General features: G+C 60.6%; 34 protein-coding genes, 8 pseudogenes and 1 other annotated feature (1 of these 43 only partly in view). Of the genes and pseudogenes, 7 read left to right on the top strand and 35 right to left on the bottom strand.

The window, feature by feature from the left end; translation table 11 throughout:
• Positions 1-334: 334 nt before the first annotated feature.
• The 3 genes from OMP40_RS43095 to OMP40_RS13365 all read right to left on the bottom strand — a co-directional run bounded on the left by OMP40_RS43095 (position 335) and on the right by OMP40_RS13365 (position 3,792).
• Entirely contained in the window at positions 335-2,017 is a 1,683-nt protein-coding gene (locus OMP40_RS43095; protein ID WP_277531922.1) for an ABC transporter permease, read from the bottom strand.
• Positions 2,018-2,165: 148 nt separating this feature from the next.
• Entirely contained in the window at positions 2,166-2,492 is a 327-nt protein-coding gene (locus OMP40_RS13370) for a hypothetical protein (RefSeq protein ID WP_277531921.1), read from the bottom strand.
• A complete protein-coding gene (locus tag OMP40_RS13365) occupies positions 2,473-3,792 on the bottom strand; it encodes an ABC transporter substrate-binding protein (RefSeq protein ID WP_277531919.1) in 1,320 nt (439 codons plus the stop codon). Before OMP40_RS13365 ends, OMP40_RS13370 begins: the two co-directional genes overlap by 20 nt.
• Before the next feature lie 377 nt (positions 3,793-4,169).
• On the opposite strand from OMP40_RS13365, the gene OMP40_RS13360 reads away from it, so the two are divergent.
• Positions 4,170-5,234, top strand: a complete 1,065-nt coding sequence (locus tag OMP40_RS13360; protein ID WP_277531918.1) for a LacI family DNA-binding transcriptional regulator — start codon at positions 4,170-4,172, stop codon at positions 5,232-5,234.
• 584 nt (positions 5,235-5,818) lie between these two features.
• On the opposite strand, the pseudogene OMP40_RS13355 reads toward OMP40_RS13360, so the two are convergent.
• The 4 genes and pseudogenes from OMP40_RS13355 to OMP40_RS13340 all read right to left on the bottom strand — a co-directional run.
• Positions 5,819-8,382 (bottom strand): annotated as a pseudogene (locus tag OMP40_RS13355) (heavy metal translocating P-type ATPase).
• 98 nt (positions 8,383-8,480) lie between these two features.
• Entirely contained in the window at positions 8,481-8,840 is a 360-nt protein-coding gene (locus tag OMP40_RS13350) for a metal-sensitive transcriptional regulator (RefSeq protein WP_277531917.1), read from the bottom strand.
• Between the two features lie 1,086 nt (positions 8,841-9,926).
• Complete coding sequence (locus OMP40_RS13345) at positions 9,927-10,307, bottom strand: substrate-binding domain-containing protein (protein ID WP_277531915.1); 381 nt, start codon at positions 10,305-10,307, stop codon at positions 9,927-9,929.
• A 20-nt stretch (positions 10,308-10,327) separates the two neighbouring features.
• Positions 10,328-10,990: pseudogene (locus OMP40_RS13340) on the bottom strand (LacI family DNA-binding transcriptional regulator); the annotation flags it as partial.
• A 158-nt stretch (positions 10,991-11,148) separates the two neighbouring features.
• On the opposite strand from OMP40_RS13340, the gene OMP40_RS13335 reads away from it, so the two are divergent.
• Positions 11,149-13,707, top strand: a complete 2,559-nt coding sequence (locus OMP40_RS13335) for a discoidin domain-containing protein (protein ID WP_277533170.1) — start codon at positions 11,149-11,151, stop codon at positions 13,705-13,707.
• 73 nt (positions 13,708-13,780) lie between these two features.
• On the opposite strand, the pseudogene melA reads toward OMP40_RS13335, so the two are convergent.
• Positions 13,781-15,080: pseudogene (gene melA, locus OMP40_RS13330) on the bottom strand (alpha-galactosidase).
• 137 nt (positions 15,081-15,217) lie between these two features.
• On the opposite strand from melA, the gene OMP40_RS13325 reads away from it, so the two are divergent.
• Positions 15,218-16,072 (top strand): helix-turn-helix domain-containing protein, encoded by an 855-nt coding sequence (locus OMP40_RS13325; protein ID WP_277531914.1) that lies wholly within the window; start codon positions 15,218-15,220, stop codon positions 16,070-16,072.
• Between the two features lie 525 nt (positions 16,073-16,597).
• Here the strand turns inward: OMP40_RS13325 and OMP40_RS13320 are convergent.
• The 11 genes and pseudogenes from OMP40_RS13320 to OMP40_RS13270 form a co-directional block, all read right to left on the bottom strand.
• On the bottom strand, positions 16,598-18,166 hold the full coding sequence (locus OMP40_RS13320) for a 2-isopropylmalate synthase (protein ID WP_277531913.1): 1,569 nt from the start codon (positions 18,164-18,166) through the stop codon (positions 16,598-16,600).
• 94 nt (positions 18,167-18,260) lie between these two features.
• Positions 18,261-18,494 (bottom strand) — a binding site (T-box leader).
• 518 nt (positions 18,495-19,012) lie between these two features.
• Positions 19,013-20,362, bottom strand: coding sequence for a GGDEF domain-containing protein (locus OMP40_RS43090; protein WP_277531912.1), 1,350 nt, complete (start codon positions 20,360-20,362; stop codon positions 19,013-19,015).
• A 724-nt stretch (positions 20,363-21,086) separates the two neighbouring features.
• Positions 21,087-21,584, bottom strand: coding sequence for an aldose 1-epimerase (locus OMP40_RS13310; RefSeq protein WP_277531911.1), 498 nt, complete (start codon positions 21,582-21,584; stop codon positions 21,087-21,089).
• Positions 21,585-21,588: 4 nt separating this feature from the next.
• A pseudogene (locus OMP40_RS13305) lies at positions 21,589-22,095 on the bottom strand (aldose epimerase family protein); the annotation flags it as partial.
• Between the two features lie 4 nt (positions 22,096-22,099).
• Positions 22,100-23,116, bottom strand: coding sequence for a Gfo/Idh/MocA family protein (locus tag OMP40_RS13300; protein WP_277531910.1), 1,017 nt, complete (start codon positions 23,114-23,116; stop codon positions 22,100-22,102).
• Between the two features lie 61 nt (positions 23,117-23,177).
• Positions 23,178-24,014, bottom strand: a complete 837-nt coding sequence (locus tag OMP40_RS13295; RefSeq protein ID WP_277531909.1) for a carbohydrate ABC transporter permease — start codon at positions 24,012-24,014, stop codon at positions 23,178-23,180.
• Positions 24,011-24,988, bottom strand: a complete 978-nt coding sequence (locus OMP40_RS13290) for a carbohydrate ABC transporter permease (protein WP_277531908.1) — start codon at positions 24,986-24,988, stop codon at positions 24,011-24,013. Before OMP40_RS13290 ends, OMP40_RS13295 begins: the two co-directional genes overlap by 4 nt.
• Before the next feature lie 60 nt (positions 24,989-25,048).
• Entirely contained in the window at positions 25,049-26,431 is a 1,383-nt protein-coding gene (locus OMP40_RS13285) for an ABC transporter substrate-binding protein (protein WP_277531907.1), read from the bottom strand.
• Between the two features lie 344 nt (positions 26,432-26,775).
• Positions 26,776-28,506 (bottom strand): helix-turn-helix domain-containing protein, encoded by a 1,731-nt coding sequence (locus OMP40_RS13280; protein ID WP_277531906.1) that lies wholly within the window; start codon positions 28,504-28,506, stop codon positions 26,776-26,778.
• Positions 28,448-28,870: a hypothetical protein gene (locus OMP40_RS13275; protein ID WP_277531904.1), complete on the bottom strand. Its 423-nt coding sequence runs from the start codon at positions 28,868-28,870 to the stop codon at positions 28,448-28,450. The genes OMP40_RS13280 and OMP40_RS13275 overlap by 59 nt, the downstream gene beginning before the upstream one ends.
• A 215-nt stretch (positions 28,871-29,085) precedes the next feature.
• Positions 29,086-30,177 carry a DUF3048 domain-containing protein gene (locus tag OMP40_RS13270; protein ID WP_277531903.1) on the bottom strand — a complete coding sequence of 364 codons (1,092 nt, stop codon included), beginning with the start codon at positions 30,175-30,177 and terminating at the stop codon, positions 29,086-29,088.
• A 257-nt stretch (positions 30,178-30,434) separates the two neighbouring features.
• Between OMP40_RS13270 and OMP40_RS13265 the strand changes: the two genes are divergently transcribed.
• Positions 30,435-31,475 (top strand): LacI family DNA-binding transcriptional regulator, encoded by a 1,041-nt coding sequence (locus OMP40_RS13265; RefSeq protein ID WP_277531902.1) that lies wholly within the window; start codon positions 30,435-30,437, stop codon positions 31,473-31,475.
• Positions 31,476-31,886: 411 nt separating this feature from the next.
• Here OMP40_RS13265 and OMP40_RS13260 read toward each other — a convergent pair whose 3' ends face one another.
• Positions 31,887-35,285 (bottom strand): alpha-amylase family glycosyl hydrolase, encoded by a 3,399-nt coding sequence (locus OMP40_RS13260; protein WP_277531901.1) that lies wholly within the window; start codon positions 35,283-35,285, stop codon positions 31,887-31,889.
• A gap of 397 nt (positions 35,286-35,682) precedes the next feature.
• Here OMP40_RS13260 and OMP40_RS13255 point away from each other — a divergent pair.
• Positions 35,683-37,435: pseudogene (locus tag OMP40_RS13255) on the top strand (glycoside hydrolase family 13 protein).
• Positions 37,436-38,400: 965 nt separating this feature from the next.
• Here the strand turns inward: OMP40_RS13255 and OMP40_RS13250 are convergent.
• From OMP40_RS13250 to OMP40_RS13235, 4 genes and pseudogenes are all read right to left on the bottom strand, one after another.
• The gene (locus tag OMP40_RS13250) at positions 38,401-39,456 is read right to left on the bottom strand and encodes a phytanoyl-CoA dioxygenase family protein (protein WP_277531900.1); all 1,056 of its coding nucleotides are present in this window, start codon (positions 39,454-39,456) and stop codon (positions 38,401-38,403) included.
• Between the two features lie 328 nt (positions 39,457-39,784).
• Positions 39,785-40,549 (bottom strand): annotated as a pseudogene (locus tag OMP40_RS40105) (AMP-binding protein); the annotation flags it as partial.
• Between the two features lie 1,396 nt (positions 40,550-41,945).
• Entirely contained in the window at positions 41,946-43,340 is a 1,395-nt protein-coding gene (locus OMP40_RS13240; RefSeq protein ID WP_277531899.1) for an alpha/beta hydrolase, read from the bottom strand.
• Positions 43,341-43,594: 254 nt separating this feature from the next.
• Entirely contained in the window at positions 43,595-44,869 is a 1,275-nt protein-coding gene (locus tag OMP40_RS13235) for an MFS transporter (RefSeq protein WP_277531898.1), read from the bottom strand.
• A 201-nt stretch (positions 44,870-45,070) separates the two neighbouring features.
• On the opposite strand from OMP40_RS13235, the gene OMP40_RS13230 reads away from it, so the two are divergent.
• Entirely contained in the window at positions 45,071-45,997 is a 927-nt protein-coding gene (locus tag OMP40_RS13230; RefSeq protein WP_277531897.1) for a LacI family DNA-binding transcriptional regulator, read from the top strand.
• A gap of 310 nt (positions 45,998-46,307) precedes the next feature.
• Positions 46,308-48,420, top strand: a pseudogene (locus tag OMP40_RS13225) (alpha-amylase family glycosyl hydrolase).
• A gap of 81 nt (positions 48,421-48,501) precedes the next feature.
• On the opposite strand, the gene OMP40_RS13220 reads toward OMP40_RS13225, so the two are convergent.
• The 11 genes and pseudogenes from OMP40_RS13220 to OMP40_RS40095 form a co-directional block, all read right to left on the bottom strand.
• The gene (locus OMP40_RS13220; protein ID WP_277531896.1) at positions 48,502-48,879 is read right to left on the bottom strand and encodes an ATP-binding cassette domain-containing protein; all 378 of its coding nucleotides are present in this window, start codon (positions 48,877-48,879) and stop codon (positions 48,502-48,504) included.
• Positions 48,872-50,416, bottom strand: a complete 1,545-nt coding sequence (locus OMP40_RS13215; RefSeq protein ID WP_277531895.1) for an ATP-binding cassette domain-containing protein — start codon at positions 50,414-50,416, stop codon at positions 48,872-48,874. Before OMP40_RS13215 ends, OMP40_RS13220 begins: the two co-directional genes overlap by 8 nt.
• A 16-nt stretch (positions 50,417-50,432) precedes the next feature.
• The gene (locus OMP40_RS13210; RefSeq protein WP_277531894.1) at positions 50,433-50,960 is read right to left on the bottom strand and encodes a thioredoxin domain-containing protein; all 528 of its coding nucleotides are present in this window, start codon (positions 50,958-50,960) and stop codon (positions 50,433-50,435) included.
• 17 nt (positions 50,961-50,977) lie between these two features.
• The gene (locus tag OMP40_RS13205) at positions 50,978-51,388 is read right to left on the bottom strand and encodes a MauE/DoxX family redox-associated membrane protein (protein WP_338131163.1); all 411 of its coding nucleotides are present in this window, start codon (positions 51,386-51,388) and stop codon (positions 50,978-50,980) included.
• A gap of 394 nt (positions 51,389-51,782) precedes the next feature.
• Positions 51,783-53,366 (bottom strand): methyl-accepting chemotaxis protein, encoded by a 1,584-nt coding sequence (locus OMP40_RS13200; protein WP_277533168.1) that lies wholly within the window; start codon positions 53,364-53,366, stop codon positions 51,783-51,785.
• Positions 53,285-55,096 carry an alpha-amylase family glycosyl hydrolase gene (locus OMP40_RS13195; RefSeq protein WP_277533166.1) on the bottom strand — a complete coding sequence of 604 codons (1,812 nt, stop codon included), beginning with the start codon at positions 55,094-55,096 and terminating at the stop codon, positions 53,285-53,287. Before OMP40_RS13195 ends, OMP40_RS13200 begins: the two co-directional genes overlap by 82 nt.
• 31 nt (positions 55,097-55,127) lie before the next feature.
• Positions 55,128-55,406: pseudogene (locus tag OMP40_RS13190) on the bottom strand (alpha-amylase family glycosyl hydrolase); the annotation flags it as partial.
• Positions 55,407-55,651: 245 nt separating this feature from the next.
• Complete coding sequence (locus tag OMP40_RS13185) at positions 55,652-56,488, bottom strand: sugar ABC transporter permease (RefSeq protein WP_217593209.1); 837 nt, start codon at positions 56,486-56,488, stop codon at positions 55,652-55,654.
• Positions 56,485-57,357 (bottom strand): sugar ABC transporter permease, encoded by an 873-nt coding sequence (locus OMP40_RS13180; RefSeq protein ID WP_338131114.1) that lies wholly within the window; start codon positions 57,355-57,357, stop codon positions 56,485-56,487. The genes OMP40_RS13185 and OMP40_RS13180 overlap by 4 nt, the downstream gene beginning before the upstream one ends.
• The gene (locus OMP40_RS40100; RefSeq protein ID WP_338131113.1) at positions 57,296-57,532 is read right to left on the bottom strand and encodes a hypothetical protein; all 237 of its coding nucleotides are present in this window, start codon (positions 57,530-57,532) and stop codon (positions 57,296-57,298) included. Before OMP40_RS40100 ends, OMP40_RS13180 begins: the two co-directional genes overlap by 62 nt.
• A gap of 10 nt (positions 57,533-57,542) precedes the next feature.
• Positions 57,543-57,671, bottom strand: the 3' portion of a protein-coding gene (locus OMP40_RS40095; protein ID WP_338131112.1) for a hypothetical protein. It continues 126 nt past the right edge of the window; the window shows 129 of its 255 coding nt (coding positions 127-255); its start codon lies beyond the right edge, outside the window; its stop codon occupies positions 57,543-57,545.

The following is a 57,671-nucleotide window of genomic DNA, read 5'->3' as shown; positions in this document are numbered from 1 at the left end:
GTGCGCGCGTGCAGGTAGGCGTTGACGTCGGCGATCGGATAGACGTCGTTCGCCACGATCTCGACGCTCAGCGCGTGCCGGCCCGCCGGGATCGACGCGGGGAAGCCGGCGACGCTCGTAAACGCCGCGGCCGCGGACGGAGATTCGGCGATGCGGCCGACGATGTCGCCGTTCCAGCGGACGACGGCCTCGCCCGTGAGCGCCGCGCGAAACGCGGCCCCTTCGACGGGCGCGTCCATATTCAGATGCGCGATCAGCGTCAAGCTGCGTTGTTGATGGCGTTCCCGATGCCAGATCCACTTGGGAAGCGCGCGGTTGTTAGCGATGTCCAAGGTCAGTCAGCCTCTTTCCGGGCAATTCGGTACGCGCTCACGCCTTCACGGCGCCGGTGACCATGCCTTCGATGTAGTACTTCATGCCGAACAGAATGAGCAGGATCGTCGGCACGCTGCCGACGATATAGGCGGCGAAGGACAGTCCGATGTCCGTCCGTCCCGACCGGTTGAGCCCGACCGCGGCCATCGTGAACGTCTGGTGCTCCTGGCTCAGCACGATAAACGGCCACAGGTAATCGCTGTATACCGCAAGGAAGGTGACGATCGCGACGGTGACGAGGATCGGCAGGCTCAGCGGCAGCGCGATTCGGGAGTAGACGTAAAATTCGCCGCCGCCGTCGATCCGGGCCGCCTCGAACAGCTCCTGCGGCAGCGACTCGTAAAAAGGTGCGGCATAGCATGATGCCGAGCAGCTGAGTGCCTGCGATGTAGGGCAGAATCAGACCCAGGTAGCTGTTCGTGAAGCCCAGATTGTTGATAATCGCGTAAAGCGGCACGATATTGAGCAGCGAGGGAATCATCATGACGCCGATCAGCATCAGGTACAGCAAGCCGCGCAAAGGGAAGCGGTGCCGGGCGAAAACGAAGCCGGACAGCGAACCGAGCAGCACGGCGCCCAGCACGGTGACAAAGCAGACGTATAACGAATGGCCGATGCTGGCTTTGACGGCGTCCCAGGCGGCCGAATAATTTTCCCATTTGAGCGTGGACGGCAGACCCCAGAAATCGACGAGAATCTCAATCTGGTCCTTGAACGAGAAGTAGATCAGCAGAAAAAAAGGCACGAGCGTCGCGACGAGAAGCGCAACAAGCACGGCGGAGCCCGCCCATTTCGACATGCGCGCGGTCATGGCAGGACCTCCTGAGTAGTCGGTTTTGAGAAACTTCATATTAAACAGCGTCAGCGCGAGAATAACGAGGAACAACGAGACGCCGATCGCGGAGCCGTAGCCGTACTGCGAGCTGCCGAACGCGGCGTTGTACATGATCATCGCCGGGTTGGTCGTCGCGACGCCGGGGCCGCCGCCCGTCATAACCATGATCTTGACGAAGTCTTGGAGGCTGCCGATGATCGTCAGAATGGTCACCACTTTGAATTGAGGCACGAGGAACGGCAGATGAATTCGGGTGAAAACCTGCCAGCCGTTCGCGCCGTCGATCCGGGCCGCCTCGATCTGCTCCTGGCTCATGTTGCCGATGGCCGCGTAGAAGATCAGGAACGGAAGGCCGGCGATAAACGGGAAATTGTAAAAAACGATCGCCCATAGCGCGGTGCTGTCCTCGCCAAGCCATGCGTGAACCCAGCTCTCCAGGCCTACGAGCGTCAGCAGTTGGTTGAGCAAACCGTTGTTCGGGTCGTAAATGTTCTGCCACAGCAGGATCGTCACGATGCCGGGCAGCAGCATCGGCAGGATGAAGCCGGTTCGGAACGTATATTTGATTCTCGGTCCGCCGATCAAGAAGATCAGCTCCGCGGCGATCAACGGAAATACGATCGCTTTGACCACGTCCGTCAGCGTGTAGATAACTTGGTTGACGGCGCCTGTCCGGAAGCTCGAATCGCCGAACATGGTCCGGAAGTTATGCAGCCCGGTCCACTTGGACTGCACGAGATTCCAATCGGTAAAGGAATGGAAAAACGCGAGAATGACGGGATAGTAAAGAAAGACGACGATAAACAAAAAAAGAGGGCAACAAAAACAAATAGGAAAGCCCGTATCTTTTCCATCGCGCCGTATTCATGGCATCAGCTCCTTGGAAGCGGGACTCGCGCCGGCCCTGGCGGTCGGGAGCGCCGTCGGGCGCCCGCCGGACCGCTTGCGCGCGGGTTTACGGATTGGTCTTGGGGTCGAGGTCGAATTTGTTGTCCGCGATGTACTTTTCGTTGGTCTTTTTCGTAAAATCCGCTTTCTTCTGCAGGAACTGCTCGAGCGTAATCTTGTCGTTGTAGTATTGCAGCTCCAGCGACTTCCCTTCGGCGGTCGCGTTCGGTTCGCCGGCCGGGTTGCCGTTGGCGATCTGTCCGATCGAACCGTTCATGTTGCCGGCGACCTTAAAGCCGTCCAGATACGAATTGACGACATCCGGCAGCGTGACGCCCTTGACAAGGCTCGGCCCCTGTACGAACTGGCCGGCGTCAATCGTCGTCGTGAACACCTTTTGCGCTTCGTCGGGCGAGTAAAGGAATTGCAGGAAGTCCTCGGCGCGCGCGACCGTGTCGGCGTCCTTCTTGGCGGTGACGGCGATCTGGTGGCCCGGCACGAGAATACCGCGCGGGTCGCCCGGGAAGTTCGGATCGGCTTCTTTGAAGCCGGGGGAACTTGAAGGTGCCCCATTCGAAGCCTTTGTCGCCCAGCGCCTGCTGATCCTTGAGAATCTGGCCGACCTGCCAGCTGCCGTTCCAGTAGGCGGCCGCCTTGCCCGAGATGAACAGCTGATACGCGTCGGCGTCCTTCATCGTCGCGTAGCCGGGCTGCAGATAAGTCGACAATTGCTTCAGCGTGGACCAGATTTTCTGCTCTGCCGGACCCAGCAGATCGTATTTGCCCGACTTCCACAGCGCCATCGTCCGCTCCGCGTCGACGACCGCGCCGATGTCGAAGAACGGATTGGCCGGATCGTATTTGACTTTGCCGTTGATCGCCTCGACTTCAGGCGTATTGCGGGCGTCACCCGGCTGCACGAGGATGTCCGGAATCAGGGAACGGTTCGCCCAGTCCTCGAAAGCGCCCACCATCCAGCCTTCGTAGTCGGAGCCGGTCGCCTGCGACATCGAGAGCGGGATGATCTTCTGGTCCTTGAGCTTCTGCAGGTCGGCGAACAGGTCTTCCCAGGTCGTCGGCGCCTCGGTAATGCCGGCCTTCGCGAACAGGTCCTTGTTGTAATAAAAGCCCGTGCCGACCAGATCGAACGGCAGCATGAAAATGTCGCCGTCGGAGGTGTACGCGTAAGGCCAGTAATCGCCGTTGATGCCGTCGTAAAGCGTCGTGCCGTTGTTGTAGGCATTGGGCGCCTTCACGAAATCGTTCAGCTTCAGGATGTAGCCCTTCTTCACGTTGTTGGCCGGCGTATCGCCGAGCAGGTTGGCGTGCACGATATCCGGCGCATCGTCGCCGCCTGCCGCCATCTTGGCCTGGAAGGACGTCTGGTAGGTCGTGTTGTCGGACACGATGTCGATCTTGACGGTCGTCTCCGGATGAAGCTTCTGATAATCTTCCGCCGCCAGCTGGAGGCCTGCCGTATAGTAGTTGGTGATCGTGGAGAAAACGATCGTCTTCTTGGCTTTGGGCTCGCCGGCCGATGCGGAAGCGGTTCCGGAGGCGGATACGGATGAAGATGCCCCGGCATCCGAAGCCGAGGGCGAAGCATTGCCGTTGCCTTTCGAGCCGGAGCAGGCGGAGAGCGAAGCGACGGCGAGCGAGGAAGCGAGCAGCAAAGCCGTTTTTTTGACGAACATTCATTTGTGAAGTTCCCCTTTCCAAATGAGTTTTTAGTAAAACGTTTTTATTCACTGGTGCCATACAGCGCTTAAATTCGAGAATAAATGCCGCGATTACGGAATTCGTCTCCGTTGACGATTGCCCCCGTGCTCGTTTTCCGCGCTGTAAGCCCTTTCTTTTTCCTTGCACATTCAGCATAGCATTTTCCGCAACGTATTCTCAACATTAAAATAAAACGTTTTTATTACTCAAAAAAAACCGCGTCGCATAAGGGTTTTTGAGAAAAACGCCTATTAAAACGCTACCAAAATCGGCATGCTTGGATGAATTCGATGCCTATATACGCATGATTTATGCTATATTTATAAAAACGTTTTAAGCGAGGTTGCAGCCGATGGTTACAATCAAAGATATAGCTCGGGAAGCCGGCGTCTCCATCTCGACCGTCTCGTTCGCGTTTAACGGCACGGCGCCCGTCGCCCCCGAGACGAAGGCCCGCATCATGGAAGTCATCAAGCGGCTGAACTACCAGCCGAATTCCGCGGCCCGCGGACTCGTGACGCGCAAGACGAACACCGTCTGCCTGTTCACGCCGCATCCCGCCACCGACTTCTTCTCCTTTTCCGGCAACAATAACTTCAACGACCTGCTGCAGGGAATCGGCGAGGTGCTCGACCACAAGGATTACAATCTGCTGCTCGCTTGGGACAGTCTCGGCCATAAGACCAAGACGCCCAAGCTCGTCAAGCTGATGCGCGAGCGGGCGATGGACGGCGTGCTGATCTGCTTGCCCGAACACGATTTTCAGACGATCGAAGAGCTGACCGAACAAAATTTCCCCGTCGTCATCGTAGGAAGCAACAGTCAAGCGAACCGCGTCAACTCGGTGGACGTGGACAATTACGAGATCTCGTATAAAAACACGCGCCATCTGCTCGGACTCGGCCATCGCCGGATCGCCTTCATCAGTCCCGGACCGCTTAATTACCTGGTATGCGAGGACCGGTACGAGGGCTTCAAGGACGCGATGGAGGAAGCGGGACTGCGGCTTAGGGACGACTATTTGTACATCGGCGACGAAAAGGAACAGAGCGGCTACAAGGCCGCGGAACGCTTCCTGACGCTGAAGGAGCCGCCGACGGCACTCGTCGCGGGACGGGACGCGCAGGCGGTCGGCGTCATCGACTACGCCAGGGCGCACGGCGTCTCGGTGCCCAGCGACCTCGCGATCGTCAGCTTCGAGAACAGCGCCGCCGCCGTCAAGTACGGCATCTCCTCCGCCACGACCAACCTGTACGAGATCGGCAAGGAAGGCGCGCGTCTCATGCTGAAGCTGCTCGGCCGCAAGAAAGACCGGGCGCCGCAAAACGTCGTCATTCCCTCCGAGCTGGTCGTGCGCGAGAGCTGCGGTGGGCACGCGGACGCTTTGAAGGACGACGCGGCGGCCGCGGCGGACTAAAGGCGCATAAAACCGTCAGGAAAGATGGCGTTGGGCCGGGAATCCGAAGCTTGATTTGCCTGTAACGCCGGTCACCGGCTCATCCGCCATCCGCCATCCGTTCCGATGAGCCGGCCGCTCGTGTCTGCTCCGCAACGCTCGGTTGTGCGCCGCGACCCACGTTATTTCGCCGCAATGCCTGCAAATATACATCTATTTTTTAATGCTCTCGCCCCTATAGGTCGAAAAGATGCAATTATGCAGCTTTTTACCTCCATCAGCCGGAACCTCGGCTTGTTCTTTGAAATTACCTGCATATTTGCATGTATTTCACCGCCAGCCCTTCGTCGGCAGAAAATTCATGTACAGATGCAGGTATTTCGCCTGCAAAACCTCGGGAAAGTCGACCTGCGTACATCGAACAAGCGCCTTTTCTTCTCCCATTGTCGATCGGCCCCATAGCGCTAAAAAAAGGGATGAGGCAGAGCCGCGCTCTGCTTCATCCCTTTTGCGTTTTGCCTCAATGCCGAGGATCTGCCGGCCTCCGGACAACGCTTCGTCGTACGTTAAGGATAATGGTTCAGGGGTTATCGGCGGAGGCGGCGTCAGGGACGCAGCTTCGCCCGCTGCAGCCGCAGCGCGTTCAGCACGACGGACACCGAGCTGAGCGCCATCGCCGCGCCGGCGACCCACGGAGCCAGCAGTCCGATCGCCGCGACGGGGATGCCGATTGTATTGTAGCCGAGCGCCCAGAACAGGTTTTGACGGATGTTGCGCATCGTGAGCCGGCTCATCTCGATCGCGTCGGGGATGCTTGCGAGATCGCCCCGCATGAGCGTGACGTCCGCTGCCTCCATCGCGACGTCCGTTCCCGTCCCCACCGCCATGCCGACGTCGGCTGTCGCGAGCGCCGGCGCGTCGTTGATGCCGTCGCCGACCATCGCGACCTTTCGGCCCGCTGCCTGCAGCTTTTTCACCTCTGCCGCCTTGCCCTCCGGCAGCACCTCCGCCAGCACGCGGGAGATGCCGACCTGGGCCGCGATCGTCGCAGCCGTGCGCGCGTTGTCCCCCCGTGATCATGACGACCTCGATCCCCATCGCCCGCAGACGGCCGATCGCCGCGGCGGAAGTATCCTTCACCGTGTCCGCTACCGCTACGATACCGGCGTAAGAGCCGTCGACCGCCGCGAGCATCGCCGTCTTTCCCGCTCCCTCGAGCCGCGTCATCGTCTCCGAAGCCGCCGTTCCGATCGCCGCGCCCTCCCGCTCCAGAAGACGGCGCGTGCCGACCAGCACCTGCCTGCCCTCCACGGCCGCACGCACGCCGTAACCGGGCAGCGCCTCGAACGATTCGGCATCCGGCAGCGCGATGCCCCGCTCGCGAATGCCCGCTACGATCGCTTCAGCAAGCGGATGCTCGGAGTTTTTCTCAGCAGCGCCGACGAGCCGCAGCAGTTGGGAGGCCTTATCCCCTTCGCTCAGCACGGACGTCGCCGCAGGTCCGTCCCCTTGCCTTTCGTTAAGGCGTTTTGCCGCCTTGCGAACCTTATCCCCTTCGCTCAGGAATGCCTCAGCTTCCGCTGTTTCGTCTGCGACGATGACATCCGTCAATTCCGGCTTGCCCCTCGTGACGGTACCCGTTTTATCCAGCACGACCGTATCGATGCCCTGCGTCAACTCCAGATGCTCGCCGCCCTTGAACAGGATGCCGAATTCGGCGGCCCGGCCCGAACCCGCCATGATCGAAGTCGGCGTCGCCAGGCCGAGCGCGCAAGGACACGCGATAACCAGGATCGCGATCGCCTTCTCCAGCGCTCCCGCGAAGTCCCAGGGCTGCACGAAGAAATACCAGACGAGAAACGCCAGGGCCGCGATGCCGACCACGATCGGCACGAAGATGCCGGATATCGCGTCCGCCACGCGTTGAATCGGCGCCTTGGAGCCTTGCGCTTCCTCGACGACCTTGACGATCTGCGCGAGCGCCGAGTCCTTGCCGACCTTGGTTGCGCGGATTCGGAGCCGTCCGTTTTTGTTGACCGTCGCGCCGATGACGGCGTCGCCCGCCTTTTTGCCGACCGGCAAGCTCTCCCCCGTCAGCATCGATTCGTCGACGGCAGACTCTCCCTCGATGACTTCGCCGTCGACAGGTACTTTCTCGCCCGGGCGGACCAGTAAGATATCGCCGCGCACGACTTCTTCCACAGGGATCGCGAGCTCCGCGCCGTCTCTTAGGACAAGCGCCGTTTTCGCCTGAAGGCCCATCAGCGATTTGATCGCCTCGGACGTGCGGCCTTTGGCCAATCGCTCGAACCATTTTCCCAGCAGCACCAGCGTGATCAGGATCGCGCTCGTCTCATAGTACATCGGCGGCGCGTGGTGCACACCCATTCCGGCGGACGCCCAGTCGATCGTCAGGTACAAACTGTAAAAATAAGCGGCGGAGGTGCCGAGCGAGACGAGGACGTCCATGTTCGCGCTACCGTTGCGCAGCGCTTTGTAGGCGCCGACGTAGAAGGCGCGGCCGATATAAAACTGTACGGGCGTCGCCAGCGCCAACTGAAACCAGGGATTCATGAACAGCTCCGACACGTAGATCCAGTCGGTAAAAGTAAAATGGCCGACCATGCTCCAGAGCAGGGGGGAGCGATAGGATGGCGGATAGCAGCAATTTGCGAAGTTGGCGGCTGCGTTCGGCTGCGCGGCGATCCGCTCCGGCGTCTTCCGTTTCGTCGCGCTTTGGCGTCGCCTTATAACCAAGCTGCTCTACCTTATGCTGCATGTCGGCTACCGACACCGCGCCCGATGCATATTCGACCCGGGCCGTTTCCAGCGCCAGATTGACGGACGCGGCACTGACGCCCGGCAGCTTGCCGAGACCCTTTTCGATCCGTGCTGCGCAGGCGGCGCAGGTCATGCCTTCGATCGAGAAGTCCACCGTCTTCATCGCGGTATCGTAGCCCAGCTTGCGGATCGTCTCCTCCATGGCGCCGATGCCGACGCGCGACGGGTCGTAGCTGACACTCGCCGTTTCCATTGCGAAGTTGACGTTGGCCGCGTCGACGCCTTCAAGTTTGCCGAGGCCTTTCTCGATGCGGTTCGCGCAAGCTGCGCAGGTCATCCCCGTTATCGCCAAGGTCGCCTGCTCCGTATCTTTCGAGTTCGACTTCATTGTGTACAATACCCCCCAACCCTATAAATTTGTCCATAAGAAAACGGCGTATCCGCCGCGGATGGTTAATTTGGCTGATTGATTCATTAAAGCGCTCTTTACTTAATAAGCTTGTTCATCGTCGTCATCAACTCGGCCAGCACGTCCGTGTCGCCCTCCTGAATCCGCTCGACGACGCAGCTCTTGAGATGATGCTCGAGCAGCAGCTTGCCCACGCCGTTCAACGCCGATTGCACGGACGCGATCTGATTCAGCACGTCGTCGCAATAAGTATCCCGCTCGATCAGGCCTTTAATGCCCCTCACTTGGCCTTCGATGCGATTCAGCCTGCTGATCAGACTGCTCTTGACCTTGTCCGAGTGGTGGCTTTTGCGCTCTCCGCCCTCGTGGTGGCAGGACTCGGCCTCGTCGCCGTGCAAGAGCGGCTTGTAGGCTTCGGGATTAACGGTATCGCTCATGATCGCAGCCCCCTTCTCTTGTAGCAATTATACTCCCCCACCCTATATAAAAGCAAGCGAAAAGATGAGTTTCTGCACAGGGCTTAGCGGGCCTGCGAGGTAATAGCGGCAGGGTTTGCCGCTATTTCGCCTGTGTAGCGGGCCTGCGGGGCGATAGCGGCAGGGTTTGCCGCTAAGCCCTCCCGTGTGTGGCCAGGCGGAGACGATAGCGGCTTTTGCAGCCGCTAAGCGCTTGCGACGGGAGCTATGGTGCGAATAGCGGAACTTTTTGCCGCTAAGCCACTGCGCCGGGTTGGCTACGTTGCGAATAGCGGAACTTTTTGCCGCTAGGCCACTGCGCCGGGTTGGCTATGGTGCGATTAGCGGAAATTTCTTCCGCTAAGCCACTGCGCGGGGTTGGCTATGGTGCGATTAGCGGAAATTTCTTCCGCTAAGCCACTGCCCCTTGGCGGCTATGGGGCGAATAGCGGAACTTTCTTCCGCTAAGCCACTGCCCCTTGGCGGCTACAGTGCGAATAGCGGAACTTTTTGCCGCTAAGCCACTGCGCCGGGTTGGCTATGGTGCGAATAGCGGAACTTTTTGCCGCTAAGCCACTGCGCCAGGGTGGCTACGTTGCGAATAGCGGAACTTTCTTCCGCTAAGCCACTGCGCCGGGTTGGCTACGTTGCGAATAGCGGAACTTTCTTCCGCTAAGCCACTGCGCCGGGTTGGCTATGGTGCGAATAGCGGAACTTTCTTCCGCTAAGCCACTGCGCCGAGGCGGCTATGGTGCGAATAGCGGAACTTTCTTCCGCTAAGCCACTGCGCCGGGTTGGCTATGGTGCGAATAGCGGAACTTTCTTCCGCTAAGCCACTGCGCCGGGTTGGCTATGGTGCGAATAGCGGAACTTTCTTCCGCTAAGCCACTGCGCCAGGGTGGCTATGGTGCGAATAGCGGAACTTTCTTCCGCTAAGCCACTGCCCCTTGGCGGCTACGTTGCGAATAGCGGAACTTTCTTCCGCTAAGCGCCCGCGCCGAATTTTTTTTGAAGCGAACAAAGGATCTTTTGCCGCTAAGCTCTATATCGCCAGGTGAGACCACGCGCTCAATAAAACCGCAGCCCTGTGTCGCGCGACGCCGGATCGCTCGATGCGCGGACGACGAGCTGGGTCGGGATGACGAGCTTGCGCGCCGGCGAGCGCTTGTCCGCGACGATCTCCAGCAGCAGCTTGGTCGCCTCCGCGCCGATGTCGTACAGCGGCGCCTTCACGCTCGTAATGCCGTGATGCTCCGCGAGCGTCGTATTGTCGAAGCCGGTGACGGCCAGCTGCCCCGGCGTCCCAAGTCCCGCCTGCCTCGCCGCGGCGATCGCGCCAAGCGCCAGCATGTCCCGGCCGGCCACGATCGCCGTGGGCGGATGCGGCAGCGCGAGCAGCTCCGCGGCGATCCGGTAGCCGGTCTCCGCGCTGAAATCGCCGACCCGCACGTACTCGGGCGCAGGGGCAGACCGCTAAGCGTCATCGCACGCTGGTAACCGGTGAGCCGGTAGAAGCTCAGCATCGTATCGAGCGGGCACGGCGCGATAAAGGCGATGTCCGTGTGTCCGAGCTCGATCAGATGCCGGGTCGCCATCTGCGCGCCGGCGATGTTGTCCATGTCGACCGAATGATAATCGGTCCGGTTGGACAGCTCCCCGAGCGTCACGAGCGGAACGTCGTTGTCCAGCAGCAAGCCCGGAATCGGATCGTCCACATGCGGGCTCGGGTAAATAACGCCGCCGATCGCGCCCGAACCGATAATCTCGCGCTCGATGTCGGGCAGCTGCTTGTGCCACAGCAGCGTCAGACGGCTGCCCGACTGGCGCAGCTGCTCGCCGACCCCTCTCAATAAATCGAGAAACGTCTCGTCGAGGTACATTCGATCCTTATCCTCGAACGCCTCCGGCACGAACAGCGCGATCTCCATCGCGTTCCTGGACGGGACGACGCTCCGGACGGTCGGCCGATAATTCAAGCGGGCGATCGCATCGCCGATTTTTTTTCGGGCCGCTTCGCTGACCGGCGCGCTGTCGTTCAAGTAATTGGACACGGTCGCCGGCGCGACGCCCGCTGCCTGCGCCACGTCCCTGATCGTCACCTTCAATGTCGGAACACCTCTTATTTTAGCCATACGCGCGCTTTTCTCCCCATTTTAACACCGAGCCGTCTCTTGAACAATTTGACGTTCTATATTTTGTTTAATTAAACATCAATTAAATATTTATTGACGATTTACTTTTTTTTTAGTTATGATCTCGGCGAAAGCGATTACAAGGAGGGATTGAATTGATGAAAAGAAAAGCAAGCCTGCGTGGACTGGCGCTGCTGTTGCTGCTGGCGATCGCCTTTCCAACCAATGCGTTCGCGGTCGTGAGCGGCTCGACGTCGGCCGGCTGGAACGTGTTCGACCCGTCTACAGGCGGCTCCTACCGGTACGGACCGTCGATGATCCTGAACGCGGACAACAGCATCGACATGTGGACCTGCGCCCCCGGCGCGGCCGGCGCCTGGGACTACATTCGCTACAAGCGCTCTCCCGACAACGGCGCGACCTGGGGCAGCGAGTCCATTGCCCTACAGCCGACAGCCGGCGCGCGCGACGCCTACTCGGTATGCGATCCCGGCGTCGTCAAGTTCGGCGGCTACTACTACATGGGCTATACGTCCACGGAAAACGGAAACGGAACCGACAACGACATCTATGTCGCGCGGTCCGCAAGCGTTACCGGACCATGGGAAAAGTGGAACGGCAGCGGCTGGGGCGGCGCGTCCCCGCAGCCGTTCATCGTCTTCGACGACGCGCCGATCGACACGTACGGCGCCGGCGAGCCTAGCTTCGTCGTCAAGGATTCCACGCTTTACATCTACTACACCTGGCTCAGCCGCGATCCGTCCACCGGCAAGCCGGTCAATCAGACGCGCGTGCGCACGGCCTCGACGACCAACGCCAACTGGCCGGGCAGCATGACGTATCAAGGCGTCGCCATCAACCGGGACTTGGACGGAGACGATTCCACCGATCATAAGTACGTCCCCTCGATGAACAAATTTATCGCGATCGGCACAGCCAGAAGGTTCGGTCCTTTCGCTTTCATCAAGCTGTACGAATCGGCGGACGGCATCACGTACAAGCCGGCCACCCTGCCTAAGAACTTTATCAGCGTCGCGGCCCACAACGCGGGCATCACCGGCAACGAGCTCGGACAATTCGATACGTCGAAAAACAACCGGATCGCGTACGCCTACGGCACTGTGTGGGCCTATTGGTATACCGCGATGAATCCGATCTCGCTGACCGACAGCGCGCTGCCCGCGGTGCCGATCATTAAAGCCGCAATCGCCGGCAACGGTCAGGCGACGCTTCACTTCCGCACGTCCGGCGTTGCGGGAGAGACGTACAAAGTCAAATACGGAACCGCCAGCGGCAGTTATACGTCGACGCTAACCGGCATAACCGCAAGCCCGTATACCGTCACCGGTCTGACGAACGGCACGCCTTACTACTTCACGGTCGTCGCAAGCAATGCGAGCGGAGACAGCGGCAACGCGCAGCAGGTCAGCGCCACGCCGCTCGCCTTGACGGCCAGCCCGCGCAGCGGCGTGACCGTATCCAGCCAGATCGCCGGCTGGGAAGCTTCGAAGGCGATCGACGCGGATCCGAACACGACCTGGTCGAGCGCGGGCCACTCGAGCAACGCAAGCACGGAATGGGTCACGGTCGATACCGGCGCCGCGCGCATGGTCCAGCGCGTCACGCTGACGCCGCGACAGCCCAACGAGCTCTCTTATCCAAGCAAGTTCAACATTCAGGTGAGCACGGACAACGCAACCTGGGTGAATGCGGACTACGATATCCGGCAGTATCGGATCGAGTCGCCGGCCCGCAACGTATACGATTTTAACGAACCGCTCTACGGCAGGTACGTGCGCATCTATGCGACCGAGCTGGGTCACGACGAGAATCAGCCTTGGGGCTTTCAGCTTCAGCTGGGAGACGTGAAGATCGAGGAGATTCCGTACGGCACCTCGCAGTCGTCCGCAATCGCGGGCTGGGATGGCGCCAAGGTATTGGACGACATCCAGACGACGGTATGGTCGAGCAGCGCTCATAGCGCGGCCGCCTCCACGGAATGGCTCGCCATCGATATGGGCGCAGCGAGACAGATTGGAGCGGTCAAGGTGACGCCTCGCATATCCGGCGTGGCTTTCCCCGTCGACTTCAAGTTCCAGTCGAGCGTCGACGGCACGACGTGGACGGACATCGCGGGCGCTTCGTATACCGGATATGCCAATCCAGGCTCCGCGACGCAGACGTTTAAATTCGGCAGCGGCGTCAATGCCCGATATGTCCGCATGTACGCGACCAAGCTGGGCGCGGACGATTACGGCAATTACTATATGCAGATCGCCGACATGAGGCCCGACACGCTGCCGCCGCGCACGCCGGCTTCCTCTTCCTCGATCGCCGGCTGGGAGACCGCCAAGGTAGCGGACGGACAGAACAACACGTACTGGTCGAGCGCCGGTCACACGTCCGCGGCCGCCACGGAGTGGGCATCGATCGATACGGGCAGCGTGCAGAGCTGGAGCGGCCTTCGCGTCCGTCCGCGTCCGGACGCCGGCTTCCCGGTCAATTTTAAGCTCCAATCGAGTCTCGACGGTACGAACTGGACCGATATCGTCGGTCATGACTACGTGGATTACTACAATCCGCAAAGCACGACGCAAGTCTTCCCATTCAGCACCCTGGTATCTGCCCGCTACTTCCGGATGTACGCGACCAAGCTGAGCGCCGACTCCTTCGGCAATTACTACATGCAGCTCGGCGAGATCATCGCCGATCACTAAAGGCCGTCACGCGGCAAACAGGCCCTTGCGCATTCGCAAGGGCCTGTTTTTGTCTTGCGCTATCGCGCAAAAATCAACGGAACTTCGGCAGCCAGTCGCCGTGCGCTTCGATCAGATCGTCGCACAGCGAGACGATGTCGTCCATCGACAGTTCGGCGGACGTGTGCGGATCAAGCAGCGCGGCGTGGTAAATGTGCTCCTTCTTGCCCGTCACCGCAGCTTCGATGGTGAGCAGTTGGGTGTTGATGTTCGTCCGGTTGAGCGCGGCGAGCTGCGGCGGCAGATCCCCCCACGTACGTCGGCGTCACGCCCGAAGCGTCCACCAGGCACGGCACCTCGACGCAAGCTTCCTTCGGCAGGTTGGTGATCAGGCCGGTGTTCATGACGTTGCCGCCGATCTTGAACGGCACGTTCGTCTCCATCGCATCGAAGATGTAGGAGGCGTATTCGTGCGAGCGTTCGTGCGTCAGCGTCGCGTTGTTCACGATGCTGTCGCGCATCTCTTGCCAGCCCTTGATCTGTTCGATGCAGCGGCGCGGATACTCGTCCAGCGGAATGTTGAAGCGCTCGATCAGCTCCGGGTAGTTTTTCTTGATGAAATACGGGTGGTACTCGGCGTTGTGCTCGCTCGATTCCGTGACATAGTAGCCGAACTTCAGCATCAGCTCGTAGCGGACCATGTCGTGATGCTTTTCCTTTTGCTTTTCGGCCGCGCGGCGCTTGATCTCCGGATACAAGTCGACGCCGTCTTTGGTCACCTCGAGCAGCCAGGCCATATGGTTGATGCCCGCGATACGCGAACGCACGCCTTCCTTCTCCATGCCGAGTCCGTCGAACAAGTGATCCACGCACACCTGCACGCTATGGCACAGGCCGACCGTTTTTACGCCGCCATGCGTATTCATGACGTTGGTCAGCACGGCCATCGGATTCGTATAATTCAGGAACCAGGCGTCCGGACAAACCTCGCGGATGTCGCGGGCGAAGTCCATCATGACCGGAATCGTGCGCAGATTGCGGAAGATGCCGCCGATGCCCAGCGTGTCCGCGATCGTCTGGCGAAGTCCGTACTTCTTCGGCACCTCGAAGTCGGTGATCGTGCAAGGATCGTAGCCGCCGACCTGAATGGCATTGACGACGTATTTGGCGCCGCGCAGCGCTTCCTTGCGATCGGAATAAGCGACGATTCGGCACTTGCTGCCGTTCGAAGCCTGGATGTTGCGAAGCATGCTCTCGGATTCCTTCAGCCGCTCCGGATTGATATCGAACAATGCCAGCTCAAAGCCTTGGAGCGAGGGCACGAGCATGCTGTCGCCCAGTACATTTTTGACGAATACCGTACTGCCCGCTCCGAGGAACGTGATCTTGGACATAAGAAAATAGCCTCCCTGATTCCCGGTAGAATTAAGCCTATCTGCGATTTATAATAAATAAAAAGCGCTTCCGGGAATATGGAACAATACGTTCAACTTATGGAATAATGTAGTCTATCATGTGGAGGGTAATCATCATGTCCAATCCGTTCAGCCGCACGTCCGTGCATCCGAATCCCCGCGCTTCCGCGACATTGTCCGTTCTGTTCGCGGGGCACTCGCAGACCGAACCTGAGCATCGGATGGGACCGCAGAAGCTGGACCACTTCCTCATCCATACGGTCGCAGAGGGCAAAGGATGGTACAGATGCCGCGACAGGCACTACGACCTCGGGGAAGGCGACAGCTTCGTCATTTTTCCGGGCGAGATGTACGTCTACGAGTCGGATAAGGAACGGCCGTGGCGGTACCGCTGGATCGCCTTCCACGGTCCCGATGCCGAGCGCTGGCTCGCCGCGGCGGGCGTCGACGCGCTGCATCCCATCGTGCGGGGCGGCAGCGAAGAAGCGCTGCGCGCGATGCGGGCGGTGGACGGCGCGTTCGCCAAAAAAAGCTGGACCGCCGAATGGGAAGGGGAGGGCTGGCTGCGGCTCGCGTTCGCGGCTTGGGCCAGGGCGAACCGCCCCGCCGGACCGGCTGCCGGCGTCGAGCCGCGCAGCCTCGCCGCCGTCGAGGCGGACCGGGCCGCGCGCTGGCTGCAGGCACAGCAGTCCGACCCCTCCGTCACGATCGCGCGGATGGCCGCCGAGCTCGGCTACCACCGCACGCATCTGACGAAGCTGTTCAAACGGGAGACGGGAATGACGCCCGTCGCCTACCTGCAGCAGCTGCGCATCGAGCGCGCCAGCTCGCTGCTCGCCGAGCCGCTCTCCGTCGAAGAGGTCGCCCTGTCCGTCGGGTACAGCGACCCGCTCTACTTTTCCAAATCGTTCAAGAAGCTGACGGGCCAGACGCCCTCGGCGTACCGGCGGCGGGTGCGGAGCGGGGTTTAAGTGCTTAACCTAACAAAAATCCGCCCGCTCGTATTCTCTCGGACGTACTGGAATTTTATTCCACAATCGTTCATCACACTATTTTGTCCGTCTCGCGAGCCTGTAGAGTAACTTTTTGCGCCTACAGCACCATTTAGTCCGTCTCGCGAGCCTCTAGAGTAACTTTTTGCCCTTACAGTACCATTTTGACCGTCTCGTGAGCCTGTAGAGTAACTTTTTGCCCTTACAGCACCATTTTGACGGTCCCGCGAGCCTCTAGAGTAACTTTTTGCCCTTACAGCACCATTTTGACCGTCTCGTGAGCCTGTAGAGTAACTTTTTGCCCTTACAACACCATTTAGTCCGTCTCGCGAGCCTGTAGAGTAACTTTTTGCCCTTACAGCACCATTTTGACCGTCCCGCGAGCCTGTAGAGAAACTTTTTTCCCCTACAGCACCCTATCCGCCCGCCCCACTGGCATATAAAACAAAACGGACAGCCGCGCGTCCCTCCGGACGACCTACGCGACTGCCCAATTGCCCTCCCCTAGCCGATCGCCACTACCGCTTCCTCGCCCGGCGCCGAATCGAGCACGATGGCGTTGATGCCGTTCAGGAACGCCAGCGCGCTCGCCTTGATAATATCGGTGTCCATCGCGCGCCCGGCGTACGTCTTGCCGTCGTATTCGAGCTGGATGTTCACCCGGCCGACCGCTTCTTCCCCTCTGGAGAGGCTGTTGATCTTATAGTGCTTCAGCCGCACCTCGAAGCCCGCGAGCTCCCGGATGACGCCGAACAGCGCGTCGATCGGACCGTCGCCGACCGCGCTGCCCTTGAGCGTCTCCGCGCCTCGGCGCAGCTTGACCGTGGCGGTCGGACACAGCTCGTTCGTGACGACCTGGAACGACTCCAGCTCGAACAGCCGCGCGGCGACCGCTTCGTCCTTCGGCTGCGCTTCGCGATGCCCGTTCACGAGCGCGAACACGTCGTGATCGTACACTTCCTTGCGCGCGTCGGCGAGCGCCAGGAACTTCTCGAAGAGCGCCTCGAAGTCGGCGTCGTCCTTCGGCTCGAAGCCCATGCGCGCAGCGGCGTGCTTGAACGCGTGCCGGCCGGACCGCGCCGTCAGCACAAGCTCCATGCTCTCGGCCCCGACCTCCTCCGGAGACATAATTTCATACACGCGCTTATCTTTGAGCAGGCCGTCCTGGTGGATGCCGGAGGAGTGGGCAAATGCGTTTTCGCCTGTAATCGCCTTGTTGACCTGCACGTCGAGACCCGTCAGGTGCGTCAGCAGCCTGGACGTCGGGAGCAGCTCCGTCGTGCGGATGCCGGTGGAGCACCCGAACAGCGCCTCCCGGACCTTCAGCGCCATGACGACTTCTTCGAGTGACGTATTGCCGGCGCGCTCGCCCAGACCGTTCACGGTGACTTCGACCTTGTCCGCGCCGCCCCGGATCGCGCTCAGCGTGTTCGCCGTCGCGAGGCCCAGATCGTTGTGGCAATGAACGCTCAGAATGACGCGCTCGTCGAGGTTTTTGAGCCGCTCGTTGATGCGCCGGATCAGCTCGCCGAATTCATGCGGCTCCGCGTAGCCGACCGTGTCCGGCACGTTGATCATCGTCGCGCCGGCCTTGACGACCGCCTCGATCGTGCGCCATAAATAGTCGAAATCGGATCGCGACGCGTCCTCGGTCGAATACTGCACGTGCGGCAGCAGCGACTTGGCGTACTTTACGGCTTCGACGCCCATTTCCATGACCGCGTCTTTCGAACGGTTGAACTTTTTCTCGACGTGAATGTTCGACGTGCCGAGCACGATATGAATAAGCGGCTGGTCCGCTTCCTTGATGCTCTCGTAGACGGCGTCGATGTCGCTCTTGACGGCGCGCGCCAGCGCGGTCACCGACATCTGGCGTCCGACCGCGCGGGTGACGGCTTGCACGGACTCGAAGTCTCCGCGGGACGATGCGGGAAATCCCGCTTCGACGATATCGACCTTCAAGCGTTCCAGTTGGCGGGCGAATTCGACCTTCTGCACGGCGTTCAACTTGGCTCCCGGCACCTGCTCCCCGTCCCTCAACGTCGTGTCCAATACGATAATTTTGCGGCTCATGGGAAATCCCCCTTATTGGCGTTTGATGGGTGAATCTATGTGAAGCAGGCTCGTTTAAACCCGGAATTTAAACGACAAAAAACCCCGTCTCTGTTATAGAGACGGGGTTTAACCCGCGGTACCACTCTAATTCGTTCCCGGCATGCGGAAACAATCTCGTTCGATGGCCAACACCATCTATCCTTGTAACGGCGGAATCCCGGTTTACCCTACATATCAGGCAACTGTTCATAGAGGAGTTCAACGTGACTCGCGCTGCCGTTTCGCACCGACCAACGGCTCTCTGAAAGGCGACTTCACATCTACTGGTTCTAATCAACACATTTGGCTTATGAAGTTATCGGTAATTATAGGCCGGCCGGCAAGCGGTTGTCAACAGGCATTTATCATGCCTTGTCTGCGGCGCCTTTATTCGCCAAGCTGAACCGCGGTGGGGCGGCCGATCGTTGGTGGGTCGTTGGCAGTTCGTTTGGCCGGTCGTTTGGCAGTTCGTTTGGCCAGTCGTTTGGCCGGTCGTTTGGCAGTTCGTTTGGCAGTTCGTTTGGCCGGTCGTTTGCCGATCGTCGCCCGCGTCGTTCTTTCGCCGCAATGCCTGCAAATCTACATCTATTTTCGCCGGAATCGACCCTTTCGGGCAAAAAAAGATGCAAAAATACATTTATTTCCCTTCAGAGGCCAAACTTCCGGCTTGTACTTTAACTTTGCCTGCACATTTGCAGGCATTTCACCAAGTGTCGCGGGTCGGCAGAAAATACATGCGTATATGCAGTTTTTGGGCCCGCCAAACCTCCGAAAGACGCCGGCACGCCGAAAGCGAGGCTCACGGTCCGCAAATCGCCGCTGATTTTATACAAAGCCGCCTACTGCCGCCCCGCCAGCCCGTAATCGTTGCGGCTGCGCCGCTTCACCGCGTACATCGCCTTGTCCGCGCCGTGCATCAACGCGTCGCCGTCCATGCCGTCCTGCGGATAGAGGCTTGCGCCGATGCTCATCGCGATGGGGATCTCCTGGCCTTCGCAGATGAGCCGGCTGGCGTCGACGGACGCGCGCAGAAGCCGGATCGTCTCTTCGAGCGCCTCGCCCGACGTCAGCCCGGGGAGAAGCAGCACGAATTCGTCGCCGCCGAGTCTCGCCGCCAGCCCCCCGTTCCGCGACCGCCTCCCGCAGCAGCCTCGACGTATGAAGCAGCGCCTCGTCGCCTGCTTTGTGACCGTACTTGTCGTTGATATCCTTGAAGTAATCCAGGTCGATCAGAACAATGCCGACCAGACTGTCCTGCCGCTTCGCTTCGGCCACCGTCGATTCCAGTCGCTCGTAAAAATACCTGCGGTTGGGCAGCCGCGTCAGCGGATCGTGATAAGCGAGATACCTGATCTCCTCCTGGTACTCCCGCTGCGCCGTCACGTCCCGCACGATCAGGATGATGTGCGGTTCGTTGTCCACCGTGATGAAATCGCCGTCCAGCAGCACGTCGAGACGCCTGCTCGCCCCTTGCACGGTCGCTTCGTAGTCCTTGATCTCGCGGGCAGCGCGCACCCGCTCGCGGACGACGCCCTTCACCAGCGAATAGAACGCCTCGCGATCCTCGCACATGTCGCCGATCAGCTGCTCCGCGGCGGGATTCGCTTCGCGGACCGCGCCCGACCGGTCCAGCAGCAGGATGGCGGCCGGATTGAGGTGGAACAGCTTCTCGTAGCGCTTGTCCGCGAAGTTCAGGAAATCGTGGCGCCGCATCGTCAATCTCAATACGAAGCACCATAAAAGCCCGCAATAAATATAAGGGTATGGCGGCATAAACGAACCGTATTTGAAGAGCCCGAACGCGACGATCCAAAGCGCCGTCACGACGACGCCCCAAACGGTAAGTGTATACAGGGACTTCATTTCTGCCGAGGCCGCGCGGATCCTGGCCTTCAGCAGCGGAAACAGATACAGCAGACTGACGGAGGTACTGACGACCAGCGCGGCATAGTACGAAGCGTTGTAAACCGGCTGCTTCCACATCCCGATCTCCGCGAAGCGCTGGGCCGAGATCATCTCCTGCGCGCCGAAGATCGAGAACAGCGGGAACAGCGCCGGCAAATAAAAAACGTAAGGGTACAAATAGCGCGGCATCCGCTCGTCCATCCCCGTCAGCTTGGCGATAAAATGAAACCCAAGCCCGGGTATCAGAATCCCCGTATTGCTGAACCACAAGGCGGCCAGCGCGGGGCTGTACGAGATCGGAAGCAGTTGGCGGACGTACTCCTCCAGGAATAGCGAAGAATAGCACAGCGTCAGGACGCTGATCAGCCGGTGCTCCGTTTTTTTTCGGATTGCGGATCAGCACGTCGAGCCCCATGCAAATGAATAGCGCAAGCGGAAGAAGATGCGTAAATAGCGGTATGAGAGCTTGCTGCAGGCTCATCGTGTCCTCACTTCTTTCGCGCCGAAAGGACTGAATGCAAAATTAAAGGAAGTGGATTCATTTTATCGCATAAATCGACAAAGTGTCCATTCCCGATTCGCTTGTTTGCGGTAAATGAGAAAAAGCCGCCCGCCCTCCCTTTCTTTTGCGCGTTGGCGCTCAGAAACGGATAGTGACGACTTTATTTTTGGTCATTGCGTTATCGCGGCTAGCTTCGGACTCAGGAGCCCTTATTTTTGGTTATTTCGAATTCGCGGCCCGTTTGCGGACTCAGGAGCCCTTATTCCGAAATTGCCGGCCCGTTTTCGCCTTGGCTCGAGTCGATAAGGTTCCTCCAGTCCGATACGATTGCAAATGGACCTTTTTTTTGCGAAATAGCGACTTCTGAGTCCGCTACCCTCTGCCGCCATCGAGTCAGCAGTGTAAGTTGTGACTTCTCCGTTACTCCGATAGACGGCAAATCCCCGGCAATACGGCCTGCCGTATCGCCGGGGGATTCCCGCTTCCGCTACATTACGATTGTTCCGCCTCGCACGGCTCCACGGCGATGCTGCAAGCCAGCGATGCGGACGCGTAAGGCGCGAGCACCCGCATGCCCGTCGCATCCGGCGGCAGCGCCAGATTAAACGCGTTGGTCACGCACGTATACGGCTCGGGGCAAACGAAGCGCCGCCGGCCGTCGCCATTGTGCAGCACCCAGGCGCCAAAGGCGCGTTCCGCGCGATAGCGCACGCGAATGCGGGCTTCCGGATCGGTCAGCACCGCTTCGTTGGCGCCTTCGCCGGCGGCCTCGAAGACGTCGTCCAAGGCGACGCCATCGAGTGGCATCCCCTGTCGAAGCTGCACGCCCCGCGCGTCCTCCACCATCTCGCCCGTCGGCAGGAAGCGCGCATCCAGCTGCCAACGGCGGCCTACCGGCGCCGCGAACGTACAGGACGCCGACGATGAATTCGCGCCCAGCGGGAGGTTGAAGGCCGTGTGATACCCAAGCCCCCCAAGGCATCGCGGCATCGCTCTCGTTGTGCACGTCGATCCGCTGAACGAGCGCGTTCTCCAGCAGCTCGACCCGCATGACGAGACGGAAGCGATGCGGAAATTGCGCGGTCACCGACGGATGAAGCGCGGAATCGAACGCCGTGACCAGTCTTGCGCGCTCTTCATCCTTGCCGCAAGAAACAACTTCCCACGCCTTGTCGTGCACGAAGCCGTGCGCGTGGGAGCCGGTCGCCGGATCGTTGACGTCGAGCCGGTAGGCTCTGCCTCCAAATTCGAACGCGCCGCCGGCAATACGGTTGGGCGGAAACAGCACCGGGATACCGTACAGCATCGGCGCGGACTCATACGCCATAACTGACGCCGGCGTTCGCAGCAGCTCCACGCCCGATGCCTTGCAGCGGAGCGAGACGACGCGGCTACCCAGGGTCGGGACGATCGTCGCCTGCAGCCGGCCGTTCTCGATCAGGACGCCCGGCCGTCCCAGCCAGGCGACGAGGCGGCCGCCATGTACATCTTCCGGCCGCACGGCGTCAGATCCGCTCGACCGCCCCGCTCAGGACGGACCGGTGGATGGCATGCACCAGCTTCGTGTTGAGCAGGCCCGCGGCCGCGCCGGACTCCGGCTTCGTGCCGAGACGGACATGGTCGACGAACGCGTTCAGCATATAGCTCGGCGCGGAGGTGAATTGGCCGTTGATCGGCGTGCCGAGCGTATGCATATGGCTGTAGACGCCCCCGGCCTTGCGCACCATTTGATCGGACAGATCCACGTACAGCGCGCCGTCGTCCCCGATGATCTCGTACTTGAAGTCGTAGATCAGCGGCATCGACTCGGGCAGCACCCAGCTGGTGGTGAACGTCGCGTGCGTGCCGTCGTCGAAGCTGACGACCGACTGGATCGAATCGTACGTGTCGATGCCCATGCCGACGAGCTTTTTCTTCGTGCCGACGGCGTAGACGCTGACCGGCGTCGCGGTCTTTTTCAGCCACAGCGCGATATCCGTCGCGTGCGGCAGCAGGAACCAGCCCGGCGACGAGCCCTTCGACCACTTGAGCATCTGCGTGGGAACGAAGATCGTATCGTTAAGTCGCGCATTGATCGTAAGAATGTCGCCGATCTCGCCGCGCTCGACCGCTTCCTTGACCGCAACGAACGGCGTGTTCCAGCGGTTCTCGAACGCCACCATACAGGTCACGCCGGCGCGGTCGACCGCCTCCCGCATTTCCTCGGCTTCCTCGACAGAAGTCGAGAACGGCTTTTCGACCATGAAGTGAAGCCCGTGCGCCGCCGCCAGCATGACCGGCTCCTTGTGGAGGAAGTCCGGCGTCGCGATGACGAGCGCATCCAGCTGCTCCCCGGCGATCATCTCGCGGACGTCGGCATAGCCGGGAACGTTGTAGCGCGCCTTGCTCTTCTCCAGCGTAGCGGCGAAGGCGTCGCTGACGGCGACGAGCTCGGCGTGCGGATTTTGCAGCAGCGTGTCCGCGAACAAGCTGCCCCGGATACCCATGCCGACGATGCCGAATCTGATTTTTCCCTTTTCCATAGCCGATAGCTCCTCTTAGAAAAACGTAGAATAATTGCCGCGGATGCCTGTAGTACCTGTATTACTTGACCGCGCCCGCCGTCATGCCGCTGACGAGATGCTTCTGCAGCAGCCAGAACGCGATGACGATCGGCAGCGTCGTCATGACGGAGCCGGCCATCAGATAGTCCCAGTTGACGACGTATTGCCCCTGGAAGCTGGCGATGCCGACCGAGAGCGTCCACTTGTCGTAGTCGCTGAGGAACGTCTGCGCGAACATGAATTCGTTCCAGCTCGTCAGGAAGGAGAAGACGGCCGTCACCACGAGTCCCGGCAGCGTCAGCGGCAGAATGACCCGGACGAACGTCGTCCAGCGCCCGGCGCCGTCGATCGAGGCAGCCTCGTCGATGGCCGTCGCTACGCTGTCGAAGTAGCCCTTGAGCATCCACGTGCAAAACGGAACCGCAATCGTCGAATACGCGATCACGAGGCCGAAGTAGGAGTTCAGCAGGTGGTAATCCTTCATGATGAGGTACAGCGGGATGATGAGCAGCGAGCCCGGCAGCATCTGCGTCAGCAGGATGATATAGCCGATGCTCATGCGGCCGCGGAACTGGAAGCGCGACATCGCATAGCCGCCCAGCGCCGACACGATCAGCGACAGCGCCGTCGTGAGCAGCGAGACGATCGCCGTATTTTTGAACCAGGAGATGAAGTTCACGTTCGGATCGGCCTTCGCGTTCAGCATCCCTTTGTAGCCCTCGGCGTTCAGATGCTGCGGCAAATACTGCAGCGGCTTGCTGTAGATCTCGGCCTGCGGCTTAAGCGAGGTCAGGATCATCCAGACGAACGGCGCGATCGCAAACAAAGAGATCAGGACGGCGGCGATATAGACGATAGGCATGTTTCTTTTTTTCACGCCGATTCACCCGCCTTCGTGGCCTTCATGTAGAGCACGGTGAAGACGACTGAGATCAGCAGCAGGAACATGCCTGCCGCGGCCGCGAGACCGAAGTCGAACGACTTAAAGCCGGCCCGGTAAATGAAAATCGTCAGCAGCTCCGTGGCGCGGCTCGGTCCGCCGCCCGTCAGCACGTATACGATGCCGAAGTCCTTGACCGTCCAGATGACGAGCAGCAGGAACACGATGACGGATACGGGCTTCAGCGCCGGCAGCGTCACGCTCGTGAACTGCTTCCAGGCCGAGGCCCCGTCGATGCTCGCCGCTTCGTAGTGATCCTTCGGGATGCCCTGCAGACCGGCCAGCAGCATGATGGCGGCGAACGGGAAGCCCTTCCACACGTTGACGATCATCGCGGACCACAGCGCCGTGTCGGATTCGCCCAGGAAGGCCAGAGGGTTCGACAGAATGTTCATTTTGATCAACACGTCGTTAACGACGCCGAATTGATAGTCGAACATGAGGATGAAGACCAGACAGGTGACAACCTCGGGGACCGCCCACGGGATGATGACGAGCGCCCGGACGAGTCCGCGGCCCTTGAACGGCGTGTTAAGCAGTACGGCGGTCCCGATGCCCAGTACAAAGCGCAGGACGACCGTGACGAAAATGTACAGGAACGTAATGCCGAGCGACTGCCAGAAATAGCCGGAATCCATAACCGCCGCGTAATTATCGAATCCGACGAACGGATGCCCGTCCGCGATCGGCTTCGCGACCTTCCAGTATTGAAAGCTCATCAGCGCCGCCTTCAGAATCGGATACAGCAGCACGAGTCCGACCGCCAGCGCAAGCGGCGCGATAAACAAATAGGCGGCCCTGTTCTGCTTCAGCCTCCGCCACTCGGAGCGCCAGAAGCGCGTCCTGCCGGCCGGTTCTGCCTGCTGCGTCGTCAAGGAGGGCTGTCCGGGAAGCGCGTTGTCGTTGTTCATTTCCTTCCTCCTCGCAGGCTTCGAATCCAGCGGCGCGAGCCGCCGGACCGGCCTGACGAATTAATTCATCGCTTTTTTCATCTCTTCCGCCGCCTTGTCGAGCGAAGACTTCGCGTCTTGCTTGGCGACGAACATATTTTGCGCGTAGTTGATCAGCGTCTGGTTCAGCGTGCCGAGCTCGGGGATCGGCGGATCCATGACGGCCGGCGCGTATACGTTCTGCTGGAAGTCGAAAAACTGCGCGGCAAGCGGATTCGCCTGAGCGTATGCGTCCGTGCCGGCATAGGCTTTGCTGCTCGGAATCATGCCGGATTGCGAGACGATCTCCTGCGCTTCCGCGGAAGCCATCCACTTCAGGAAGTCCCAAGCCTCGTCCGGATGCTTGCTGTTCGCGGAGATCATGGCGACGAGCGGATAATTATGCGGGTTCGGCTTGTACGTCTGGCCCTCGTATTCGACGGAAGGCTGCGGCATCAGGCCAAGATCGTCCATCAACGCCGCGTCGCGCTCTCTTGTCATGCCGATGAACCATGGGCCGTCCATCATCATCGCGGCCTGGCCGTTCCAGAACATCTCGCGGCTGACCTTCTTGTCCCGCGTGCCCGGCGGCGTCGCCTGCGGATTGTCGATGAGGTCCTGCCACCATTCGGCCGCCCACACATTGGCCGGCGAGTTGACGTTGATCCGGTCGGCCGTATACGGGCCGGATTCGCCGTCGCCGAAGAAGATGCCGTTAGACACCGGCCGCGCGACGAGCCGATACCACTCGGATGCGACGAACGGGTGAGAGCCTACGACGCTCGAAAATCCGTATTGATCGACCGTGCCGTCCCCGTCCGTATCGACGCCCAGCTTGATCGCGGCCTGTTTGAAGTCCTCCAGCGTCTTGATCGAAGCGGGATCGATGCCGGCCTTTTGGAACAGCGACTTGCGGTAGAAGATACCGGTCGTGCCCCAAGCGTAATCGGATAACGCATAATAAGAGCCGTTTACCTTGCTAAGCTCCTGGCCGACGAGGTCCGTCTCCAGCTCCGTTCCTTTGATGCGGTCGTCCAGATTCAAGAAGGCGCCCTTTTCCCCCTGCAGCGCGTTGTAGGTCGCGATGTTCTCGGGATAGACTTGAACGATATCTCCCTGCGTGCCCGCGATGATCTCGGTGGTCAGCTTGTCCCAGAAGTTTTCGTAGTCCGTGCCGTGAACCGTGATCTCGACGTTGGGATTCGATTCGTTGTACTTTTGGATCAGGGCGTCGATCGCTTTCTTGTGAGGCGCTTCCGCATAGACGGAAGTTTCGAAGGAAAGCTTGACTTTCTCCGCTCCCGCCGAGCCGCTGCTCCCCGCATTAGCGTCGTCTCCTCCGTTCGAGCAACCCGCCAGTACGACCGTGCCGACTGCGCCGGCCGCCGTCAGCAGCGCGAGGCTTTTCTTGAATCTGTTTTTCATCGGATGACCTCTCCCTCTTGCATCGAATGTCGACCTGACCCAACGTGCCGCCAAGTCGTGCCTTAATCAAATCATCGCCGCACGGACCGCACAACAAACCATTTTCTCCGATCCAACCAAACGGTCAATCTCATGTCATCGTAAGCGTTATTACGATGGTACGTTTAATGACATGAACCAAGCATACGTTTTATCGCCTTAACCAACCTTATTCCACCTGCCAACTTTTTTCCCCACGCCAAAAAAATTCCGTCATATCAACGTTTTTAAGTTCACCAGGGACAAAAACAAACAATCCGGCCGCGCTTGAACGCGTGACCGGATTGCGATATGCAGCGGGTCGTTTACCCCTGCTTTTCCTTGCGGTAATCGATCGGCGGCACGCCGACGATTTTTTTGAACGTGCGGGCGAACGAGATCGGACTGCTGTAGCCGATCCGCTCGGAGATCTCCTGGACCGGCAGGCTCGTCTCGGACAGCAGCTGCTGGGCGTGGCGGATGCGAAGGTCGATCAGGAAGTCGACGAACTTCAGGCCGAACTCTTCCTTGAACAAACGGCTCAAATACTTGCCGCTGATGCCGAACTTGTCGCTGAGATAGTCCAGCGACAGCTCGGGCCGCGCGAAGTCGGACTCGATGTACGCCTTGACCTCCTTGATGAGCACGCCCTGGTTCCGCGATTCGCGCGACTGCTCCACCCGCTCCTCGAACGCTTCGAGCGCCTCGAAAAAGGCGTGCGCGATGTCGCCCATCATCTCGACCTCGGCCAGCGTCTTCGCGAGCGCCGGCATGATGTCCGTGCTCCACAGGCGCCGGTACTCGGCGCTCATGCCCTCCACGGCCCGGCCGAGGTTGAAGATCAAGTAATTCATGACCTGCCCGATATCCTCGCGCGACGCCCGGTCGAGCTCCATCTGCCGGATCAGCGAACGGAACTCCGCCCGCCACTTTGCGTCCGACAGACGCAGCAAGTCGACGATGCCGTCGATCCGCTGCAGGTGGCGGAACACCTCGCCCCGGCCGGTCGGTCCGCCCGTATGCTTCAGAATCCGGTTGTTGCCTTCAATGGACTTGTATTGCAGCGCGGCGAGCGCTTCCTGATAAGCGTCGTGGATGTTCTCCGGACGCGTTGCGGGCTCTCCCAGCCCGATCGTCATCTCGAACGGAAGGTCGGCCCGGATGCGCGCATGCCACTCCCCGATCAGCGCGGACATCGCCTCGTCCGGTACGTCGCCTTCGCTCATGAGCATCACCGCGAGCTGGTTCGCCATCGTCCAGAGCATCCACACCCGGCACCCTGCGGCCTGCTCCGTCAATCCGCCAACGATCGCTTCAACGGCCTTTTTCCAACCGTCCTGTTCCTCCTGGCCGTACGTCCGCCGCCATTCCGCGCTTCGGTCGATCTCCAGGACGACGACGAACGCTTTGCCGAACGCGGGATACATGCCGTGCTGGTCCGCCGTAGCCGCCCATTCCTCCGGCCCGACCTGTCGGATGCCCTCCAGCAGCCCGTACAGGTAAAAGTTCCGCTTCACCTCCAGGTCCTGCTGGAGCTGCAGCTGGAACCGGCTGTTCTGGTCGATCATGTTTTCCATCATCGAATGGATATATCTGAATTCTCCGCCGTAGCGCTCGTCGCCGTCCTTAACCGGACCGCTGCCGGGCGAGTAGCGCTCCAGCTGCGCGACCAGATTGCGGATCGGACGATAGTTCTGACGGGTCATCCACACGATCCAGCCGAGCGCCAGCGCGCAGACGAGCAAACCCAGCACCAGCCAGACGTTAAAGAGGGACAGCAGGAACGTAATCCATTTGCCGTCGTTCCACTCGCTGACGAGACGCCAGCCGGTGTAGTCGGACACCGACTCGGACGCGAGCGTCTTGCTGGCCTTCGGCGCGACGTCCGCGGGGTCCGTATGGAACAAATCCTGTCCCGCGCCGTCGTACAGATGCAACTGCGTGACCGACGCATCGTACATGTCCCTGACAAGCTGCTGGAGGGAAGCCGCGTTGACGTTAATGACGATCAGCCCGTAGCGGCCCGAGAAGATGGACACGCTCCGCGTCAGCGTCACGACCGGCGTCCCCGTCTCCGAGGGGGAGCTCCTTGTATAGCCGGAGATCGGACCATTTGCTGTTCGGCGCGTGCAGGCTCGATTCGATAAAGGCGGCGTCCGGATAACGATTGAGCGGATAGGTCGTGCTCATGTTCAGAACCATGCGGTCGTCGGCCCGGACCATGTAGATCGAATGAATGAGCGGGTTGGCGATCTTGAGCTCCGCCAGCTCGTTCATGACGTCGACCTGCAGCGACAGATCTGCGGCCGTCGGCTCCGAGAAGTAGCGCAGCACGGTGCGGTTGCGCAGCATTTCCAGCGTGATCTTCTGGTCGATCGCCGTCAGCGAGGCGTCCACGACAAGCTGCGCCTGCCGGGTCACGTAATCGTTCGTCTTGCGGGCGGTTTCCTGGTTGCGGCTGTTCAGAATTTGGAAAAAAATAAAAAAACAGAAAAGCAGTCAGGATGAAAAACGCCGGCAAGTAAGACAGCAGCATTTTGCCGAACCAGGTCCTGCTGCCGCCCGTTCTCTCTCTGCGAAGCTTGAGCCTCATCCTTTACGCCCCTTCTTCTGGCTGCGATTGCGGATTGATGCGTTTATTCGTACGTCACGTGGCTCGCGAAACCGCCATCCGTCGGAACGACATGATAATAGGTCGTGCCCGGCAGAAACTTGAGCTCGCGGCCGTCGCGGTAGATGCGGACGATGTCGCCCGGAGCCCGCTTCCACTCGCACGCGATCGCGCGCCCTTCCTGGAACAAGACGGCTTCGCCGCCGCCGTTCAGATCGATCTCCAGCCGTCCGTAATCGTCGTATGTACGATGCTTGGCCGACAGGACGACGAGATTGGCGGCCGTGAGCTGACGGGAATTGTTCAGGTCGATATGCGGCTGTCCGTTGATCGAGCGGGCGTACAAATGCGTCTCGGCATCGTATCGATAGGACACCTTGTAATCGGACAATTGGAATTTGAGCTCGATCTGCGTTGCCGCGGGCTCCCCGATCACGTCCGGCGTCGGATCGAACTGTACCAGCGGCACGGTCGCCGTCTCGTCGTACTTCATTTTCCGTGCGCCCGTATACAGCTTGTCTTGCGTAGAATAAAGGTTGTGCGGCGCCTTGCGGTCCTTGCTGCGGTAAAAATAGGCGCCGGCGTTGTTGATCTCGTCCATGTCGGCCTTGCCCGAATGCTGCAGGATGGCGAGCGCGTCGTTGCTGGCTCCCGCGTGAACGAGGACGCCGCCGTACGTCTCGCCGATGTCGATCAGATAAGGTCGGATGCTGCGGATCGGACCGATCGGATCGTCGAACGTCTGGCTCTGGAAAATCGCGACGAGTCGCGTGATGCCTCCCTCGGCGAGGATCTCCCATACCGTGTCGGCATGCGTCAGGCCGGACTGGGGACGCGCAGCCTTGAAGTTGTTGATCATGACGCTGAGCGGCCTGCGGGTGATGGCCTGCTCCGTCGGCAGTCCGGTGAGCGGCGCGAGGAATGCGGCGGTCGGATCGGCCGCGGATGCGGTCGGCGCGGCCGAAGCCGAGGCAGACTGCGAAGCCGTCGCGGTATCGACCGGGGCCAGCGCGGGCTTGGCCTTGCCGCCGCAGCCGGTCGCAAGCGCGGCCAGCAACGATGCGGCCGTCAGCGCGAGCGCGGCGCGGCGCACTGGGCTGGGGTAGCGTAAAGTCATCCGTTATCCTCCATGTCGTCGGTCTGTGCGTTCCGAACTTGATTCTACTATTAAACCATAACCGCGCACCGCTTGTCTTGGGTCGTGCGGTCCCGGGGGCAAACCGGCGCGGCGCGGATGTTGTCGACGCGCAGCGCGTGCGCCGTTTGCATATGTCGCGTTGGGAAGCACTGTGCTATAATGGGTGAAACCGGTTTTTCACCACCAATGATCGTTGAGGGAGAGGGATTTCGTTGCCGGAGGGAACCTCGCGGAAAGTGACTATACAGGATATCGCCGACGCCGCCCAAGTGGCCAAGTCGACCGTATCCAAGGTCATTAACGATTCGCCGAAAGTATCGGACCAAACGAAAAGCCGGATCTGGGGCATCATCCGAGAGATGAATTATACGCCCAGCAGTCTTGCTACGCAGCTGGCCAAGCAGACGAGCCGGAATATCGGCTTGTTGATCGACTTATCCAGGGAGCATGAGTTCCTGGATCATTTTTTCTTCAATATAATAGGCGGCATCGAGAGCGCGCTCGTCGAGCGCAAGTACGAGCTGACGATCTCGAACATTCAACAGCCGGACCGGCCCGAGCAGCACTTCATGAAGCGTCTCGTTCTGAACCGCCGGGTGGACGGCCTCATCGCCAACAATTCGGTGCTGACCGAGCAGCTCTGCGAAGAGCTGCTGGCGCACCGCTTCCCGTTCATCTCGATCGGCGAGGTGCAGTCGCCGGTTAGTTGGGTGGACTTCGACAACGAAGCCGGAGGCCACATGCTCGCAGCGCATTTGCTGGAGCGCGGCTACCGGCGCCTTGCCTTTTTCGCCGGCGAACGGGACGAGAAGCTGTTCGTGCGGCGCTTCGGCGGCTTCGCCCGCATGCTCGCCGAGGCCGGCTTGCCCGCGCCGGACGAAGCCGCATTGCGCGGCCTTGCGGACACGGACACGGGCTACGCGCTGGGGCTTCGGATGCTGGACCTGCCGGTCGGCGAGCGCCCGGACGCCGTCGTCTGCATGAGCAACTACGCCGCGTTCGGCCTGCTTAAGGCGGCTCGCGAGCGCGGCGTCGACGTGCCGGGCGGACTCGGCATCGCGGCCTTCGACGATTATCCGATGTCGCCGTATACGACGCCGCCGCTCACTTGCCTCAAGATCGACACGTTCCAGCTCGGCGTCTCGGCCGGCGAGCTGCTCCTCGAACAGCTGCGGGATCCCGATATGCCGCTGCAAAAGCGCATGCTCGAGCCGCAACTGATCGTGCGGGAGTCCACACGCTCGGCGGAGACCGCGGCCGGCGGGCAGGCGGTTTGAGCCGCGGCAGCGGCTCTCTGAGGTAGCGGCTCTCTGCGGCTGCGGCTCTCTGCGGCTGCGGCTCTCTGAGGTAGCGGATCACCGAGGCAGCGGCTCTCTGAGGTAGCGGATCACCGAGGCAGCGGCTCTCTCTGCGGCTGCGCCATCTGGGATAATGGTTAAAAGGCAGTTATTTTCATCGCAAGTCCTGCGCACGGCCCGATAGTGGCTAAAAGGCAGTTATTTCATTCGCTTGAGCCCCATAAAGCCCCCCCAGGCCATAATTAAATGCTTTTTAACCGCTAATTACGGTTCGACTTTCATTTTCGTCCGAATTAGTTGCCTTTCAGCAATTATCGCCGCCATCCGCATGCAGCATAAAAGCCTGCCCGCTCCCATTCGGGAACGGACAGGCTTTTTTACGGTACTTTCTTATAGGTCCTTCCACCGTGCCACGGTCACGTTCACCGTCTGCGCGCCGCCGCTCGGCGTCAGCGTACGGTTGGCGATATCCGCCCCGCTCGACGTCGCTTCCACCGACGCCCACGTGCCGCGCGTCAGCTTGTACGTGTACGCCGTCCCCGGCGTCAGGCTCAGCGTGATGCTGTACACGCCGTCCGTCCCCTTCGTCAGCTGATAAGCCGGGTCGGCCGCGTTCCAGCTGTTGAAGCTGCCCGACAGGTACACCGGTCCGCTCGCCGGCGTGTTCGACGGCACCGTCACGCGGAACGTCACGCTGTCCGCCTGCGGCTCGCCCGACGTCTTCGTTCCGCCGACCAGCGTCCATACGCCGCTGTCGAAGTGATAGTTGCTGCCGCCGTTATTGTCCCACGTGCCGCTGCCGTTGTTGAACGCCGCCGTCAGACCGGCCGCGCCGTTCAGCGGAATCGTGATCGACTTGTAGCCCGGATACGTCGTCGATGCCGTCATTTGCACGCCGGGCGATGTCGTCCAGGTCGTCGAATTGTCCAGCTTGTAATGGATGTAGGCGTTCGTATATGCCGTGTTCTTGTAGTAGATCGTCACGCTGCCGCTGCCCGCAGGCGTCGTCACCGTCGCCGCCGCGCTGGCCGCCGAGGCGTTGCCCGCCGCATCCAGCGCCTTGACCGTGTAGCTGTAGGCCGTGCCCGCTGCAGCCGTGCTGTCCGTGTACGACGTCGCATTGCCCGCCGCGCTGCCGATCTTCGTGCCGCCGCGGTAGACGTCGTACGCCGTCACGCCGACATTGTCCGTCGACGCCGTCCACGTAACGTTGACCGTCGTCGCGGACGTCGCCGTCGCGCTCACGCCGCCCGGCACGGTCGGCGCCTGGCTGTCCCCGCTCGTCGGCGCGCCTGAGGCGATGCTGCCCGTCGGCGTGTACGTCCACGTGCCGACGCCGAACAGATAGTTTTGCGAGTTGTTGCTGTCCCACGTCCCGCTGCCGTTGTTAAAGCAAGTTTCGAGCTGCGTCGCCGTGCCGATGTTAATCGTGATCTTGTTGTAGCCGGACACCTCGGACGCCGGCATCGCCACGCCCGGCGCCGTCGTCCACGTGCCGCCCGCCGGACGATAGTGAATGTAAGGCGTCGTGAAGCCCTGTTTATAATAGATCGTCACATTGTTGCCGGCCGAAGTCGTCGCCGATGCCGCCGCGCTGAACGCCGACAGATTGCCCGCCGCGTCCTTTGCTTTTACCGTGTAGGTGTATGCGGTAGCAGCCGCAAGGCCCGTATCGGTGTATGACGTGCCGGTTGCGGTGCCTACCAACGTGCCGCCCCGGTACACTTCATAGCCCGTCACGCCGACATTGTCGGTCGAAGCCGTCCAGGTGACCTGGATGCTGGACGAGCTCTGCGCGGTCGCCGCGACGTTCGTCGGCACGTTTGGCGCCGACGTGTCAGGCTGACCGGTCGTCGCCGATGCCGAGGCGCTCGCCGCCGACAGATTGCCCGCCGCATCCTTCGCCTTTACGGTATACGTGTATGCGGTGTTCGCCGCGAGACCCGAATCCGTATAAGTCGTGCCGGTCGCCGTGCCCACGAGCGTGCCACCCCGGTATACTTCATAGCCGGTCACGCCGACGTTGTCGGTCGAGGCCGTCCAGCTCAGCTGAATGCTGTTCGTGCCCTGCACCGTCGCGGTCAGGCCGGTCGGTACGGTAGGCGCCTGCGTATCGGACAGCGCCTTGGCGTATACCTTGGCTCCGTTCGCGCCGATCGAGACGGTGATCTGCTTGCCCGTCGCGCCGCCGGATTGAACCGTGACCGTGTCGGACGCGTTCAATTGATTGACCAGCACCGTGCCGACGGTCAGCGTGCTCTCCGCGCGCAGCGGAATCGTGACGTTCTGCGTACCGCTGGACGCGTTGCTGAATGCCGAGATGACTTCCTGGCCGACGTTCGCGCCGCTGTCCATGCGCCGGGAGAAGGCGTACAGATTTTGCGCGGACCACATTTCGCGCTGCGTTCCCTTGCGGAGCGCCTCGTAATTTTTGCGGATCTGGTTCAGCTTGGCCACGTATTGGAACGTGCTTGCATTTTCGTCAAAGTAGTTGGTGATGATGTTGCCGCTTGCGTCGCGCTTCACCATCGACCAGCGGTTCCACGTGTCCGCGATGCCGCCGGAGATAATCGATCCGTTGCCGTTGCCTTTGTTCTGCTCCGTGCCCTGGAAGACGACGGGGACGCCGCGAACGGTGAAGAGGAACGTCAGCGCGTTCTGCAGCTTCTCTACGCTGCCGCCCGCTTCGGTCAGGAACCGGTTGCGGTCGTGATTGTCGAGGAACGTGACCATGTGGTTCGCGCTCCCGTTGTAAAGCGAATCCTGCGCCAGCGTGCTCTTGATGTTCGCGTCGAAAGACTGCCCGTAGGCGAAGCTGTTCAGGACGGAGAAAAAGAGCGGGAAGTCGAGCATGCCCCATTCTTTGTTCGATCCGACCCAGCGGGACACGAATTCCGCGTTGCCGTCGAAGTTTTCGCCGAACGTGTTCACGCCCAGCAGATCCTCCAACTCGCCGATGTCGGTCGGCTTGATCAGCTTGGCCGCGTCGACGCGGGCGCCGTCCGCTCCCGTGTAGTCGAACCAGCCCTTGATCGAGTTGAAAATGGCCGACTTGGCTGCCGGTACGTCGAAGTCGATGTCATCGAGTCCGGCCAGGTCGTGATTTTCGATATAATCCTGCGCCCACTGCGTATAGTTGCCGTCCACAAGCGACCAGTTGATGTCGCCGTTGTGATGGTACCAGGCAGGATTGTTAAATGGCGCCGCCGGCTGCAGGCTCGGAATATCGTAGAACGCCTGCGTACCCAGCATGTAGTCGCCGACATGGTTCGGGACGACGTCGATGACGACCTTGATCCCGTAAGAATGCGCCGTGTCGACGAGCTCCTTGAGCTTTTCCTTGGTGCCGAAATAAGGATTGGCCGCGTTCGGGTCCTTGACGTTGTAGCCGTGGTAGGCGGTGTTCTTGCCCGTGCCGCCATTGTCGCGGTTCGTCATCTGCGGCTCGGCGACCGGCGAAATCCAGATGGCCGTGTAGCCCATGTTGGCGATGTACGGCATCTTGTCGATGACGCCCTGCCAGTCGCCGCCCTTCATGTAGCGGAAATCGTCCTCGACCGTCTCGCCGTAGCGAATCGCCGAGCCCGTCGCATTGTTCGTCGGGTCGCCGTCGTAGAAGCGGTCGACCATGATCTGATAGATGGTGTCGCCCTCGCCGATCGTGCCGATGCTGGCCGCCTGCGCCGGCTTCGGCGCGGCCGTCAGCGCAGGCGCGACCATCGCGAGCAGCAGGACGGCCGCCAGCCAGCGAACCGTGAGCTGCCGAAGGATGCTTGTCTTACGAATCATAATAAAGTTCAACCTCCTCAATGGATTAAGCGCTTACAATAACTTGCCTCGCGATTCTCCTGCGCTCCTTTCTTTTCGGCCCGTCATCCGGCAGCCTCTTAATCTATCGCGATCGCTCGCGATTAGGGGGAACCGGTTTCCCTAGTAACAACATAAAGCGTCGGCCAAAAGTTGTCAATCCTCGAAATGCGCGTTGACCCAGTAAAAACGGCTATGACGTGCGAAGCTGCTTACGCGCTATATGGCGCGCCCGACGACGATCGGCTATACTTGGATTGTTCGATAGCGCGTATCCGCTTCATCCAACTTAAAGGCAATGTTACCGGCAGGTACAACCTCGGCGCGCACGTTAGGCTGTGCCTTTTTTGTCTTTCTTGCAAAGGAGCGAATCGAGATGATCTTAAGAGAAGCGGTCTATCATCGTCCCGGACTGAATTACGCCTATGCGGCGGACCGGCGTACGCTGCATTTACGTCTGCGCGCCGCCCGCGGCAACCTGCAGCAGGCGAATGTCGTCGCCGGGGACAAATACGCCTGGGAGTCGACCGTCGTATCGGTACCTATGCGTCTGTACGCGAGCGATTCGTTATACGACTACTGGACGGCTGCGATCGCGCCTCCTTACGGGCGTCTGAAGTACGCGTTTCGCCTGATCGGCACGGACGAAGAACTGTATGTGACGGAGCGCGGATTCGAGACGCGCTTGCCGGCGGAGCCGACCCTCTTTTTCGACTTTCCGTACATCCATCCCGCAGACGTGTTCGCGCCTCCGGCATGGGTCAAGGATGCCGTTTTCTATCAAATCTTCCCCGAACGGTTCGCGAACGGCGACCCGTCCAACGATCCCCCCCGGCGTCCGCCCGTGGGGCGAGGGTCCGACGCCCTCCAACTTCTTCGGCGGCGATCTGAAGGGCGTGTCGGACCGGCTGGACCATCTGACGGCGCTTGGCGTCAACGCGATTTATTTCACGCCGCTGTTCGAAGCGACGACCAATCACAAGTACGATACGCGGGATTATCTGAAGATCGATCCGCATTTCGGCACGAACGACGATTTGAAAACGCTGGTGAAGGCCTGCCACGAGCGGGGCATACGCGTGCTGCTGGATGCCGTGTTCAACCATGCCGGCCGGACGTTTCCTCCCTTCGTTGACGTGCTGGAGCGCGGAGCCGCGTCTCCTTATGCAGACTGGTTCCATGTCCGCGAGTTCCCGCTGACGGTCCGGGACGGCATTCCTACCTACGAGACATTTGCGTTCGAGCCGATCATGCCGAAGCTCAATACGGAAAATCCCGAGGTTCAAGCTTATCTGCTGGAGGTCGCCCGGTACTGGGTCGAAGAGATCGGCATCGACGGATGGCGGCTCGACGTCGCGGACGAGGTGGATCACGCCTTCTGGAGAGCGTTCCGCAACACGGTAAAGACCGCCAATCCCGACACCTATATCCTGGGCGAAATTTGGCACGACGCGATCCTGTGGCTGCAAGGCGACCAGTTCGACGCGGTCATGAACTATCCGGTCACCGACGCCGTCCTCGACTTTTTCGCGCGGGACCGCACGGATGCCGCTGGCTTCGCGGACGCGATCGGCGCCCAGCTCGCGGCCTATCCCGAGCCCGTGACGATGTCCGCATTCAACCTGCTGGACAGCCACGACACCGCCCGCCTGCTCACGCAGTGCGGCGGCAACGAAAAGCGCATGCGGCTCGCCGTCCTGTTTCAGCTCACGTACCCGGGCGTCCCCTGCATCTACTACGGAGACGAGATCGGCATGTCGGGGGGCGGGGATCCCGACTGCCGCCGCTGCATGATCTGGGACGAAGCCGGGCAGAACGCAGGGCTCTTCCGCTTCTATCGCGATACGATCGCGTTGCGAAAAGCGCACGACGCGCTGCGCTCCTCGCATATCGCCTTCCTGGAGGCGAAGCGGGGCGGCAGCTTGCTCGTCTACGAGCGACGAAGCGACGATGGCGCACGAATGGTCGTCGCCATGAACGCGGGCGTGCTGACGGCCGAAGTGTCCGTCGACGCAGGCGGCGCCGCATGGGAGGATGCCTATACAGATGCGCCGGTCCCAATCGATAGCGGCAAACTGACGGCCGCATTGCCCGCTTACGGCTATGCGGTCTGGCGGCAAACCGATGGCTAGGGAGACCAAGTTCCACAAGAAAACTAGCTTGTTCCTAACCGAGAACTTCGGCGTCCGCGCGATGGCGCAAGAGGCCAGTTTGTTTCTAACCGAGACTTCGGCGACTCCGCGATGGCGCAAGAGGGCTAGTTTGTTTCTAACCGAGACTTCGGCGTCCGCGCGATGGTGCAAGAGGGCTAGTTTGTTCCTAACCGAGACTTCGGCGACTCCGCGATGGCGCAAGAAGGCCAGTTGTTCCTAACCGAGACTTCGGCGACTCCGCGATGGCGCAAGAAGGCCAGTTTGTTTCTAACCGAGACTTCGGCGTCCGCGCGATGGCGCAAGAGGGCTAGTTTGTTTCTAACCGAAACTTCGGCGACTCCGCGATGGCGCAAGAGGGCTAGTTTGTTCCTAACCGAGACTTCGGCGTCCGCGCGATTGCGCAAGAGGCCAGTTTGTTCCTAACCGAGACTTCGGCGACTCCGCGATGGCGCAAGAAGGCCAGTTTGTTTCTAACCGAGACTTCGGCGTCCGCGCGATGGCGCAAGAGGGCTAGTTTGTTTCTAACCGAGACTTCGGCGACTCCGCGATGGCGCAAGAAGGCCAGTTTGTTCCTAACCGAGACTTCGGCGTCCGCGCGATTGTGCAAGAGGCCAGTTTGTTCCTAACCGAGACTTCGGCGACTCCGCGATGGCGCAAGAGGCCAGTTTGTTTCTAACCGAGAATACTTCGGTAAACTCAGGGTGAAGCTGTCTACACCGAATTTTTCTGATATATGCAAAAAAGCGGCAGGCTTTCCGCTTTATGCCTGCCGCTTGTTGCCGATACCGGCGTCCTATGAAGCCGACGGATGCGGATATCGCGATCGGCCGGCCTGTCTTCTATGCTTTTCACCCTTATCAAGCTTTCCGCGCTTTACACGATTTACACGATTTACACGATTTACACGATTTACACGCTTTACACGCTTGCCCCGCTTTCCCTTCTTAAAACACCTGCTCGCTGTACCCCATCAGCCGCCGCCTGCGCGGATTGCTGCGCTGGGCGATCTCTTCCGGCACCCGGTAGGCGCCGTTGATATCGTATGTCATGTGCGGCACGATAAACTTTTTGCGGTAGATGACCTGCTGTACGTAGCGCGGATCGTCGCTCTGATTGCGCGCGCCCCGGTGCCAGATTTGGCTGTTGAAGACGAGGCAGTCGCCCGCTTCGGCCAAGATCGACACGGGTCCTTGCCCCTTGTACGCGCCGATCTCCTCGGCGAAGCGGATGGCCTGGCCTGCGCGGTGGGAGCCCGGCACGACCTGTGTCGGACCCTGATCCTCCGTGACGTCGTCCAGGTAATACAGCGCGTTCATCAGGAATACCGGCATCGGGATGCTGGCGTCCAGCTCGGCGCCCTGCGGAAGCGGGAAAAACAGCGCCTCGTCGACATGCCATTTGCTGACCCCATTGTTCCTGGTCGTTCGCATGCCGTTCATGCTGCTCAGCTGGCAGTCCGGCCCGAGCACCTCCTCGATAAAGGCGCTGATGACGGGATGGTCGACGAGCGCCTCGAAAACCTCGCCCCGCTCGAACATCGGCCCTTGCATCATGACGTTGTCGTCCTTGCCTTCGAACGCCAGCCGTATCCCTTCCTTGAGCGCAGTCGTCTGCCCCCGGTCCAGCACGTTTTTGAATAATACATAGCCGTCCTTGTGAAGCTGCTCCAATTCTTTGGCAAAATGCGTCGCGATCGTCGTCATTTTGATTCCGCCTCTCTTCGTCCATTCATATTTGGCGTGTCTTCCTGCGCGTGCGGCTTGCGAATTTTTTTCAGCCGGCTTGCTGGTGAGCGATTCCCGGGTAATGACGATCTTCTGAGGTATCTTGTGGGCAGGCAGCTTATCCCGGCAAAACGCCCATATCCGCCTTCGCAGCTCGCTCACGCTCGGCGCTACGTCCTCGCGCAGCTTCACCGTCGCCATCACCATCTGCCCCGTGATGCCGCTCGTCTCCGCGCTCACGACGACTTCCTCGATGCCGGCCAGCTCCTGAAGCACGCTCTCCACCTCCGCGGGGTAGACCTTTTCCCCGCCGACGTTGATAATCTCCGATCGCCGCCCCAGAATGCGGATATAGCAGTCCTCCACGACCGCCTCGTCCCCCCGTTCGCAGCCATCCGTCGTCGGTGAACGGGTCGGGCGCGTTCAGATAGCCGATCATCGCGGATTCGGCCTTGATCTCGAGCAGTCCGTCGACGATCCGATACTGGGCGCCGTCTCCCTGCAGCGAGAAAAGCAGCGAATCCGAGCTTTTGGACTTCGTCTTGAGCACGCCGAGCTCGGACATGCCGTACGCCTGTACGGCGCGGACATCGGGAAACGCCGCGTTCCAGGCGGCAAGCGTGCGGGCCGGCATCACCTCGGAGCCGTAGGAGACGACCTTCAGGCTGCTTAGATCGTACGCCCGATGCGCGCCGCTCAGGAGCAGCAGGTTCATAAAGGTCGGCGAGACCGGCAGCACCTCGATCCGGTAGCGCTCGATCGTCCGGCACACCTCCTCCGGCGACCGGTCCTTGAGCACGTGCAGGCAGCCGCCGTTCGCCAGCGTCGTCAGCAGCGTGTTCATCCCGCCGATATGATCGAACATCATGAAGGGAATCGTCCTCGCGGCGCGCCCTTCTGCGCGGAACTTCGCCAGCAGCCTGTCTGCGCGGTGCACGGCCGCCTTGCTTCTGCCCGTCGAGCCGGAGGAAAAAAGCACGATTCCCGGCACGCGCTGGTACAGCAATCCGCGCAGCAGCGGACTGCGGACCTCCCTGCCGTCCATACGGCGGATCGACAAGTCCGCTTCGCGCGCGCAGATTCTTGCCTGCGCTTCGCCGACGTCGAGATACTCCTCGACCTTGGCCGCCACCAGGCTGCCGTCGATCGGCAGCACGATGCAGGACTGGCCCAACAAAGCGAAAATAGCGGCTGCGGCATAGGGCGAATATTCGGTCTCCAGCGAGACGACGACGCGCTCGATTCCTTCTGCCTGCAGAAGGCTCCTCATCGTCTCGATCTGCCCGATCAGCCAAGCGTAAGAATAAGCCCGGTCCCGCCAGACGATCGCCGACCGCTCGCCGTACCGCTCGAACCGCTCCGTCAACATGCTGTATTCTTGCATCGCGATCCTCCTCAGCCAGCCTCTGGCAGACGTTCGAGCAAATAATCGACCAGCGTGTCGACCGTGCGGTAGGGACTGTCGGGCACGGCTTGCGGCGGCGATGTCCGACAGCGCGACGCCAAGTCCGAGCGCTTCCTCGATACCTTGCTCGACGGAAGCGAGCAGCGAGACGAGTCCGAGCGAGTCGAGATTGCCGTTGCGGCCGTAGAGCGGCGCCGCGGCGCCGAGCTCGACGGGAATCGCGCCGTCATGGAGCCGGTTCAGGTCCTCGCAGCTATCGAGCACGATCCGCAGCAGCGCTTGCCTTACGCCCGCTTCCCCATCCTCCCGACGCGCGCGCTTGTCGAACAGGCCCGCCGCCCGCGAATCCGCCCAGAGCGTCTCGTACAGCCGATGCTCGCGACCGGCCAACGCTTCCAGCGAGGCGCCGAGCTTCGCCAGCCTCTCGGCGGCCGAACGGCCTTGCAATTGCTTGTGCGCCTCCTCCCAATCCGCGATGACCGCCTCGAACGCTTCGGCATGCGCCTTGAACGGCGAGCCGAGCGTCTCCGCCGTCTCCCGCAGCAAGTCGCGGAAAAAGTACCGGCTCCACCGCATGTCGAACAAGTATGCCGACAGCGCGCCAAGTGACGCCGCCCCTTCAGACAGGCTAAGGTGCAGTTGCGCCAGCAGTCTTCTCGTGACCGCGTGGCCGAAATAATACGTTCGTTCTCCTTCCGCGATCTCCCGGGCGGACAAGTATTCGTGCGCATGCGTGGCTACCGCCCGCAGCAGCAGCTCCTCATAGGCAGATGAACGCGCGTCGTCGGACGCGACGATGCCGATCGAGCAGTACGAATGCAGCTCCTCCTTGCGCTTCGCGCCCGCCAGCTCGGGGATTGCCTTGTTGCCCTTCCAGAAATCGCCGAACGCCTGCAGCGACAGCGGGCCGATATAGCGTGCCGGCACCGGGTCGTACACCTGCAGCCGCGTCTCCTCGATGCCGTATACGGCGAGCCAATGATCGACCAGATACTGGCGCGAGGCGGGATCGACGAGCTTCGCGATGTACTTGGGGGACAGATAGTCTTCGCAATACGGCAGGTAATAGCTCGTGCCGGTCGCCAGAAACAGCTCGCCTTCCCCGATCAGACGCCGCCCTTCGCGCAAGCCCGCCTCCAGGCCGTCATACTCCGTCTTGCCCGTCTGGCGCCAGACGGCCTCGGCATAATCCAGCTTGTTGAAGTAGGTTTTTACCAGTCCCGTGTCGGAGCAGGCAGTCACGCCGTACAGACGCGCTGCAGCCAGAAGGCCGAGACCGCTGCGTATGCCTTGCCGTCCGAGCACTTCGCGGATGAGCGGAAGATTGCAGGGATAGTAATAGGGAATGTCCATCAGCGGTTCAAAAGGTCGAATCAACGCGGCCCCTCCCTTCCGACGCCCGGGATCGCGTCTCTTCCCAGCGCGCGACCTCGCAGTGCAGCGACATATCGTCCGACGCCCGGAACGAACGATTCGGCAGGACGCCGCCCGCGGCATCCGTCTCGAACTTGCGGAACCCTTTGGTGAAGCGGAAGCGATAGCCGGCGTCCCTCGGCACCCGGAATCGTCCGGCATACCGGTTGCCGCCGGCATGCACCAGGCGCATGCCCATCGCGCCGTAAATGGCGTCGGGCGGCGTCTCCTCCGGCGGGACGTCTGCGGTCATCTCGACGACGACGCGATCGGACAGCGCCGGCACTACCGTGTAGACGCCGGTCGCCGCAAGCCCGCAGCAAGACAGCGTCAAGGTCGTCGTTCCCGGCCGCCGCGGGAGTAACGTGCCGTCGGGCAGCGCCTCCAGCACGGTCGGGTCCCCGACGCGGTATTCGCCGTTCAGCACGCTGACCGCGAAGCCGCTGTCGTAGCGCAGGATCGCATTGACATGCGTCCGATGACCGCCCGCAAGCCCGATCTCGGTCCGGCCGCGAAGCTCGAGCGACGCCGGACTTCCCGTTCGGCCGAACATGTACAAGAGCGGAAGATGCACCCGATCTCCCCAGTCGGTCTCCTGATGCGCGGCCTCGGGCTGCTCGAGATAAGCCAGATCCTCGCCGTAGCGGAAGCCTTGCCCGATGAGGTCGACGGCGACCTCGCGCACGTGCCTCGGCAGAAAGAGTCCTTCCGCATCCCCGATGTCCATCCATACTTTAACGGGGATGCGGCCCTTGTACGATTCATAAAGTCGTTCTTCCCGCAAGCCGGCGGGCGCCTCGTCGTCCAGCTGCGGCTTGACGAAGTAGGGCGACAGCAGCAGCAGCTTGCCGAATACGTCCGGACGGCGGAATCCCATGTGGTAGGTGCACAAGCCGCCTGCGGAAGACCCGATCAGGCCTGTATTCGCCGGATCCGGCAGCGTGCGGAACCGGGCATCGATGTACGGCTTCACCTCGTTGACGACGAAATCCTCATAGTCGAGTCCCGCGCACCGGATAAAGGGCGCTTCCTCGGCCGGCGCCTTGAAGTGATAATACTCGTTGACTTCGGCTGGCCGGACATGGGCGATCGCCACGATGATGATCCCGTCCATCTGCCCAGATTCGATCAACCGCTCGGCCGCGCGATGGATGCGCCAAGATTCGGTCCCCGGCGCGGCCGGATCGAAGGCGCGCTGTCCCGCATGCATATAGAGCACCGGATAATGCGCGGACGTCTCCCGGCGGTAGCCCGGGGGCAAGTATATGAATAACCTCCTTTCGTTGTCTAATCGGCTGGCTCGAAATCCTTCTACCGTCAGTACAGTTGCTTGAAGCGGCATATCTCTCCCTCCGATCTGCTATCTTTCTAAGCTCCTTTTCTCCTTTTCTCCTCTTCTCCTCCTTCCGCGTCTCCCTGCGCCGAGCTGCGCCAAAAAACCCCGCTCTCCCGAAGCGATGCCGGGAAAACGGGGTTGTTTTTAAAACATGACAACCATGTTTTAAAAATTCATGGCCCTCGGATTGTACGTGACTGACGCACTTCCAACTTAATACAATCTGGATAATTTGTAAATATTTAATTTTTCAATCCTCGTTATCGATAATGGCGAATCGGCTTCAGCAGCGCTGCGGCCACGATACCGAGCGCCAGCAGCAGCGCCCCGAGGACGACGAGCACGCGCCCGGCGCCCCAGCGGTCGGCAAGCATGGAGACGGCCGCCAGCGACAAGGTCGGGGCCACGCTCGTGATCGCGCCGAGGGTCCCGTAGATGCGACCCTGCAGTTCACCGCGAACCTCCGACTTTAAAATGATTTGGATCATCATCGAGCAAAAGGCGAACAGCAAACCGCCGAGAAGGATCAACGGCAACGCCAGCAGCGGCGATGAAATAAAAGAGACGGCGGCGTACAGCGGTCCGAGCGGTATAAGACCGGCGAATACAAGGCGTCCCCGTCTGCCCATCCTTTTGCCCAGGCTCAGGATAATGCCGGCCCCGGCCAGATAGCCGAGCGGAATGCACATCTCCAGCAGGCCGAACTCGACAGGATTGGCCTTCCACTGGCCGATGGCAATGACCTGCACGAGCATGATGGCGCTAAGAAAGAAGGCGGACAGCAGCGGCGCCAAAAACACGATGGATCGAACGAGCGCATCCTGCCGTATATAGTCGATTCCGCCTCGCCAATCTTGCAGAAAGGACGGCCTCGTCTCGGCGGCGGAACGCGCGATCGGCGGAAATCCCCGCGTGAAGAGCGTACAAATGGCGGAAAACAAAAAGGTGGCGGCAGTGGTCAAGATCGCGGTCAGTCCGCCGAAGGAAGAAACGACGACGCCCGCGACGGCCAGTCCCGAGATGCGAGCGGCATTGTCGGCGATATGGATGGCGCTGGCGGCCTGCTGAACGCGCGCCGGACCGACGATCGCCGTCGTCGACGCATGAAAGGCGGGGCTCAGCAGCAGGCTGCAAAACATGGAAAGCGAAGCCAGCACGAGCAGCGTCGGAAACGGCGCGTGGAATACAAACAGCGAGACGGCCAGAATCGCCGCGATCGCGCTGCGCGACAGCTCCGAGAACAGCATCAGCCGGCGGCGGTCGATGCGGTCCGCGATCGTGCCGGCGAACGAGCCGAACAGGAAACCTACGCTCAGGTAGCAGATCTGCACGGCGGCCATTCGCTGCGCGCTTCCGGTCGTCTGCAGCACCCACAGGCTGATGGCGATGCCGTTGAAGCTGTCTCCGAACACGGATGCCGTATAGCCGGTCAACAGCCGCATGAACGAGCGATTGCGCCATATCGGCAACGTCTCCTCGGCGGTCGCCGGCCCTGCCTGCCGGCGGGCGTCCGCAGCTTGAATCGGCGCTTGCATTCGCATTCCCCTTTCCGAAATCCACATAAATAACGGAATAACATGCAACTTAATCGTTTAAGTAACTTTAGTATAAAGAGCCTCCCTAAAAATGTCAATCGAAAATCGAGCATCGTATTTTGCGCGTTTGACAGGCTCTCGGGACGCCCTCTATGATAGATCTATTACGCGAATCGGACCGGAAACGAGGTTATGCCGCCCATGAAAAAACCGACGCTTAAAGACGTCGCCAAGGAAGCCGGCGTCTCCGTCGCGACGGTGAGCTACGTCCTGAACGACGTCGCGCACCAGACGATCCCCGATGAGACCAAGCGTCGCGTCCTCGAGGCGGTCGGCAAGCTGAATTACGTGCAAAATCTCGCCGCCCGCTCGCTGTCCTCCGGCAGGACGCAGCTGCTCGGCGTCCTGCTGGTGGGAAGCGAGCGCGATCTCGTCTCCAAGTACATCAGCTACGGCAAGTTCATCGACGAGCTGGAGCGAATGAGCAAACCGAAGGGCTACCATCTCATGACGTCGCAGATCGACCCGGTAAACCCCAATTTCGCCATCATCGCCGAACGCAAGCTGGACGGCGTCTTCCTGATCGACGCGCGGGAAGGCTCGTTTTATTCGGTCTCCGAGAAGTTTCCCTACGGATCGCCGCTCGTGCTGGTGGACGGCAACATCGATGATCCGCTGTTCCGGAAGCTCATGCCCGATTTTAGCCAGCTGTTCGGACTTGTCCGCGAGACGTTCGCCGGCAATCCCTACGCCGTAATCTGCGAAAACTACCACAACCGGTCTATGATCGAGTCTTTGGCCGCCGCAGCCGATATTCCTCCGGAGCGGATGCTTGCCTTGGACGCCGACGGGGACCTGGCCGACTTTCTGGCGCGCAACCGCGGGCTGCCGCTTGTCGTGTTCAACGAGTTCCTCGCGATGCGGCTGCTCGGCCGCGTCGATCCTTCTGCCATGGTCGTCGTCTGCGCCTCCGAAGCGCCCGATTATCTGCCCGAAGGCATTCGCCTTCTTGTCCTCGAGGATTCCAAGGCATCCGTCGCCTACGCGACCATGGAACAGCTGCTTCACCGGCCTTACGAGCCCGAGGAGCAGATTCGCAAATTCAGCTTTAGAATATTTACGTCATAACGCCGCTATTTTTAGATTGACAAAACGACCAGAATTTTCTTATTATTAGGTCGCTAATCATAATTTGAGGGCACTGCTTTTTTAAACCTGACGGTTTAAAACAACCCCGGTAACTCCCTTCGGAGCTGCCGGGGTTTTTGCCGTTGCACAAAAAAAGGAGGTGGCGCGCACGCATTTCGCGAAGAACGGCGAATCGGAACTCATTTTGTAACCGCTTCAGACATGTCCAGGGCAACCCATTTCAGAAAGGTGGATTTTCTCATGTACAAATGGCTTAAAAAAGGGCTTGACCTCCGCGGCCGTCGTCGCGCTGCTCGTCGCGGGCCTCGCTGCCCCTGGCGTTCCGATCGGCACCGCCTCCGCAGCGGCCGATACCGCCGTCTCCAACAAGCAGAACTTCAGCACGGACGTCATCTATCAGATCTTCACGGACCGATTCTACGACGGCAACGCGTCCAACAACCCTTCGGGCTCGACCTTCAGCTCCGGCTGCACGAACAAGCGCGTATACTGCGGCGGCGACTGGCAGGGCATTACCGACAAGATCAACGCCAACTACTTTTCCGATATGGGCATCACGGCGCTGTGGATCTCCCAGCCGGTCGAAAATATTTATGCCGCGGTTACCTACTCCGGGGTCACCAACGCTTCTTATCACGGCTATTGGGCGCGCGACTTCAAGAAAACCAACCCCTATTACGGCAGCTTCACGGACCTGCAAAATCTGATCGCCGCGGCGCACGCCAAAGGGATCAAGATCGTCATCGACTTCGCGCCGAATCATACGTCTCCGGCGATGGAAACGAATACGAGCTTCGCGGAAAACGGCAAGCTGTACAACAACGGCTCGCTGCTTGGGGGCTACACGAGCGACACGAACGGCTACTTCCACCACAACGGGGGCTCCGACTTCTCCAGCCTCGAGAACGGCATCTACAAAAACCTGTACGATCTGGCCGACATCGAACAGCAGAACAGCACGCTCGATACGTACTTTAAGGACGCCATCAAAGTATGGCTCGACCTCGGCGTGGACGGCATTCGCGTCGACGCGGTCAAGCATATGTCCATGGGCTGGCAGAAAAATTGGCTCGCCTCCATCTACGGCTATCAGCCCGTCTTCGTCTTCGGCGAGTGGTTCCTCGGTTCGGCCGCCGCGGACGCGGACAACACCAAATTCGCGAACGAATCCGGCATGAGCCTGCTCGATTTTCGATTCAACGCCAAGGTTCGCAACGTGTTCCGCGACAACTCGGATACGATGTACGGCCTGGATTCCATGATCTCGGCGACCGGCACCGATTACGCGCAAGTGGCCGATCAGGTTACCTTCATCGACAATCACGACATGGAGCGCTTCAAGAGCAGCGCCGTCAGCGACCGCCGGCTTGAGCAGGCGCTCGCCTTCACGCTCACGTCCCGCGGCGTACCCGCCATCTATTACGGTACGGAGCAATACATGACGGGCGGCACCGATCCGGACAATCGCGGCATGATGAGCTCGTTCTCGACGACGACGACCGCGTTCAAAGTCATCAAGGCGCTCGCGCCGCTTCGCAAGTCCAACCCTGCGATCGCCTACGGCACGACCCAGCAGCGCTGGATCAACAACGACGTCTACGTCTATGAGCGCAAGTTCGGCAACAGCGTGGCGGTCGTCGCCATCAACCGCAGCGCTAGCGCTTCCGCCTCGATCTCCGGGTTGATTACCTCCCTGCCCGCGGGCACTTACAGCGACGCGCTCGGCGGTCTGCTCGGCGGAGGCAGCATTACGGCCGGCAGCGGCGGCGCCGTGAGCACCTTCACCCTCGCGGCAGGCGGCGCAGCCGTCTGGCAGTCGACGCCTGCAGCCGCGACGCCGACGATCGGCCATGTCGGACCTGTCATGGGCAAAGCGGGCAACACGGTGACGATCGACGGCCGCGGCTTCGGCGCGACCAAGGGCACCGTCTACTTCGGCACGAACGCAGTGACGGGCTCGAGCATCGTCTCCTGGGAGGACACCCAGATCAAAGCCATCGTCCCGTCGGTGACTTCCGGCAAGTACGACGTCAAGGTCCGCACCTCCGGCGCCGTCGACAGCAACGCTTACAACGGCTTCAACATTTTAAGCGGCGACCAGGTCTCGATCCGCTTCATCGTGCAGAACGCCACGACCTCGCTCGGCGAGAACGTCTACCTGACCGGCAGCGTATCCGAGCTCGGCAACTGGACCCCCCGCTTCGGCGATCGGCCCGATCTTCAACCAGATCATCGCCGCTTATCCGAACTGGTACTACGATGTCAGCGTGCCTGCGAACACGGCGCTGCAGTTCAAGTTCCTCAAGAAAAACGGCTCTGTCGTCACCTGGGAGGGCGGCTCGAACCATACGTTCACGACGCCGGCCAGCGGCACGGCGACCGTGACGGTGAACTGGCAGTAACGAGTAGCGGTTTCGAACGCGCAAAGCGGAACAAGAATAGGAGAAGCGGAATCATCCGCTTCTCCTATTCTATTTGCTGCCTTATCTTTGACTGGAAGGCTCAAGCGGTCTCGGATCGTTCGTTTTCGCGTACCATTTCGCTTGCGTCGCGTACATCCGCGCGTACTCGCCGCCGTCGCTCATCAATTCGTCATGCGTCCCCTGCTCGACGAGCCGGCCGTCGCGGAGCACAAGTATCAGATCGGCGAAACGACAGCTCCCCAGCCGGTGAGACACCATCAGCGTGGTCTTGCCGGCCGCCAGACGGGCGAACCGCTCGAACAGCTGCGCCTCGGCGATCGGGTCCATCGCGGAAGTCGGCTCGTCCAGCACGATGTATGGCGCATCCTTAAAGAATGCCCGGCTCAAAGCGATTTTCTGCCATTGGCCGTAAGACAGCTCGCGGCCGTCCTCAAACATCGCTCCGAGCGGCGTCGCGAAGCCCTGCGGCAAGCCGTGCGATGAACTCGCTGGCCCCCGCCCGGGCCGCGGCGGTCTCCACCCGCGCCTGGTCTTCAAGCCGCTCGGGATTGCCGAGCCCGATGCTCTGCCGGACAGGGAACTGAAAGCGAACGAAATCCTGAAATACCGCGCCGAACTTGCCATACCGCCCTCGTCCTGCAACGAGCCGTTCTCCGCCGACCGAGACGGCTCCTTCCTGCGGCTCGTACAAGCCCATAATGCACTTGACCAGCGTGCTCTTGCCGGCGCCATTGCCCCCGACGATCGCGATCGTCCGGCCGGCCGGCGCGTCGAAGCTGATATCGCGGAGCGTCGGCTCGGACTGTCCCGGATAGGCAAAGGTCAAGCCGCGCACGGATATGCCTGCCGGGGCTCGCCCGCTGCGGGAAGCGCCGCGAAGCCGGCTGCTCGCTAGCTCGCTCTCATCCGCCTCGCCTTTCCCCGCTTTGCTTCGCTCCGCCTCCAGCCGCGCCGCGCCGCTCTCCTCCGGCAGCGCCAGGAAAGCCAGCCATTCATTCATGAACAGCATCTCCTCATGGATGCGCGACAGGTTGACGACGGCGATGATGAGCTGGTGCCTCGTCGTGGCGAGCGCCTGGGTCAGCGCCGCGAAGTGCCCCAGCGTCAGGGAGCCGCGCACGGTCAGAAACAGCAAATAGAACGCGGTTCCCGTCGTTACGGCCATCGAGAACGTTTCGGTCCAAAACTGCTTGAGCAGCGATCTTTTTTCCAGCGCGATCTGTTCTCCCGCGTTGACCCAGTATAGCGTCCGCCACTGCGCTTTCATGTAATCGAACAGGCCGAACACCCGCATTTCCTTGGCCGCGTCGCGGCCTTTGAGCAGCTCGGCGAAATATTCGGCTCTGCGGCTCGCCGGAGTCTGATGCACGATCTGGCGGTACTTCTGCTGTCCGATTCGAATGTTCACCACAAAGATCGGGATCACGAGCAGCAGCATGCCGAGCGCCAGCGAATAATGCAAGCTCGCCAGTACGACCAGAAAGCCGGCGATCGTAAACACGCTTTGCAGCAGCTGGAAGCCGTGCTCCAAAATCGAGACGCCGCGATATTCCACCCCCTTGGATACCCGCTGAAGCTTGTCGTAATAGTCGGGCTGGTCAAAGTAAACGAGCGGCAGCCGCGCGCATTTGTCGATAACGGACCGATTCAGCTCGAAGTTCGCCTTTTGCTTGGTCGCTGCGAGAACATAGGCGCCGCCGAAGCGGATCGCGTGCTCCAGCGCGTAGGTCGCTCCCTGCAAACCCAGCAGCAGGCCTGCCCGGCTCCAGGCGCCCGGTTCCTGCCTGGCTGCGGCGGCGACCGCATCGATAAGCGCCTGCGTCCAGTACAATTGGAGCGTAGGGATGGCGGCCTGCAGCAAGTGCACGGCAACGGACGCCGCGAACAGGCGCGGAGACAGACGCCAGAGGAGCGGCAGCACGCGCGTTAAAAAGTTTTTGAGCATCGGCGCAGCGGGAGACGTCGCTGTGATCATCGTCGTCTGCACCCTGTCATGCCGGTCTGCGCTTCGCTTTTTTGCCGGTCGCGATCAGATGCTCCAGGTGAGCGGATTCATGAAAAACGCCTTTGGACAGCACTGTGCCGTCCGATGCCAAATAATAAGCGAACGGCACGCCGGGAATCTCGTACGATCCAAAGTCGTCCACGAACGTCGCCGTCAGCGCGCGCGCATGCGCCGCTACGATCGGCGCCCCTTCCTCTTCCGTGGCCAGCATATACAACTCGAAACGATGCTTCGGATAACGCTTGCCGAACTGCTCGACGACCGGGTATACCTGCTTGCAGGCATGGCAATCGGCAGCCGTAAAGATCGCGAAGATCCCCGCAGGCGGCTGCTCCTCCTCAGTGGCGCGCGCTTCGCGGGAAGAGAGCGGGAAAGGAGCGCCGACCGGCAGTCCGCGATCGGATGCGGGCAGCGCGATCCGGTACAATCGATTCATCATGGCAAGAACGGCATAGGCCAGCAGCGCGACCACGCCCCAGAGCACTCCATAAGAAATGAAGAAAAAAACCGACAAGACCGTCCCTCCCCCGGCTACAAAGTCAAGCCTGACTTGCGGTGTCTTGCGATTGACGAGATAAGCACGTACGCCGCCATCAGGCCAGCCGATATGAGCGCCATGCATGCCAGATCCGGCGTCCCGACGGCAAGAAGGCTCCGGCCGTCCGCTTCCAGCAGCGTGTAGACGGCGAGCGAGGCGCATATCGCGATACGACCGTACGTCCCGGCTCCGAGCTCCTCCTGCAGCGCGCTGCCGAAGCAGCCGCAGTCGATATGCCGGCCTCTGGCCCGCCAGACTGCGCCGCCGAACGCGACGAGCAGCGTTAGCACCAAGATCGCGCCGTAAGGTCGCGTGTAAGCCGGCAGCAGCAGCGCCGCTCCTGCGGCCTCCGCCGCTGGCACCGCAACGGCCGCGGCGGCAGCGGTCGCTCCGGAGAGGCCCAGCTCCCCCGAGCGTCGCCCGGAAAGCCCGCCGGTCCGCAGCCTTTGCCGCCGCCGAAAATCCGAATATGCAGCAAAGCATTACGATGGCGAATTCGGGCACAGCAAGATTCCCCCTTTCTTCTAGTCAATCCTGCCCCTGCCTATCCGAGCGCTTAGGAACGACAAAGGGATAGGGTCTCCCCTATCCCTTCGCGCCGTTAGGACGAGCAGCAGCCGGCGTACACGTCGCTTCCGTCGGAATAATGATACCAGAGCACCTTGGTTCCGTTGCTGCACTTCTTCGTGTAATCGCACCAACTGTACAAATAAGACATTACGTTTCCTCCTCCCGGAATATGGCGGACCGCAGTTCCAAGCTGCCTTAAGCGTCTTTGGTAGCGGTCTCATTTATAAATTACCATATAAGTATTATAATGTAAACAAAAATGCTTAATCGATTAAGTCTTTTTTTTTGGCCGAACACGTCCAGCTGCGCAATAAGCTGTTCGGACAGCGACTCGAGCTCATCCGAGAGCGATACGAGGCTGGCGCTGACGCCTAGCTGGCCGGAGGTCATTTTCGCTACCGCCTCGGACGAGGCGGCAGATTGCTCCGAGACGGCGCTGACCGTGCCGATCGCCTCCACGAGCGCTCGCTGCGAGCCGTCAAGCTCGACGATAGACGCCGACGATCGGGTCAGCTCCTCCGCAAATTCGCTCATCTCGCGTTTGACGCCGCCGAAGATATCCGCCGCTTCCTTGACGGCCGTGCCCTGCTCCTGCAGTACCGGGGACACCGCGCCCAGCTCGGCGACCGTCGCGTCGATCTCCTGCCGGATATCGCCGATAATGCGGGAGACGACAGCGATCGAATCCTTGGATTCGGCCGCCAAGCGGCGGATCTCGTCCGCCACGACGGCGAAGCTCTTGCCGTAGGCGCCTGCGCGCGAAGCTTCGATCGAAGCGTTAAGCGACAGAATGTTCGTCTGCTTCGACATCTCGTTAATGACGTTAAGCACGGTATGAATCGAACCCGCCCGCTCCTTGAGTTTGCCGACGCGCGCCGCCAGCGAGCCGGACAGCCGCTCCGTCTCCTCGGTCTTGCCGATGAGCTCCGCCATATAGGCGGTACCGCGTCCGCTAATCTGCTGTACGCGCCCTGCCGACGACTCCAGTCGCGTGTTGGTATCGATCGCGATCCGAAGCTTGGCGCCGATCGTCTCGGTCTGCCGGATGCCGCGCTCGGCCTCCGTCGCCAAACTCGACGCGCCTAGCGCGATCTGTTCGGTCACCGAAGCGATATCCCCCGCCGTGGCGGCCGTCTCCTGCGAGACTGCCTTCAATTCCCTGGCGGAACTGACGAGACGCCGCGCCGACTCGTTCGTACGGCCGACGAGCGCGCCGATCTGTTCCATCATCCGGTTGAAGTTGCCGGACAGCCGTCCGATTTCATTGCCGCGCCTGTAGTCCATGCGCACCGACAAATCGCCTTTCTCCCCGCGCTCCATCAGCGTGCACAGCCGCTCCAGCGGATTGCCTACCAGGCGTATCAGGAGGTAGCCGATGGCAAACGCCGCGACGACGGCGGCGGCGATCATCCATACGGTCAGTCTGAGGATCGCCTTGGAATCGCGTTCCAGTTCGCCAAGCGGTACCGAACCTACCAGCTCCCAGGATGCTAACCTGGACGGCTCGCGCAGTACCAGACGGTCGCCGTCCCATGCCGGAGGCGTCTGCTCGATCAGCGAGGCGTCCGCAGCATAGACGACCTTGCCGTCGTCCGCCATGACCCGCATCTCGCCTGTTTCGCCAATCTTGAAATGGGCGAAGGCATCGCCCAGCAGTTTGCTTTTCAGCTCGATCAGCAGGATAAATTCGGCGTCCGGATGCTGCAGGTTTTTCATCAGACGACCGACGGTCACCGACGGTTCGGGAGAGTAGTCGAACAGGCCTTTGTTCCTCGCCGGTACGTACACGATCTCTCCCTTGGCTTCCGCCATTTTCTGAAGCCATGCCTTGCTGCCGTCGGAGATCTGGAGCGCGCTCGCGCCCGTCGAAGACAACGCCCCCCGCATTGTCCAACGTTTTCGGCACGATGCGTATCGACATCATGTTGGGCTCGGCGGACAGCATACTGTTGAATCGGTCGACGATGCGGTCCTGTGCCGCCTGCTTCTCCCCCAGGGGCACATCCGTCCTTGAAAAGACGACGAGATCCTGACGCAGCGAAGTATCGACCATGAACTGCCGGCTGAGTCCCCCCGTACATCGACAGCAGAAAGTCCAGCTTGTCTCTCGCCTGCTCCAGCGTCTGCTGGGACGACAGCGACATCTTGTCGCGGATGATGCTTTTGGCCAGCTGATAGGAGCTGAGACCGAGCGCCGTCACGATGACGACGATGCTGGCGAACACGATGCCCAGCATCTGGACCCCCCAGCGACTTGCGCTTCTCTCTCCATGCTTGTCCGAGCGAACGAGTGGCGGCAGACATGCCCAAGTCTCCTTTATGGATGGAATAAGGTAAAAAAAAGAGCCGCTTCCTTGCGGAATGCGGCCTTCGGCTTTCATTGCAGAATCGCGGTGCCGTAGGGCGGCAAGCCGCAGTTTGCCGCTTGCGAACGAGGTCGACGCGCCGTCCGTTGCAAATCGGATGCCGCCGACAGCGGTCGCGCCGCCGCCGCTCAGATCGACGGTCCGCGCTTCGCCCGTCAGATTATGCACGACGAGCAGCGCCGATGACGCACTCACCCGTGCGAAGGCGAGTATCCCGTCCTGCTCCACCTCGAACGGCGCGAAGCCGCCGTCTCCGAGCGCGGGCTCGTCGTTGCGCCAGCCGATCAGCAGCTTGTAGCGGCTTAGCAGCGAATCCGGATCGGCGAGCTGCTGCTCCGCGGAGGGCGTACCGTCATTTTCGGTCGCGGGCTCCCACGACGTCTGGCCGCCCGAGCTGCGGTCTTTCGCCCAGATCATCGGCTCGCGGATGCGTTCGTCGGGTTTGGCGCCCTTCATACCGATCTCTTCTCCGTAATACAGAAACGGATTGCCCGGCAGCGTCAGCAATAGGGCCGCTGCCAGCTTGGCCCGCTCGACGTCCCCGCCCAGCTCGCTCATGACGCGGTTCTGGTCGTGATTGCCAAGAAAAGGCGCGTCCACGAACCGGCCGCCGGATACTTTGCTATAGTAGGCGAGCTGTCGCGCCAGCACGGAGGCCAGCGAAGAGGCGTCGCCCGTCTTGACCGCGTCCAGTACAAGCTTCGCCGCCTCGAAGTTCAGCGCCGAATCCAGCGCCTTGTCGAGGAAGGGGCCGACGACCGCGGTCGTGTCCCATACCTCGCCGACGAGATACGGCTCTCGCCCGTTCTCCGAGACGCCTTGGCGGAATTGCTTCCACCAGGCGACGTTTTTCCGCGAGGTCGCGGGATCGGCGGACGACGATTGGAAGTCTTCGTAAACATGCTTGGCGGCATCCAAACGGTAGCCGTCCAGTCCCAGCCCGAGCCAGTACTGTCCGATGCGGATCAGTTCCGCGCGCACGTCCGGGCTGTCCAGGTTCAAATCCGGCATCCCGTCCGAGAATACGCCGAGATAAGAACCGCCCGATGGCCCACGGTGCCACACGGCCTGTCCCCACGGACCGAGCGCGGATACGTCCGTTCCATCTGCACCCCAATCGTACCAACTCCGCTTGGCGCTTTCTTCCCCCCCCGACGGATTCGATAAACCAGGGATGCTTGCTGCTCGTATGGTTCAAAACCAGGTCCATGATGACCCGGATGCCTCGATCGTGCGCCTCCGCGAGCAGCGTCTTCAAGTCGTCGACCGTCCCATAGTCGGGGTTGACGGCGTAATAATCGGTTACGTCATAACCGTGGTAAGAAGGGGACGGATTGATCGGCATGAGCCAGATCCCCTTGATTCCGAGCTGCTGCAAATAATCCAGCTTGTCCGTCACGCCTTGCAGGTCGCCGATCCCATCCCCGTCGGAATCGCTGAAGGCTCGCACGAATATCTCGTAGAATACGCCGCTGCTCCGGCCCATCGCCGGCATGTTCGCTTCGCCGAGCCGGGCTGCGCCTGCGTCCGGGGTTGCCGCGGCACGCGAAGACGGCACTGCGGCGGAAGCAGGCGCGGACGCGAAAGCGGACGATAAACCCGCAGACGCGGCACCGCTTGCCGTGCCGTCCGGCCCACCCGCTCCGTCGCAGCCAGCGAGCCAGAACGCCGATGCCATGCAGAGCGGCATGGACAGCGCCCGGGACAGACGTCTTCCGCTCCGCCTGCGCCTCATCCTTTGTCCGCGCCTGCGGTCAAGCCTTCGACCAGCAGCCGCTGGAAGATGATAAAGATGACCACGACCGGAATCGAGACGAGCACGGAGCCTGCCGCAAATACGGTGAATTCCGTCGATGTCTGCGTGTTGACCATGTTGAACAAGCCGACCGCCAGCGTCTGCTTGGCCTCGGTCCGAAGCACCGTCTGCGCGAAGATGAACTCGCTGAACGTGCCCGCGAACGAAGTGACCGCCATGTAAACGACCAGCGGACGGGACAGCGGCAGCAGAATCCGGACGAATACGCCCCAGTTGCTCGCACCGTCGATGATAGCGGCCTCCTCGAGGCTTTTCGGAATCGTGTCGAAGTACCCTTTCACGAGCAGGTAGCCGACGGCGGCGCCGGCCGAAGACACCATAATAAGCGCCGTGTGCGTATTGAGCAGCTTCATGTTCAACAGCAGCACGTATACCGCCGTCAAACTAAGAAACGACGGAAACAGGCCGATGATGAACAGGCCGCTCATAATCGATTTGCGCGACTTGAACCGGAACCGGGAAAAGGCGTAGCCGGTCAGCAGCTGGAAGAATACGCTGAGCACCATCGTCGTAAGCGAGATTTTGAGCGAGTTCATGTACCAGCGTCCGAACTGGAACTTCTCGAACAGCTCCTTGTAATGAATGACCGTCCACTTCTCGGGGATCAGCGTCTCGCTGAACAGCGAGGTGCCCGCGCGAAACGAGGACAGGACGATCCATAGCGCCGGGTAGATCGTAAAGACGGCGATCAGGATCAACAGCACGTAGCTGACCGTCAGCCAAGCGTTTTTTCTGAAACGATATCCGCTCATCGCAACAAATCATCCTCTCTGAACGAGCGTGTGCGCCTGAAGCTGAAAAGCGCGAATATCGCGATGATGATAAACAAGAAGATGCTGATAACCGCCGCGAAGTTGTACCTGCCGTTCGTAATCGAGAGACTGTACAGCCACGTGATCAATATATCGGTATGTCCCGCGAACTGGTACTCGCTGTTCGTCGGACCGCCTCCGGACAAGAGGAAGATGACATTGAAATTGTTGATATTGCCCGCGAATTGTCCGATAAGGATCGGCGACAGGGAGAACATGACGCTCGGGAACGTAATTTTCCGAAATTTATAAAGCGCGGAAGCTCCGTCGACTTCGGAGGCTTCGTACAGATCGCGGGGAATCGTCGTCAGGATGCCGATGATAAGAAGCATCGAGAGCGGAAAACCCAGCCACAGGTTGACGATAACGATGGTTGCCTTGGCCCAGAACGGATCGGACAGCCACTCCGGTCCGACGATTCCGAACTTGAGCAGCGTCGAGTTGATCGGCCCGAATTGGGCGTTGAACAGATTGCGCATAATCAGCAGCGACAGAAAAGCGGGAATCGCGAACGGAACCATGTAAATGGCGCGGAACAGCGATTTGAAGCGGATGCCCTTCTGCTGCACGAGCAGCGCGACGGCGAACCCGCCGAAAAAGGTAGTGAACGTGGAAAGCACCGCCCAGGTCATCGTCCAGGTGAATACGCCGAAAAACGTATGCGCCCACTGGCTCAGGCTGAACAGTTCCTTGAATGCGCGAAAGCCTTGCCAATCGACCAGCTTGCCCGGCGGCTCGTGCGTATTGTTATAGTTCGTGAACGCGATCATGACGGAGAAAATGATCGGCAGCACGCTGAAAAAGAACACGAAGACCAGCGGAATCGTAATAATTAAGTGCGCGAACTTTTTTGTCCGGAATAAAGCGAAGCGTCTGCTTGATGTCGTTAAGCGTCTTCCCTTCTTCGCGCAGCTTGCCTCCGCGATAGGCATCGATCGCGTTCATGACGAGCAAATACGCAAAGAGCGCGAAAATAAAGATCATAATCAGCCCTTCAATCATCAAAAAAGATCGAATGGTCGCCTTTGACCGGCTTGTAGATTTTGCCGACCAGCACAAGCTTCTGCTGCGTCTCTCCGAGCGTGGTGATTCCCCAGATCGCATGATGCCAATTGGTGACCGT

Origin of the sequence: Cohnella rhizosphaerae (genome assembly GCF_029525575.1) — a bacterium.
GTDB classification, from domain to species: domain Bacteria; phylum Bacillota; class Bacilli; order Paenibacillales; family Paenibacillaceae; genus Cohnella; species Cohnella rhizosphaerae.
The sequence above is the reverse complement of the archived record's forward strand: the minus strand, read 5'-3'. Positions and strand labels throughout refer to the sequence as shown.

What these genes read in the sequence shown, in the direction of transcription:
- OMP40_RS13365 (WP_277531919.1), bottom strand. Translation starts at nt 3,792, where the DNA reads ATGTTCGTCAAAAAAACGGCTTTGCTGCTCGCTTCCTCGCTCGCCGTC.
- OMP40_RS13360 (WP_277531918.1), top strand. Translation starts at nt 4,170, where the DNA reads ATGGTTACAATCAAAGATATAGCTCGGGAAGCCGGCGTCTCCATCTCG.
- OMP40_RS13350 (WP_277531917.1), bottom strand. Translation starts at nt 8,840, where the DNA reads ATGAGCGATACCGTTAATCCCGAAGCCTACAAGCCGCTCTTGCACGGC.
- OMP40_RS13335 (WP_277533170.1), top strand. Translation starts at nt 11,149, where the DNA reads ATGAAAAGAAAAGCAAGCCTGCGTGGACTGGCGCTGCTGTTGCTGCTG.
- OMP40_RS13325 (WP_277531914.1), top strand. Translation starts at nt 15,218, where the DNA reads ATGTCCAATCCGTTCAGCCGCACGTCCGTGCATCCGAATCCCCGCGCT.
- OMP40_RS13320 (WP_277531913.1), bottom strand. Translation starts at nt 18,166, where the DNA reads ATGAGCCGCAAAATTATCGTATTGGACACGACGTTGAGGGACGGGGAG.
- OMP40_RS13310 (WP_277531911.1), bottom strand. Translation starts at nt 21,584, where the DNA reads ATGCCGCGATGCCTTGGGGGGCTTGGGTATCACACGGCCTTCAACCTC.
- OMP40_RS13300 (WP_277531910.1), bottom strand. Translation starts at nt 23,116, where the DNA reads ATGGAAAAGGGAAAAATCAGATTCGGCATCGTCGGCATGGGTATCCGG.
- OMP40_RS13290 (WP_277531908.1), bottom strand. Translation starts at nt 24,988, where the DNA reads ATGAACAACGACAACGCGCTTCCCGGACAGCCCTCCTTGACGACGCAG.
- OMP40_RS13285 (WP_277531907.1), bottom strand. Translation starts at nt 26,431, where the DNA reads ATGAAAAACAGATTCAAGAAAAGCCTCGCGCTGCTGACGGCGGCCGGC.
- OMP40_RS13270 (WP_277531903.1), bottom strand. Translation starts at nt 30,177, where the DNA reads ATGACTTTACGCTACCCCAGCCCAGTGCGCCGCGCCGCGCTCGCGCTG.
- OMP40_RS13260 (WP_277531901.1), bottom strand. Translation starts at nt 35,285, where the DNA reads ATGATTCGTAAGACAAGCATCCTTCGGCAGCTCACGGTTCGCTGGCTG.
- OMP40_RS13240 (WP_277531899.1), bottom strand. Translation starts at nt 43,340, where the DNA reads ATGCCGCTTCAAGCAACTGTACTGACGGTAGAAGGATTTCGAGCCAGC.
- OMP40_RS13235 (WP_277531898.1), bottom strand. Translation starts at nt 44,869, where the DNA reads ATGCAAGCGCCGATTCAAGCTGCGGACGCCCGCCGGCAGGCAGGGCCG.
- OMP40_RS13230 (WP_277531897.1), top strand. Translation starts at nt 45,071, where the DNA reads ATGAAAAAACCGACGCTTAAAGACGTCGCCAAGGAAGCCGGCGTCTCC.
- OMP40_RS13220 (WP_277531896.1), bottom strand. Translation starts at nt 48,879, where the DNA reads ATGTTTGAGGACGGCCGCGAGCTGTCTTACGGCCAATGGCAGAAAATC.
- OMP40_RS13215 (WP_277531895.1), bottom strand. Translation starts at nt 50,416, where the DNA reads ATGATCACAGCGACGTCTCCCGCTGCGCCGATGCTCAAAAACTTTTTA.
- OMP40_RS13200 (WP_277533168.1), bottom strand. Translation starts at nt 53,366, where the DNA reads ATGGCGGAAGCCAAGGGAGAGATCGTGTACGTACCGGCGAGGAACAAA.
- OMP40_RS13185 (WP_217593209.1), bottom strand. Translation starts at nt 56,488, where the DNA reads ATGAGCGGATATCGTTTCAGAAAAAACGCTTGGCTGACGGTCAGCTAC.
- OMP40_RS40100 (WP_338131113.1), bottom strand. Translation starts at nt 57,532, where the DNA reads ATGATCTTTATTTTCGCGCTCTTTGCGTATTTGCTCGTCATGAACGCG.